40 protein-coding genes, 1 tRNA gene and 2 pseudogenes (1 of these 43 running past the window's edge) are annotated in these 57,671 nt (G+C 60.0%); 22 read left to right on the plus strand and 21 right to left on the minus strand.

Translation table 11 applies throughout. The annotated features are described in order from the left end of the window. Positions 1-881 precede the first annotated feature (881 nt). The 9 genes and pseudogenes from L6D63_RS14610 to L6D63_RS14650 all read left to right on the plus strand — a co-directional run bounded on the left by L6D63_RS14610 (position 882) and on the right by L6D63_RS14650 (position 13,496). Positions 882-2,483 carry an ABC transporter substrate-binding protein gene (locus L6D63_RS14610; RefSeq protein WP_131671441.1) on the plus strand — a complete coding sequence of 534 codons (1,602 nt, stop codon included), beginning with the start codon at positions 882-884 and terminating at the stop codon, positions 2,481-2,483. A 260-nt stretch (positions 2,484-2,743) separates the two neighbouring features. Beyond that, a pseudogene (locus L6D63_RS14615) lies at positions 2,744-4,352 on the plus strand (ABC transporter substrate-binding protein). A 300-nt stretch (positions 4,353-4,652) separates the two neighbouring features. Then, on the plus strand, positions 4,653-6,251 hold the full coding sequence (locus L6D63_RS14620; RefSeq protein WP_108181665.1) for an ABC transporter substrate-binding protein: 1,599 nt from the start codon (positions 4,653-4,655) through the stop codon (positions 6,249-6,251). A 175-nt stretch (positions 6,252-6,426) separates the two neighbouring features. Further along, positions 6,427-7,842 carry an OprD family porin gene (locus L6D63_RS14625; protein ID WP_047291246.1) on the plus strand — a complete coding sequence of 472 codons (1,416 nt, stop codon included), beginning with the start codon at positions 6,427-6,429 and terminating at the stop codon, positions 7,840-7,842. A gap of 78 nt (positions 7,843-7,920) precedes the next feature. Continuing rightward, positions 7,921-9,516 (plus strand): ABC transporter substrate-binding protein, encoded by a 1,596-nt coding sequence (locus tag L6D63_RS14630; protein WP_047291244.1) that lies wholly within the window; start codon positions 7,921-7,923, stop codon positions 9,514-9,516. A 73-nt stretch (positions 9,517-9,589) separates the two neighbouring features. After that, positions 9,590-10,600, plus strand: a complete 1,011-nt coding sequence (locus L6D63_RS14635; RefSeq protein WP_047291242.1) for an ABC transporter permease subunit — start codon at positions 9,590-9,592, stop codon at positions 10,598-10,600. A 10-nt stretch (positions 10,601-10,610) separates the two neighbouring features. After that, on the plus strand, positions 10,611-11,537 hold the full coding sequence (locus L6D63_RS14640) for an ABC transporter permease subunit (RefSeq protein WP_041072771.1): 927 nt from the start codon (positions 10,611-10,613) through the stop codon (positions 11,535-11,537). A gap of 10 nt (positions 11,538-11,547) precedes the next feature. After that, positions 11,548-12,516: an ABC transporter ATP-binding protein gene (locus L6D63_RS14645; RefSeq protein WP_041072769.1), complete on the plus strand. Its 969-nt coding sequence runs from the start codon at positions 11,548-11,550 to the stop codon at positions 12,514-12,516. Beyond that, entirely contained in the window at positions 12,516-13,496 is a 981-nt protein-coding gene (locus L6D63_RS14650; protein ID WP_236170344.1) for a peptide ABC transporter ATP-binding protein, read from the plus strand. The genes L6D63_RS14645 and L6D63_RS14650 overlap by 1 nt, the downstream gene beginning before the upstream one ends. A 208-nt stretch (positions 13,497-13,704) precedes the next feature. Here L6D63_RS14650 and L6D63_RS14655 read toward each other — a convergent pair whose 3' ends face one another. From L6D63_RS14655 to L6D63_RS14665, 3 genes are all read right to left on the minus strand, one after another. Beyond that, a complete protein-coding gene (locus L6D63_RS14655) occupies positions 13,705-13,959 on the minus strand; it encodes a hypothetical protein (protein ID WP_047291237.1) in 255 nt (84 codons plus the stop codon). A gap of 157 nt (positions 13,960-14,116) precedes the next feature. Then, positions 14,117-15,346, minus strand: coding sequence for an MFS transporter (locus L6D63_RS14660; RefSeq protein ID WP_131671439.1), 1,230 nt, complete (start codon positions 15,344-15,346; stop codon positions 14,117-14,119). A 1,004-nt stretch (positions 15,347-16,350) separates the two neighbouring features. After that, positions 16,351-17,934 (minus strand): peptide chain release factor 3, encoded by a 1,584-nt coding sequence (locus tag L6D63_RS14665; RefSeq protein ID WP_041066884.1) that lies wholly within the window; start codon positions 17,932-17,934, stop codon positions 16,351-16,353. 449 nt (positions 17,935-18,383) lie between these two features. Between L6D63_RS14665 and L6D63_RS14670 the strand changes: the two genes are divergently transcribed. From L6D63_RS14670 to L6D63_RS14700, 7 genes are all read left to right on the plus strand, one after another. Next, positions 18,384-19,073 carry an ABC transporter permease gene (locus tag L6D63_RS14670; protein WP_177327907.1) on the plus strand — a complete coding sequence of 230 codons (690 nt, stop codon included), beginning with the start codon at positions 18,384-18,386 and terminating at the stop codon, positions 19,071-19,073. A 21-nt stretch (positions 19,074-19,094) separates the two neighbouring features. Then, positions 19,095-19,988, plus strand: a complete 894-nt coding sequence (locus L6D63_RS14675; RefSeq protein WP_121183680.1) for a glycine betaine ABC transporter substrate-binding protein — start codon at positions 19,095-19,097, stop codon at positions 19,986-19,988. Between the two features lie 12 nt (positions 19,989-20,000). After that, positions 20,001-20,654 (plus strand): ABC transporter permease, encoded by a 654-nt coding sequence (locus L6D63_RS14680; protein WP_041066877.1) that lies wholly within the window; start codon positions 20,001-20,003, stop codon positions 20,652-20,654. Continuing rightward, positions 20,651-21,808 (plus strand): osmoprotectant ABC transporter ATP-binding protein OsmV, encoded by a 1,158-nt coding sequence (locus L6D63_RS14685; RefSeq protein WP_047291222.1) that lies wholly within the window; start codon positions 20,651-20,653, stop codon positions 21,806-21,808. The genes L6D63_RS14680 and L6D63_RS14685 overlap by 4 nt, the downstream gene beginning before the upstream one ends. Positions 21,809-22,458: 650 nt before the next feature. Further along, complete coding sequence (locus tag L6D63_RS14690; RefSeq protein WP_047291221.1) at positions 22,459-23,622, plus strand: type III PLP-dependent enzyme; 1,164 nt, start codon at positions 22,459-22,461, stop codon at positions 23,620-23,622. Between the two features lie 428 nt (positions 23,623-24,050). Then, entirely contained in the window at positions 24,051-25,124 is a 1,074-nt protein-coding gene (locus tag L6D63_RS14695; protein ID WP_131671438.1) for an alpha-xenorhabdolysin family binary toxin subunit A, read from the plus strand. Positions 25,125-25,154: 30 nt separating this feature from the next. Next, complete coding sequence (locus L6D63_RS14700) at positions 25,155-26,156, plus strand: alpha-xenorhabdolysin family binary toxin subunit B (protein WP_095667507.1); 1,002 nt, start codon at positions 25,155-25,157, stop codon at positions 26,154-26,156. A gap of 20 nt (positions 26,157-26,176) precedes the next feature. Here the strand turns inward: L6D63_RS14700 and L6D63_RS14705 are convergent, their stop codons facing one another. After that, positions 26,177-26,950: a tetratricopeptide repeat protein gene (locus L6D63_RS14705; protein WP_131671437.1), complete on the minus strand. Its 774-nt coding sequence runs from the start codon at positions 26,948-26,950 to the stop codon at positions 26,177-26,179. Further along, on the minus strand, positions 26,947-27,627 hold the full coding sequence (locus L6D63_RS14710) for a Fe2+-dependent dioxygenase (protein WP_047291212.1): 681 nt from the start codon (positions 27,625-27,627) through the stop codon (positions 26,947-26,949). The genes L6D63_RS14705 and L6D63_RS14710 overlap by 4 nt, the downstream gene beginning before the upstream one ends. Positions 27,628-27,834: 207 nt before the next feature. On the opposite strand from L6D63_RS14710, the gene L6D63_RS14715 reads away from it, so the two are divergent. After that, entirely contained in the window at positions 27,835-30,156 is a 2,322-nt protein-coding gene (locus L6D63_RS14715; RefSeq protein WP_131671436.1) for a TonB-dependent receptor, read from the plus strand. Positions 30,157-30,391: 235 nt separating this feature from the next. Next, the gene (locus tag L6D63_RS14720) at positions 30,392-32,920 is read left to right on the plus strand and encodes a PepSY domain-containing protein (protein WP_131671435.1); all 2,529 of its coding nucleotides are present in this window, start codon (positions 30,392-30,394) and stop codon (positions 32,918-32,920) included. 129 nt (positions 32,921-33,049) lie between these two features. Here the strand turns inward: L6D63_RS14720 and L6D63_RS14725 are convergent, their stop codons facing one another. The 4 genes and pseudogenes from L6D63_RS14725 to ptsP all read right to left on the minus strand — a co-directional run bounded on the left by L6D63_RS14725 (position 33,050) and on the right by ptsP (position 40,280). Then, positions 33,050-34,591, minus strand: a complete 1,542-nt coding sequence (locus L6D63_RS14725; protein ID WP_086793722.1) for an alkaline phosphatase D family protein — start codon at positions 34,589-34,591, stop codon at positions 33,050-33,052. Positions 34,592-34,733: 142 nt separating this feature from the next. Then, entirely contained in the window at positions 34,734-36,467 is a 1,734-nt protein-coding gene (locus L6D63_RS14730) for a PTS fructose-like transporter subunit IIB (RefSeq protein ID WP_131671434.1), read from the minus strand. A gap of 11 nt (positions 36,468-36,478) precedes the next feature. Beyond that, positions 36,479-37,420, minus strand: a complete 942-nt coding sequence (pfkB, locus tag L6D63_RS14735; RefSeq protein ID WP_131671433.1) for a 1-phosphofructokinase — start codon at positions 37,418-37,420, stop codon at positions 36,479-36,481. Continuing rightward, positions 37,420-40,280, minus strand: a pseudogene (ptsP, locus tag L6D63_RS14740) (phosphoenolpyruvate--protein phosphotransferase). The gene pfkB and the pseudogene ptsP overlap by 1 nt, the downstream one beginning before the upstream one ends. A 306-nt stretch (positions 40,281-40,586) precedes the next feature. Between ptsP and cra the strand changes: the two are divergent. Both cra and L6D63_RS14750 read left to right on the plus strand, forming a co-directional pair. Then, on the plus strand, positions 40,587-41,582 hold the full coding sequence (gene cra / locus L6D63_RS14745) for a catabolite repressor/activator (protein WP_131671431.1): 996 nt from the start codon (positions 40,587-40,589) through the stop codon (positions 41,580-41,582). A 3-nt stretch (positions 41,583-41,585) separates the two neighbouring features. Beyond that, positions 41,586-42,362 carry a TatD family hydrolase gene (locus tag L6D63_RS14750; protein ID WP_047291194.1) on the plus strand — a complete coding sequence of 259 codons (777 nt, stop codon included), beginning with the start codon at positions 41,586-41,588 and terminating at the stop codon, positions 42,360-42,362. Positions 42,363-42,456: 94 nt separating this feature from the next. On the opposite strand, the gene L6D63_RS14755 is transcribed toward L6D63_RS14750, so the two are convergent. The 5 genes from L6D63_RS14755 to L6D63_RS14775 form a co-directional block, all read right to left on the minus strand. Next, on the minus strand, positions 42,457-42,852 hold the full coding sequence (locus L6D63_RS14755; RefSeq protein WP_047291192.1) for a hypothetical protein: 396 nt from the start codon (positions 42,850-42,852) through the stop codon (positions 42,457-42,459). 282 nt (positions 42,853-43,134) lie between these two features. Then, on the minus strand, positions 43,135-45,165 hold the full coding sequence (locus L6D63_RS14760) for a methyl-accepting chemotaxis protein (protein WP_131671430.1): 2,031 nt from the start codon (positions 45,163-45,165) through the stop codon (positions 43,135-43,137). Between the two features lie 265 nt (positions 45,166-45,430). Continuing rightward, positions 45,431-46,270: a regulatory signaling modulator protein AmpE gene (gene ampE / locus L6D63_RS14765; RefSeq protein ID WP_131671429.1), complete on the minus strand. Its 840-nt coding sequence runs from the start codon at positions 46,268-46,270 to the stop codon at positions 45,431-45,433. Continuing rightward, positions 46,267-46,827: a 1,6-anhydro-N-acetylmuramyl-L-alanine amidase AmpD gene (ampD, locus tag L6D63_RS14770; RefSeq protein ID WP_003221563.1), complete on the minus strand. Its 561-nt coding sequence runs from the start codon at positions 46,825-46,827 to the stop codon at positions 46,267-46,269. The genes ampE and ampD overlap by 4 nt, the downstream gene beginning before the upstream one ends. 64 nt (positions 46,828-46,891) lie before the next feature. Beyond that, entirely contained in the window at positions 46,892-49,075 is a 2,184-nt protein-coding gene (locus L6D63_RS14775) for a DUF1631 domain-containing protein (protein WP_131671428.1), read from the minus strand. 305 nt (positions 49,076-49,380) lie between these two features. On the opposite strand from L6D63_RS14775, the gene nadC reads away from it, so the two are divergent. After that, positions 49,381-50,229: a carboxylating nicotinate-nucleotide diphosphorylase gene (gene nadC / locus L6D63_RS14780; protein ID WP_003221558.1), complete on the plus strand. Its 849-nt coding sequence runs from the start codon at positions 49,381-49,383 to the stop codon at positions 50,227-50,229. A gap of 51 nt (positions 50,230-50,280) precedes the next feature. Here nadC and L6D63_RS14785 read toward each other — a convergent pair whose 3' ends face one another. Continuing rightward, positions 50,281-50,580 carry a DUF6388 family protein gene (locus L6D63_RS14785; RefSeq protein ID WP_041066817.1) on the minus strand — a complete coding sequence of 100 codons (300 nt, stop codon included), beginning with the start codon at positions 50,578-50,580 and terminating at the stop codon, positions 50,281-50,283. Positions 50,581-50,856: 276 nt separating this feature from the next. Between L6D63_RS14785 and L6D63_RS14790 the strand changes: the two genes are divergently transcribed. Then, positions 50,857-51,351, plus strand: a complete 495-nt coding sequence (locus tag L6D63_RS14790; protein WP_121183658.1) for a hypothetical protein — start codon at positions 50,857-50,859, stop codon at positions 51,349-51,351. Between the two features lie 6 nt (positions 51,352-51,357). Here the strand turns inward: L6D63_RS14790 and L6D63_RS14795 are convergent. The 6 genes from L6D63_RS14795 to infB all read right to left on the minus strand — a co-directional run. Then, positions 51,358-51,433, minus strand: a tRNA-Thr gene (locus L6D63_RS14795). Between the two features lie 193 nt (positions 51,434-51,626). Then, complete coding sequence (gene pnp, locus L6D63_RS14800; protein WP_007961443.1) at positions 51,627-53,732, minus strand: polyribonucleotide nucleotidyltransferase; 2,106 nt, start codon at positions 53,730-53,732, stop codon at positions 51,627-51,629. A 193-nt stretch (positions 53,733-53,925) separates the two neighbouring features. Continuing rightward, entirely contained in the window at positions 53,926-54,195 is a 270-nt protein-coding gene (gene rpsO / locus L6D63_RS14805) for a 30S ribosomal protein S15 (RefSeq protein WP_003221553.1), read from the minus strand. Between the two features lie 141 nt (positions 54,196-54,336). Beyond that, positions 54,337-55,254, minus strand: coding sequence for a tRNA pseudouridine(55) synthase TruB (gene truB, locus L6D63_RS14810; protein WP_024011571.1), 918 nt, complete (start codon positions 55,252-55,254; stop codon positions 54,337-54,339). Positions 55,255-55,258: 4 nt separating this feature from the next. After that, positions 55,259-55,657 carry a 30S ribosome-binding factor RbfA gene (rbfA, locus tag L6D63_RS14815; protein WP_007961438.1) on the minus strand — a complete coding sequence of 133 codons (399 nt, stop codon included), beginning with the start codon at positions 55,655-55,657 and terminating at the stop codon, positions 55,259-55,261. Positions 55,658-55,817: 160 nt separating this feature from the next. Further along, on the minus strand, positions 55,818-57,671 hold the 3' portion of the coding sequence (infB, locus tag L6D63_RS14820) for a translation initiation factor IF-2 (RefSeq protein ID WP_131671427.1). Its footprint extends 666 nt past the window's final position; only the last 1,854 of its 2,520 coding nucleotides appear in the window; its start codon lies beyond the right edge, outside the window; it ends in the stop codon at positions 55,818-55,820.

Here is a 57,671-nt window from a genome sequence, read left to right on the forward strand (position 1 = left end):
GAAACCGGTAGGAACAAGCCCGGCCGGACCGAAGCCCGCCCGCACACAGCCGCCATAGAACATTGCAGCAGCAGAAATGCCGGCGGCAATTATGGTGGTACTGATTGTGGATTAACAGTTCCTGCGGGTTCTCACACCCGATCGCTGAGTTTTCAGCGACAGCTCAAGGCTAGAGAGCTGACGTCCGAGGGACAACCTGAAAACCTTGTGGGAAGGTTCTGGTTATCCCACACACCTTTAAACACAACCCCACTCCCTGTAGGAGCTGCCGAAGGCTCGGGCCGCGTTCGGACGATCTTTTGACTTTGGCTCTCACAACTCAAAAGCAAGATCAAAAGATCGCAGCCTTCGGCAGCTCCTACAGGGGGATCGGATTTATTCAGTTAGAGACCGGTCGGCTGTCAGGCCGACATCGCTGGCAAGCCAGCTCCCACAGTGGTGGAATTCAACCAATAGGCCGAGTGCCAGCTCGCCGAAAGCTTTTGATCTTGATCCACGGGCGACGTCGGAAGGCTGAGCGCAGGGATTGATCCGGGCGTGGGAGCGCAGCGACCGTTTGGCGAAGCCAAACACAGCGAGAGGAGGTGCAGCGAAGCAAACCGTAGACGCTGCGCCCGGATCGATCCCGCAGCGAAGGAACCCCGAGCCCCAGCGAGCGGGCCGAACGCAGGAGCAAGCGTTTTTGGTTACTTTTGGGGCGTTTGCCAAAAGTGACCCGCCGTAAGGGCGGAACCCCAAGCCGCCGTTACCGCAGCAACGGATATGTACCCACGGCCCAGATATACCGAGATAGACACCCCAACAAGAAAAACGATATTTCCGAACACACCCAAATCCCCGCTACCCTGAAAAAACAACCACCTCCAAAACCCGGGGACTCCATGGAAAGATTCACCCTCAAGCCACTCCTGATCACTCTCGCACTAACAGCCATAGCCCCCATCGCCAACGCCACCACCACCCTGGTCTATTGCTCCGAAGCCAGCCCCGCCGGCTTCGACCCCAGCCAATACACCAGCGGCACCGACTTCGACGCCTCCGCCGAAACCGTCTTCAACCGCCTCACCCAATTCCAGCGCGGCGGCACCGACATCGAACCCGGCCTGGCGACAAAATGGGACGTTTCCAACGACGGCCTGCAATACACCTTCCACCTGCGCCAAGGCGTGAAATTCCACACCACGGAATATTTCACCCCGACGCGCGACTTCAACGCCGACGACGTGCTGTTCACCTTCCAGCGCCTGCTCGACCCGGACAACGCCTTCCGCAAGGCCTACCCCGCCGAGTCCCCGTACTTCACCGACATGGGCCTGAACACCACGATCAAATCAGTGGAACAACTCGACGACAACACCGTGCGCTTCAACCTGAACAACGTCGACGCGGCGTTCGTGCAAAACCTCGCCATGAGCTTCGCCTCGGTGCAATCGGCCGAATACGCCGCCCAACTGTTAAAGGAGGGCAAAGCCGCCGACCTCAATCAGAAACCGGTGGGCACCGGCCCGTTCGTGTTCAAGCGTTACCAGAAAGACGCGCAGATCCGCTACGCCGCGAACAAGGACTACTGGAAACCCGAGGACGTGAAGATCGACAACCTGGTGTTCTCGATCACCCCGGACGCTGCCGTCCGCCTGCAGAAACTCAAGACCGGCGAATGCCAGGTCAGCGGCTACCCGCGCCCGGCCGACATCAAAGTGATGGAACAAGACCCGAACCTGCGCGTATTGAAGCAGGCCGGTTTCAACCTCGGCTTCCTCGCCTACAACACCACGCATCCGCCACTCGATCAGCTCAAGGTCCGTCAGGCGCTGGACATGGCCATCGACAAACCGGCGATCATCAAAGCCGTCTACCAGAGTGCCGGACAACTGGCGCAGAACGCCTTGCCACCGGCGCAATGGTCGTATGACCCGAACATCAAGGACGCGCCGTACGACCCGGTGAAAGCCAAGGCGCTACTCAAGGAAGCCGGGGTTGCACCGGGTACCACCATCAATCTCTGGGCGATGACCGTGCAGCGCGCTTCCAACCCGAATGCGCGGATGTCAGCGCAGATGATCCAGCAGGATTGGGACAAGATCGGGATCAAGGCCAACATCGTCAGCTACGAATGGGGCGAGTACATCAAGCGCGCGAAAAATGGCGAACACGACGCGATGATCTACGGTTGGACAGGAGACAACGGCGACCCGGACAACTGGCTCGGCGTGCTCTACAGCTGCGCGGCAGTCAAGGGCAGCAACTACGCCAAGTGGTGCGACCCGGCCTACGACAAATTGATTCAGCAGGCCAAGGTGTCCACGGATAAAGCGCAACGGGTAAAACTGTATCAACAGGCGCAACTGATCCTTAAACAGCAGGTGCCGATCACGCCCATTGCCAACTCCACGGTATTCCAGCCGCTGCGCAAGGAAGTGAGCGACTTCAAGATCAGTCCGTTTGGCCTTACACCCTTCTACGGCGTGGGTATAAATAAGTAACACCAGGCCCCAAGGCGGCGCGCACAACGTGACCGGCGCACCGTTTTGGGGCTTGGTTTGCACCGTAAAAAACGGCCGCAAACGGTCAAATGCGTCAACTCTTATACAAATGCGACATTAAGGTACGTTCGTGCCACGCTTTGAGGCCGGCAGTCGCTCTGGATCTTGCATTGGGTATGGCCCCTGCATAAGTATCCGCAGGCACGACTCACGAGGTCGTACCTCAATATTAAAAAATGACAACAAATCATGAGGCCAACATGCTTAAACACGCGGTCATTCCGTTTTTAGTCGGCGCAGGCTTGTTAGCCTCCGCACCTTTCGCATCCGCTGCGACTAACCTGGTGTTCTGCTCCGAAGGGAGCCCGGCCGGTTTTGATCCAGACCGACTTCGACGCCTCAGCCGAAACCATGTTCAACCGTCTGAGCCAGTTCGAGCGTGGCGGCACCGCCGTTATCCCGGGCCTGGCCACCAGCTGGGACATTTCCCCGGACGGCCTGAATTACACCTTCCACCTGCGTGAAGGCGTCAAGTTCCACACCACCCCGTATTTCAAGCCGACTCGTGAGTTCAACGCCGACGACGTGCTGTTCACCTTCAATCGCATGATTAACAAGGATGACCCGTTCCGTAAGGCCTACCCGACCGAATTCCCGTACTTCACCGACATGGGGATGGACACCAACATCACCAAGATCGATAAAGTCGACGACCACACCGTCAAGTTCACGCTGAAAGAAGTCGACGCCGCGTTCATCCAGAACATGGCCATGAGCTTCGCCTCGATCCAGTCCGCCGAGTACGCTGCCCAGCTGCTCAAGGAAGGCAAGGCTGCCGACATCAACCAGAAGCCGATCGGCACTGGTCCGTTCGTGTTCAAGAGCTACCAGAAAGACTCGAACATCCGCTACACCGGCAACAAGGACTACTGGAAGCCTGAGGACGTGAAGATCGACAACCTGATCTTCGCTATCACCACCGACCCGTCGGTGCGCATCCAGAAGCTGAAAAAGAACGAATGCCAGGTCACCCTGTTCCCGCGTCCGGCGGATCTCGCGGCGCTCAAGGCCGACAAGACCCTGAAGATGCCTGACCAGGCCGGTTTCAACCTGGGCTACATCGCCTACAACGTGATGGACAAGGTCAAGGGCAGCAACGAGCCTAACCCGCTGGCCGACCTGCGCGTGCGCCAGGCGCTGGACATGGCGGTGAACAAGCCGCAGATCATTGATTCGGTTTACCAAGGCGCCGGTCAGCTGGCCGTCAACGCCATGCCGCCGACCCAGTGGTCCTACGACACCACCATCAAGGACGCCAAATACGATCCTGAGAAAGCCAAACAGCTGCTCAAGGAAGCCGGCGTCAAGGAAGGGACCGAAATCGTTCTGTGGGCGATGCCGGTACAGCGTCCGTACAACCCGAACGCCAAGCTGATGGCTGAAATGCTCCAGTCCGACTGGAAGAAGATCGGCCTGAACGTGAAGATCACCAGCTACGAATGGGGCGAGTACATCAAGCGCTCCAAAGGTGGCGAGAACCAGGCCATGCTGATTGGCTGGAGCGGTGACAATGGTGATCCCGACAACTGGCTGAACGTGCTGTTCGGCTGCGACTCGCTCAACGGCAACAACTTCTCCAAGTGGTGCGACAAGAAGTACGACGGTCTCGTCAAAGATGCCAAGCGCACCACCGATCAGGCCAAGCGCACCGAACTGTACAAACAGGCGCAACACGTCCTCAAAGATGCTGTTCCCTACACACCTATCGCTCACTCGACGGTGTTCCAACCCATGCGCGCCAACGTGCAGGACTTCAAGATCAGCCCATTCGGCTTGAATTCCTTCTACGGCGTCAGCGTCAGCAATTAAGCCATCGCAGCGGCGACGTTCATGACGTCGCCGCTGCTTTAGCTGCCGGAAGTCAGGAATTTGCCTACAGCCAATTCCGTTGCGGATGACTGCAACGGCAGGGGATGTGTCGACTTTTCCTACGAGCATTCAGGCAATTACGCATTTACTGCCAGACCCACGGCCCCTACCGTCGGGTTCTGACCAGTTTCTGCGTGGGCCATCGGCTTGCTGTACGTACTGGATTGAGCTCAGTGCCACCTCAACTTCCCTGGACGGGATCGCGGTGCATTGAACAACACGACAAAAAGAGGGAGCGTCATGCGCCATACCTTGGTTTTTTCCGCATTGCTGGGCGCCGGCCTGTTGGCCGCCACGTCCGCCAGTTTTGCCGCCAGCAAGAGCCTGGTGTTCTGCTCCGAAGGCAGCCCGGCGGGTTTTGATACCGCGCAATACACGACGGCGACCGATAACGATGCCGCCGAGCCGCTGTACAACCGTCTGGTCGAGTTCGAAAAAGGCGCGACCAACGTCGTACCGGGACTGGCAACCCAGTGGGATATTTCCGAGGATGGTCTCAAGTACACCTTTCACCTGCGTGAAGGTGTGAAATTTCATACAACGCCGTACTTCAAACCGACGCGCGATTTCAACGCCGACGACGTGCTGTTCACGTTTAACCGCATGCTCGATCCCGCGCAGCCATTCCGTAAGGCTTATCCAACCGAATTCCCGTATTTCAACGGGATGAGCCTGAACAAAAACATCGCCAAGGTCGAAAAGACCGGGCCGCTGACCGTGGAGTTCACGCTCAACAGCGTCGACGCCGCGTTCATCCAGAACATTGCCATGAGCTTCGCCGCGATCCTGTCTGCCGAGTACGCCGACAAGTTGCTGGCCGAAGGCAAGCCGAGCGACATCAACCAGAAACCGGTCGGGACCGGGCCGTTCGTGTTCAAGAGCTATCAGAAGGACTCGAACATCCGTTACACCGGCAACGAACATTACTGGGACCCGAGCCGGGTCAAGCTGAAGAATCTGATCTTCGCGATCAACACCGACGCTTCGGTGCGCGTGCAGAAGCTCAAGGCCGGCGAATGCCAGATCACCCTGCACCCGCGCCCTGCCGACGTTGAAGCGCTGAAGGCTGACCCGAAACTGCAGCTGATTTCCAAGCCCGGCTTCAACCTCGGTTACATTGCCTACAACGTCCGTCACAAGCCCTTCGACCAGCTCGAAGTGCGTCAGGCGCTGGACATGGCGGTGAATAAACAAGGGATTCTCAACGCTGTTTATCAAGGCGCCGGACAACTGGCGGTCAACGGCATGCCGCCGACCCAGTGGTCCTACGACGACAGCATCAAGGATGCCGCCTACAACCCGGAAAAAGCCAAAGAGCTGCTCAAGGCCGCCGGCGTCAAGGAAGGCACCGAGATCACGCTGTGGGCGATGCCGGTCCAGCGTCCGTACAACCCGAACGCCAAACTGATGGCCGAAATGCTCCAGGCTGACTGGGCGAAGATCGGTCTGAAAGTGAAGATTGTCAGCTACGAATGGGGCGAGTACATCAAGCGCACCAAGAATGGCGAGCACGACATCAGCCTGATTGGCTGGACCGGCGACAACGGGGATCCGGACAACTGGCTGGGCACCCTGTACAGCTGCGACGCCATTGGTGGCAACAACTACTCCATGTGGTGCGATCCGGCTTACGACAAGCTGATCAAAGAGGCCAAGGTCGTCACCGACCGCGACCAGCGCACCACGCTCTACAAACAGGCGCAGCAGTTGCTCAAGCAGCAAGTGCCGATCACGCCTGTCGCCCACTCGACGGTCAACCAGCCGTTAAGCGCCCGGGTTGAAGGCTTCAAGGTCAGCCCCTTCGGTCGCAATGTGTTCTCGGGCGTCAGTATCGATTAACCCAACCGATTAGCCGCAATGCTGAGGGGGCTGTCTATCCCCCTCACGCAAGCGCTTTGCCGAAATTCGCCAATCAGGCCTTTTGCAAACGTTTGCGATGTGTGAATGAGTTCTAAACCAATAACCGGCCCACCCAAAAAAGCCGGCATAAAAAGAAAGTAAAGGAGCTTCACCCATGAAACTGAGCAATACCGCGATATTGGCCTTGGCCATCAGCAGCATCACCGCCACGGCTTACGCGGAAACCCAAAGCCAGGCGTTCACTCCGGTGACCGTTAACGAGAAGAGCGCCCAGGCTGAAGCCACCGGCTTCCTCGAAGGTCAGTCGATCAGCGGCTCGACCCGCAACTGGTACGCCAACGAACAACTGAAGCGCGGCGGCAAGTTCACCTATCGCAAGGATGGCGTGGCCACCCCGACCGATCGCCGTATCAACTGGGTGCAAGGCACCATCGTCAAGTACAACTCGGGCTTCACCGAAGGCACCGTCGGTTTCAGCACCGAAGTGGCAGCGTACAACGCCATCGCGCTGGAGCGTGACCGCGAGAACCTGGCGTCCAACAACGGTGGCGCACCGGGCACCCGTCCAGGCGCAGGTAACAACCGTACCCTGACCCGTGAAGGCGGCGAAGCCCAGGGCCAGTGGAGCAAAGTCGGCCTGGCCAACGTCAAGGCGCGTATCTCCAACACCACCCTGACCGCCGGCCGCATGAACTTCAGCAGCCCGCAGGTTGATGTGATCGGCAACCGTCCGCTGCCATCGAGCTTCGAAGGTATCGCGATCCACAGCGAAGAGCTGAACAATCTGTCCTTCGACCTGGCCTCGTTCGACCGCGTTTCGCCGCGTACCGAAGAAAGCCTGAGCAAGTTTCGCTCCGAATACGGCGCGATTGATGCCGAGGCCGACCACGTTCACACCGGCGGCATCTCGTACCAGCCGTTCGCCAGCCTGACCACCAGCCTCTGGGGCACCCAGGCCGAAGACCTGTGGAACCAGTACTACTTCGGCGCCACCCACGTGCTGGGTGACAGCTCGGTTCTGGCTCTGACCACCGGTCTGAACTACTACAAGACCGTGGACGAAGGTAAGAAAAAACTGGGTGAAATCGACAACGATACCTACTCCCTGTCGTTCGGCCTGACTCACCAGGCGCATACCCTGACCTTCTCTTACCAGGAAGTGAACGGTAACGAGTACTTCGACTACCTGCACGAAACCAACGGCATCTACCTGGCCAACTCCCTGCTGTCGGACTTCAACGGCCCGAACGAGAAATCCTTCCAGGTTGCCTATGGTCTGAACATGGCCGAATACGGCGTGCCAGGCCTGAAGTTCAACATCTACCAGGCCCGCGGCTGGGGCATCGACGGCACTCACTACAAGGGTGGCGGCTACGACGGCGTGCAGTCGATGGACGGCGAGCACCACTATGAATACGGCATCGGTGCTGCTTATGCCGTACAGAGCGGTCCTCTGAAAGCCACCACCGTTCGTGCGACCTATACCGCTCACCGCGCCAGCGAAAACCAGGCTGACGGCAGCATCAACGAGTTCCGTCTCGTGACCACGATTCCATTCAACATCCTGTAAAAACCGCCGACCGACGGCTGACTCATGACGAGTCGGCCGTTCGGTTTTTTGTCTTCAACCGATTGCAGAGGGTTATCGATGAAAATGCTTCCCCTACGTGCGGCCGTCACGGCTGTGTTGTTGAGCGCCGCCATCGGCGTCTCGGCCAAACCCTTGGTGGTCTGCACCGAAGCCAGCCCGGAAGGCTTCGATATGGTCCAGTACACAACTGCAGTCACTGCCGATGCGGTGGCCGAAACGATCTTCAACCGTCTGGCGGACTTCAAGCCCGGCACCACCGAAGTGATTCCGGCACTGGCCGAATCCTGGGACATCAGTGAAGACGGCCTGACCTACACGTTCCACCTGCGCAAAGGCGTCAAGTTTCACACCACCGAATACTTCAAGCCGACCCGTGACATGAACGCCGACGACGTGGTCTGGAGCTTCCAGCGTCAGCTGGACCCGAATCACCCGTGGCACAAACTGTCGAGCGTGGGCTTCCCGTACTTTGAAAGCATGGGCTTCAAGGAACTGCTCAAAAGCGTCGAAAAAGTCGACGACAACACGGTCAAGTTCACCCTGACCCGCCGCGAAGCGCCGTTCCTGGCCGACATCGCCATGGCGTTTTCCTCGATTTACCCGGCCGAATACGCCGACCAGTTGCTCAAGTCCGGCAAGACCGCCGACCTCAACAACAAGCCTGTGGGCACCGGCCCGTTCATCTTCCAGCGTTACGCCAAGGATGCGCAGGTGCGTTTCAAGGCCAACCCGGACTACTTCCGTGGCAAGCCACCGGCTGATGCGTTGATCCTGGCAATCGCCACCGACAACAACGTGCGCCTGCAGAAGCTCAAGGCCAACGAGTGCCAGATCGCGCTGTATCCGAAGCCGGATGACATTCCGAGCATCAAGAAAGACAGCAACCTGAAGGTCGATGAGCTGGACGCGATGACCGTCTCGTACATCGCCATGAACACTCAGCACAAATACATGAGCGACGTGCGTGTCCGCAAAGCGATCGACATCGCTTTCGACAAGGAAGCCTACGTCAACGCCCTGTTCGGCAAAGGCAACGCGACCGTAGCGGTCAACCCCTACCCGCCGACCCTGCTGGGCTACAACCACGACCTGAAGAACCCGCCACGTGACCTCGACAAGGCCCGCGCCTTGCTCAAGGAAGCCGGGGTCCCGGAAGGCACCGTGTTTACTCTGTTTACCCGTAACGGCGGCGGCCCGACCAACCCCAATCCGATGCTCGGCGCACAGATGATGCAGGCCGACCTGGCGAAAGTCGGGATCAAGGTCGACATCCGTGTGATGGAATGGGGCGAGATGCTCAAGCGCGCCAAGGCCGGCGAACACGATATGGTGTCGGCCGGATGGGCGGGCGACAACGGCGACCCGGATAACTTCTTGACGCCTATGCTCAGTTGCGAAGCGGCCAAGAACGGCGAAAACTACGCGCGCTGGTGCAACGAGAAATTCCAGGCACTGCTCGACGAAGCACGGGCTAAAGTAGATCCGGCCGAACGCGCAAAGCTCTACGAACAGGCCCAGGTGCTGTTTAATCAGGACCAACCGTGGATCAGCATGGCCCACACCCGTATGTTTACCGCAATGCGCAATAACGTAGAGGGTTACCACATCAGCCCTCTGACCACGAATAACTTCGCCACCACCCAGGTGAAGTAGATAAGAAACTCCCGGCCTCCCTGACCCCAGGGTCGCCGGGCACGCCTAACCGGCTGATGAGGTACCACACAAGATGTTTAGTTTTATTGCCCGCCGACTGGGGTTGTTGATTCCCACGTTTTTCGGCATCACCCTGCTGACTTTCGCGTTGATTCGCATGATTCCCGGCGACCCCGTGGAAGTGATGATGGGCGAACGTCGGGTCGACCCCGAAATGCACGCTCAGGCAATGGAACGCCTTGGTCTGAACAAACCGCTGTATGCCCAGTACCTGGACTACATCGGCAAACTGGCCCACGGCGATCTCGGCGAATCCCTGCGTACGCGTGAGAGCGTATGGACCGAGTTCACCTCCCTCTTCCCGGCGACCCTGGAACTGTCCATGGCCGCCCTGCTGTTCGCCGGCATTCTCGGTCTTCTGGCCGGGGTGATCGCGGCCCTCAAGCGAGGCTCCCTGTTCGACCATGGGGTGATGGGCATCTCCCTGGCGGGGTATTCGATGCCGATCTTCTGGTGGGGCCTGATCCTGATCATGTTCTTCTCCGTGAGCCTGGGCTGGACCCCGGTATCCGGGCGGATCGATCTGCTCTACGACATCGAGCCGCGCACCGGCTTCATGCTGATCGACACGCTGCTGGCCGATGACACGGGCGCGTTCTTCGATGCCCTGCATCACCTGATCCTGCCGGCCATCGTGCTCGGCACCATTCCACTGGCGGTGATCGCGCGGATGACCCGTTCGTCGATGCTCGAAGTGCTGCGTGAAGACTACATCCGCACCGCCAAGGCCAAAGGCCTGTCGCCGTCGCGCGTGGTGTTCGTGCACGGCCTGCGTAACGCGCTGATCCCGGTCCTGACCGTGGTCGGCCTGCAAGTCGGTACCCTGCTGGCCGGCGCGGTCCTGACCGAAACCATCTTCTCCTGGCCCGGCATCGGTAAATGGCTGATCGAAGCCATCGGCGCCCGGGACTACCCGGTTGTGCAAAACGGCATCCTGTTAATCGCCTGCCTGGTGATTCTGGTCAACTTCGTAGTGGACATCCTCTACGGCTTTGCCAACCCACGCATCCGTCATCAGCGCTGAGGTCCATACCATGAGCACTCCAACATCCTCAGTAGCCACTTCCGCCCCAAGCGCGGATCAAAGCCTGCTGTATCCGTCACCGTACAAAGAATTCTGGCAAGCCTTCGCGAAGAACAAGGGCGCGGTTGCCGGCCTGCTGTTCATGCTGCTGGTGATTTTCTGCGCGATCTTCGCGCCGTGGGTCGCGCCGCATAACCCGAGCGAGCAATACCGGGACTTCCTGCTGACGCCACCGGCGTGGCTCGAAGGCGGGCAAATGCAGTTCCTGCTCGGCACCGATGAACTGGGCCGCGACTTGCTGTCGCGGCTGATCCAGGGTTCGCGCCTGTCGCTGCTGATCGGTCTGTCGTCGGTGGTGATGTCGTTGATCCCGGGGATCCTGCTGGGTCTGTTCGCCGGTTTCTTCCCGAAGATGATCGGCCCGACCATCATGCGTCTGATGGACATCATGCTGGCCCTGCCGTCCCTGCTGCTGGCGGTGGCGATTGTCGCCATCCTCGGCCCTGGCCTGATCAACACCGTGATCGCCATCGCCGTGGTTTCGCTGCCGTCCTACGTGCGTCTGACCCGTGCCGCCGTGATGGGCGAACTGAACCGCGACTACGTCACCGCCGCGCGCCTGGCCGGTGCCGGTCTGCCGCGCCTGATGTTCATCACCGTGCTGCCCAACTGCATGGCGCCGCTGATCGTGCAGGCCACCCTGAGTTTCTCTTCGGCGATTCTCGACGCGGCGGCGCTGGGCTTCCTCGGCCTTGGCGTACAACCGCCAACCCCTGAGTGGGGCACCATGCTGGCCTCGGCCCGCGACTACATCGAACGTGCCTGGTGGGTGGTGAGTCTGCCTGGTTTGACCATTTTGCTCAGCGTGCTGGCAATCAACTTGATGGGCGACGGTCTGCGCGATGCGCTGGACCCGAAACTCAAGAACGCCGCCTGAGGAGATTCCCATGTCACTGCTAGAAATCAAGAATCTCAACGTCCGCTTCGGCGACAAGAACGCGACGCCCGTGGTCGATGGCCTCGACCTGAAAGTCGACAAGGGCGAAGTCCTGGCCATCGTTGGCGAGTCGGGATCGGGTAAATCCGTGACCATGATGGCGCTGATGGGGCTGATCGAGCATCCCGGCATCGTCACTGCCGACTCGCTCAGCTTCGACGGCAAAGACATGCTCAAGCTGAGCAATCGTCAGCGTCGGCAAATCGTCGGCAAAGACCTGTCGATGGTGTTCCAGGATCCGATGACCGCGCTCAACCCGAGCTACACCGTCGGTTTCCAGATCGAAGAAGTGCTGCGCCTGCACCTGAAAATGTCCGGCAAGCAAGCGCGCAAACGCGCCATCGAACTGCTGGAGAAAGTGGAAATTCCGGGCGCCGCCAGCCGCATGGACGCCTACCCGCACCAACTGTCCGGCGGCATGAGCCAGCGTGTGGCAATTGCCATGGCGATTGCCGGCGAGCCGAAACTGCTGATCGCCGACGAACCGACCACGGCGCTGGACGTGACGATTCAGGCGCAGATCATGGATCTGCTGCTGGCGTTGCAGAAAGAACAGAACATGGGCCTGGTGCTGATCACTCACGACCTCGCGGTCGTGGCCGAAACCGCCCAGCGCGTCTGTGTGATGTACGCAGGCCAAGCGGTAGAAGTCGGTCAGGTGCCGCAACTGTTCGACATCCCGGCACACCCTTACAGCGAAGCGCTGCTCAAGGCGATTCCCGAGCACAGTCTGGGCGCCGAGCGCCTGTCGACCCTGCCGGGCATCGTTCCAGGCCGCTACGACCGTCCGCAGGGTTGCCTGCTGTCGCCGCGCTGCCCGTACGTGCAGGACAGCTGCCGCGTGCAGCGTCCAGCCCTTGATCCGAAAGCCAACAGCCTCGCCCGTTGCTTCTACCCGCTGAACCAGGAGGTGGCGTAATGGCCGTCGTACTTACCGCCAGCGACCTGACCCGTCACTACGAAGTCTCCCGTGGCCTGTTCAAGGGCCACGCGACCGTGCGCGCCCTCAACGGCGTGTCGTTCGAACTGGAAGCCGGCAAGACCCTCGCTGTCGTAGGCGAATCGGGTTGCGGCAAATCCACCCTCGCCCGCGCCCTGACCCTGATTGAAGAGCCGTCTTCCGGCTCGCTGAAAATTGCCGGGCAAGAAGTCGCCGGCGCCGACAAGGCCCAGCGCAAGCAACTGCGCAAAGACGTACAGATGGTGTTTCAGAGCCCGTACGCGTCGTTGAACCCGCGGCAGAAAATCGGTGATCAATTGGCCGAGCCACTGCTGATCAACACCAACCTGAGTGCTACCGAGCGTCGCGAGAAAGTCCAGGCGATGATGAAGCAGGTCGGCTTGCGTCCCGAGCACTACCAGCGCTATCCGCACATGTTCTCTGGCGGTCAGCGTCAGCGTATTGCCCTGGCGCGGGCGATGATGCTGCAACCGAAAGTGCTGGTGGCGGACGAACCGACCTCGGCGCTCGACGTATCGATTCAGGCGCAGGTGCTGAACCTGTTCATGGACCTGCAGCAGGAGTTCAACACCGCCTACGTGTTCATCTCGCACAACCTGGCGGTGGTGCGGCATGTCGCCGACTCGGTGCTGGTGATGTACCTCGGCCGTCCGGTGGAAATGGGCCCGAAAGAGGACATCTACACCCGACCTCTGCACCCTTACACTCAGGCCTTGTTGTCGGCGACACCCACGATCCATCCGGATCCGGACAAGCCGAAAATCAAGATTGTCGGCGAACTGCCTAACCCGCTGAACCCGCCACCGGGCTGTGCGTTCCACAAGCGCTGCCCGTACGCGACCGAGCGTTGCAGCACTGAAGAGCCGGCCCTGCGCCAGCTCGACAACCGGCAGGTGGCTTGCCACTACGCCGAACAGTTCCTCGATGGCGCCGCGTAGGCAACCGGAGACCGATACAAAACCTGTAGGAGCTGTCGAGTGAAACGAGGCTGCGATCTGTTGATTTTCAGCATCAGGATCAAAAGATCGCAGCGTGCGGCAGCTCCTGCAGGAATCGTGTTTATCCGGAAATAGTGTGTTAACCCAAACCTCTTCTCCCCCGATTGCGCATCAGTCGGGGAAGAAGGGGTTTTCTTTTACCGGCGCTTTACGACTGGCTGTCGCCTTCGTCATCGTCAGTGTCCGGCTCGTCAGTGGTCGAGTCGTCATCATCCTTGCTGCCGCCCTGATCCTGATCGCCCGGTTCGGATTCAGACTTGGCCAGCATGACCACACCGGCTTGCCCGTGGGCTGCGTTAAACCCCTGTGATGGTGTGGCAGAACTTGCCCACGCCGCCGTAGTGCCAAGCGTCAACATCACCAAAACCTTAAGCAACAGCACAATGCGTTGAAAAATGCTCATAGCCATTTCCATCCTTTCGTGGTTGAAGCCTGGGGTGCCGATCCGGCGCTGAATGAAATCTAGTTCCGATCAGTCCGGTTCACCAGATAGGACGCTGACCAACCCCGGGAAATGCCCTGGTACGAGAGATCACTTGCGAATAACCGCTATAACCGAATCAGCTAAGCGAGGCCGTGCGTTCGCTGGTGGCCAGCGCTTTGGCCTGGGTCGACGAGCGCGTCGCCAGGCAGATCAGCGGCAAGGTCAACAACGCCAGTGTCGCGCTCGCAAGCCATACACTGTGGCCGCCGAAGTGCCCATACAGCTGACCACTCAACACCGGCGACAACAATGCACTGGCGCTCCAGCTCATGAAAAACAGACCGAAATACTGGCCGCTTTTGCCACCCTGCGCGTGCCGCATGACCAGCACATTCAGCGGCGGCATGAAAAAAGCTTCACCCAAGGTCCAGATCACCGTCGACAGACACACGTAAAACAAGCCGGAGCCAAACGGCAACATCCCCAACCCGACCGCCAACAACACACAACCCGCGAGCAATTGCCGACGCAAGCCCCAGCGCTCGCCCCAGTGCGTAAGCGGGATCTGCAGCGCCACCACCAGCATCGCGTTAAGCCCGAACTGCCAGCCGATGGCCTCGGTGCTCAAGTGGTAGTAATCGCGCAGATAGTTGCCCAGCGTGCTGTAAACCGTGTCGAAGGCCATCCCCAGCAACACGGCCGCACCGAGCAGCCAGAGGAATGCCGCGTCGCGCAACGGTGTACGAGTGCCAGCTTCGGTCACCTCATCGGGCTTGAGTACCACGCGGCGCCAGGTGGTGCGCACAAACCACAGCAACGCGAGCAGCGTCATCGCCGCACTGACAAAAAACACCCAACGGAAATCCGTCTGCGCCAACACCCCGCCGGCCACCCCGGCAGCCGCCATACCAAGGTTTCGCGCCACCCGGCTCAAGGCTTGAGCACGGGAGCGCTGCGCAGGCTCGCAATACTCCATGATCAGCCGTTGATGCAGCGTTCTAATCGCCCCGTCGACGGCACCACTGAGCAACAGCAACACGGCCAGCAACGCCACCTGCGTCACCAGCCCCAACAGGATCAACACCCACATGGAAACAAAGAACAACGCGGCGGTCAGCCGCGCCGTCCGCACATGATCACTGAGCAACCCACCGAGCATCGAACCAATCAACAACCCGGCTCCGTAAGCCGACAACAGCCAGCCCACCGTCTCGATCGCCAGCCCCAGCTCCTGACGCAGATACAGCGCCATGAACAATTTGACCATGCTGCTCAAGCGATTAATGAACAGCAGCGCCGCAAGCACCCAGGCCATCAGGCTGAAATAGCCGTTGGGGCGCAGCAGATGGACGAGGTTGCGCGTCATTCCATTGACCTCTCAAAGCGACTGGCGGGGACCTGAAACACTAACGCCCAGCACACCGGTTGTCGCGCTCAAGAACATCGATATCTGAAAATACAGAGTCGCCCTACAACCCTGTGGGAGCTGTCGTAGGCAGCGATCTTTTGACTTCGCGTTTCAAGTCCAAAAGATCGCAGCCCTCGGTCGCTCAGTTCGATTAGAAAATGGTTGGCTCCCAGGCCGCCATCGCTGGCAAGCCAGCTCCCACAACGGATTGGGGTATTCATTTGGAGAACGGTTGGCTGGCAGGGCGCCTTCGCGAGCAGGCTCGCTCCCACAGGGAAATTGAGTGACTTCAGCGGGAGATTGGTCGGCTCGCAGGCCGCCATCGCTGGCAAGCCAGCTCTCACAATGGATTGGGGTATTTATTTGGAGAACGGTTGGCTGGCAGGGCGCCTTCGCGAGCAGGCTCGCTCCCACAGGGAAATTGAGTGACTTCAGTGGGAGATTGGTCGGCTGACAGGCCGCCATCGCTGGCAAGCCAGCTCCCACACAAGAGCAAGAGCAGAACGCGCACCGCTCTTGCTCCTCACCACTCAACACGATGAGCGTTAGCTCAAGTACCGCTTTTGATCTTGATCCACGGGCGACATCGGAAGGCTGAGTGGAGGGATTGATCCGGGGGTGGGAGCGCAGCGACCGTTTGGCGCAGCCAAACACAGCGAGAGGAGGTGCAGCGAAGCAAACCGTAGGCGCTGCGCCCGGATCAATCCCGCAACGAAGGGACCCCGAGCCCCAGCGAGCGGGCCGAACGCAGGAGCAAGCCTTTTTTTGCTTACTTTTTTGAGGCGTTTGTCAAAAAAGTGAGTCGCCGTCAGGGCGAAACCCTAAGCCGCCATCACCGAAAAAACGGATATACACCCAAAACCACCCGAAGCCTGGCCGGCCCAAAGGCCGCCAAGACAAAGCCCCAAAAAAAACCCCCAAGGCCTACACCTCAGGGGCTTTCGAACAAACCAGCTCAGCGCTTAATGATGCTCACGCGTCGCACGGAATTTCACATCCGGCCAACGCTCTTCCATCAACGCCAGGTTAACCCGCGTCGGCGCCAGGTAGGTCAGGTGCCCACCGCCATCCAGCGCGAGGTTCTCCACCGCCTTGTTGGAAAACTCCTCAAGCTTCTTCTTGTCGCTGCATTCGATCCAGCGCGCCGAGTAAACAGTGATCGGCTCATATGAGCACTCGACCTTGTATTCCTCCTTCAAACGACTGGCGACCACATCAAACTGCAGCACACCGACGGCGCCAAGAATGATGTCGTTACTGCGCTCCGGGAAGAACACCTGAGTCGCGCCCTCTTCAGCCAACTGCTGCAGACCCTGACGCAATTGCTTGGACTTCAGCGGATCACGCAGACGTACGCGACGGAACAGTTCCGGCGCAAAGTGCGGGATGCCGGTGAAACCGAGGACTTCGCCTTCGCTGAAGGTGTCGCCGATCTGGATCGTGCCGTGGTTGTGCAGACCGATGATGTCGCCGGCGTACGCCTCTTCCAGCTGTTCACGCTCGGAAGAGAAGAACGTCAGGGCGTCGCCGATGCGCACGTCCTTGCCCGTACGCACATGGCGCATCTTCATGCCTTTCTCGTACTTGCCGGAGCAGATACGCATGAAAGCGATACGGTCGCGGTGTTTCGGGTCCATGTTCGCCTGGATCTTGAAGATGAAGCCCGAGAACTTCTCTTCCACCGGCTCGACGGTGCGCTCGTTGGCAACACGAGGCAAAGGACGCGGCGCCCAGTCCACAACGGCGTCGAGCACGTGGTCGACCCCGAAGTTGCCCAGTGCGGTACCGAAGAACACCGGAGTCAGTTGACCGTCGAGGAACTCCTGCTGGTTGAACTCATGGCAGGCGCCCTGCACCAGTTCCAGCTGTTCGAGGAAGCGCTCGTACTCGTCGCCCAGATGCGCACGCGCCTCGTCGGAGTCGAGTTTCTCGATGATCTTGGTTTCAGTGCGTTCGTGACCGTGACCGGCGGTGTAGACAATGATGTAGTCGTCGGCCAGGTGGTACACGCCCTTGAAGTCGCGGTAGCAACCGATCGGCCAGGTGATCGGCGCCGCCTTGATCTTCAGAACGGCTTCGATTTCGTCGAGCAGTTCGATCGGGTCGCGGATGTCACGGTCGAGTTTGTTGATGAAACTGACGATCGGCGTGTCACGCAGACGGCAGACGTCCATCAGGGCGATGGTCCGTGGCTCGACGCCTTTACCGCCGTCGAGCACCATCAGCGCCGAGTCGACTGCGGTCAGGGTGCGGTAGGTGTCTTCGGAGAAGTCTTCGTGGCCCGGGGTGTCGAGCAGGTTGATCATGTGTTCGCGATACGGGAACTGCATGACCGACGTTGTAATGGAAATACCCCGCTGCTTCTCCATCTCCATCCAGTCGGATGTCGCATGGCGGTCGGATTTACGGGATTTCACCGTACCGGCCACTGCAATCGCCTTGCCCATCAACAGGAGCTTTTCGGTGATCGTGGTTTTACCGGCATCGGGGTGGGAAATAATGGCGAAAGTGCGGCGTTTCGCGACTTCGGCGGCCTGGTTGGTCATGGGAAATCGCCTGGCGGTGATTCAAAAAAGGGCGGCGAGTATAGCTTAAAAAGTAACCGCCGAACCACCGTCCCTCGGCCGCGCAAAACCCTGTAGGAGCTGCCGCAGGCTGCGATCTTTTGATCTTGCTCTCAAGAACAAAATCAAAAGATCGCAGCCTGCGGCAGCTCATACAGGTGGCCAAACAGTGTCTAACGTGGGAACCTTTTAAAGCACGGAGACGTCCATCCCCTGTTACGACATTTCGTCAGGGGCTGAAAAATCAGCAAGTTAGCCTGACGAGGCTGCGCTCATGGCTCGCTTTCAGATCGCTTTGCCGGTCCTGAAAAACGGCTACTTTTCGCGAACGCTGACTTCGGCAGCCAGGAATGGCCTTGCCACACGGAGCTGCGCTCGCCGACTACAAAAAAAGGAGTCCGCCTGTGGCTATCCGCTATGGCAAAGGGCTGATGGGAGGTGCGGTGGTGATCGCGCTCCTGGCCCTGCTGGTCCACTGGATCGGCATCAACACGATCGAACACTACCGCGACGATTTGTTGTTTTACCTGCAAGCTCATCTGATTCTCGTCCTCGCTTCAATGCTGGCCGCCCTGGTCGTGGGCATCCCCGCCGGTATCTTTCTCAGCCGCCCGAGCATGGTCGGCCGCGCTGAACGCTTCATGCAAATCTTCAATATCGGCAACACCGTGCCTCCGCTGGCGGTACTGGCGATTGCCCTGGGGATTCTCGGCATCGGCAGTGGTCCGGCGATCTTCGCTTTGTTCCTCGCTTCTCTGTTGCCAATTGTGCGCAACACCTACGAAGGCCTGAAAAACGTTCAGGGGTCGCTCAAAGAAGCCGCCGTCGGCATCGGCATGACCCCGCGCCAGGTGCTGTGGAAAGTCGAATTGCCTAACGCCGTGCCGATCATCATCGGTGGCGTGCGCGTGGCGCTGGCGATCAACGTCGGCACCGCGCCGCTGGCCTTCCTGATCGGCGCCAACAGCCTCGGCAGCCTGATCTTCCCTGGCATCGCCCTGAACAATCAGCCGCAACTGCTGCTCGGCGCCGCGTGTACCGCGTTGCTGGCCCTGCTGCTCGATGGCGTCGTCACCCTCGCCAGCCGTCTCTGGCTGGAACGCGGTCTGCGCCCGTCTTAAGGCTTTTGCGAAGGAATAGTTATGAAACGATTTAGCTTGATCTTGAGCTGCTTCCTGCTGTTTGCAGGACTGGCCCAAGCCGCCGACAAACCGGTTATTCGCCTCGGCGCCCGGGTGTTCACCGAGCAGACCCTGCTCGCGGAAATCACCGCGCAATACCTGCGCAGCAAAGGCTACGACGCGCAGATCACCGGCGGTCTGGGCAGCAACCTCGCCCGCAGCGCCCACGAAAGCGGTCAACTGGACATGCTCTGGGAATACACCGGAGTGTCGCTGGTGGCCTACAACCATGTCACCGAGAAACTCGACAGCGAACAGTCCTACGCCCGGGTCAAAGAACTCGACGCGAAAAAAGGCCTGGTCTGGCTGACCCCGTCGAAATTCAGCAACACCTACGCCCTCGCCCTGCCGAAAAAAGTCGCCGAGGAGTATCCGCAGATCAACACCATCAGCGACCTGGACAAGGTGCTGCGCGATGAGGCCAAGACCAATCACCTGGTGGCGCTGGACACCGAGTTCGCCAACCGTTCCGACGGTCTGGACGGCATGGTCAAGCTCTACGACATGAACCTGACCCGCAAGAACATCCGGCAGATGGACGCGGGGCTGGTCTACACCGCGCTGCGCAATGGCCAGGTGTTTGCCGGTCTGGTCTACACCACCGACGGCCGCCTGAATGCGTTCGGCCTGAAACTGCTGGAAGACGACAAGCACTACTTCCCCGACTACACCGCCGCGCCCGTGGTGCGCCAGGCCTACCTCGACGCGCACCCGCAACTGGCCGAGCAACTCAAGCCGCTGGCGCAACTGTTCGACGACGAAACCATGCGCCAGCTCAACGCGCGGGTCGACGTCGATCACGAAAGCCCATCGAAAGTGGCCGCCGATTTCCTGCGCCAGCATCCACTCAACTAAGGAGGAAAAGTCATGGAATTTCTGAACGCCTTTTCCCACCTCGACTGGCAGCAGGTGATGCACCTGACCTGGCAGCACATCACCCTGGTCGGCATCGCGGTGACATTGGCGATTCTCATCGGCGTGCCGCTGGGCATTCTGATGACGCGCTTCCCGACACTCGCAGGTCCCTTGCAAGCCAGCGCCACAGTGTTGCTGACCGTGCCGTCGATTGCGCTGTTCGGCCTGCTGCTGCCGTTCTATTCCAAATTCGGCCAGGGCCTGGGGCCGATGCCGGCGATCACCGCCGTGTTCCTCTATTCGCTGCTGCCGATCATGCGCAACACCTACCTCGCCCTGACTGGCGTTGAGCCGGGTATCCGTGAAGCCGCGCGCGGCATCGGCATGACCTTCGGCCAGCGCCTGCGCATGGTCGAGCTGCCGATTGCGGTGCCGGTGATCCTCGCTGGCGTGCGTACTGCGGTGGTGATGAACATCGGCGTGATGACCATCGCCGCGACCATCGGCGCCGGTGGCCTCGGTGTGCTGATCCTCGCCTCCATCAGCCGCAGCGACATGTCGATGCTGATCGTCGGCGCGCTGCTGGTCAGTCTTCTGGCGATCTTCGCCGACCTTCTCCTGCAGTGGCTGCAACGTACGCTGACTCCAAAAGGACTCCTCAAATGATCGAACTTCAAAACCTCAGCAAGACCTTCCAGAGCAACGGCAAAGATGTCAAAGCCGTGGACTCGGTGAGCCTGACCGTCAATGAAGGCGAAATCTGTGTGTTCCTCGGGCCATCGGGTTGCGGCAAAAGCACCACGCTGAAAATGATCAACCGTCTGATCAAACCGACCTCGGGCAAGATCCTGATCAACGGCGAAGACACCACCGACCTCGACGAAGTGACCTTGCGCCGCAACATCGGCTACGTGATCCAGCAGATCGGTCTGTTCCCGAACATGACCATCGAAGAGAACATCGTCGTGGTGCCGAAACTGCTCGGCTGGGACAAACAGAAATGCCACGACCGCGCCCGCGAACTGATGAGCATGATCAAGCTGGAACCCAAGCAGTATCTGCATCGCTACCCGCGTGAACTGTCCGGTGGTCAGCAACAGCGCATCGGTGTGATCCGTGCGCTGGCGGCCGATGCGCCACTGTTGCTGATGGACGAGCCGTTCGGCGCGGTCGACCCGATCAACCGCGAGATGATCCAGAACGAGTTTTTCGAGATGCAACGCGCGCTGAACAAGACCGTGATCATGGTCAGCCACGACATCGACGAAGCGATCAAACTCGGTGACAAGATCGCGATCTTCCGCGCCGGCAAGCTGCTGCAGATCGATCACCCGGACACCCTGCTCGCGCACCCGGCAGACGACTTCGTCAGCAACTTCGTCGGCCAGGACAGCACCCTCAAGCGTCTGCTGCTGGTGAAGGCTGAAGACGCGGCGGACAACGCCCCGTCGGTCAGTCCGGAAACCCCGGTGGCCGATGCGCTGGAGTTGATGGACGAGCATGACCGCCGCTACGTGGTGGTCACCTGTGCCGAGAACAAGGCGCTGGGTTATGTGCGACGCCGCGACCTGCATCGCCAGACCGGCACCTGCGCGCAATTCCTCCGTGAGTTCAACGCCACTGCAGCGTACGACGAGCACCTGCGCATCCTGTTGTCGCGCATGTACGAGTTCAATCGTTCGTGGCTGCCGGTGATGGATGCCGAACGAGTGTTCCTTGGCGAGGTGACGCAGGAGTCGATTGCGGCTTACCTGAGCTCGGGACGTTCGCGGGGCATGAAGACCAATATCGTTTCGCCGGCTGAGGCCGTGGTCGCCTGATCAATTAAAAGGTCGAACATCTACCCTGTGGCGAGGGAGCTTGCTCCCGCTGGGTCGCGAAGCGGCCCTGCTTTTAAAAAAGCGGGGACTGCTTCGCAGTCCAGCGGGAGCAAGCTCCCTCGCCACAGTTTTTTTGTGTATTCAAAGACTGGAAAAGAATATCAACACCGAGGTGAGCTCTGGCACTCCTAAAGCACCCGCCATATTTATCAAAATCCCCCTCACACCCACCTCTCGCCGCCAACGTCGCCGATGTTGCGCCTAACGTACTTGCCCTTGAGTTAGCTGACAAAAGCGCCGAACGTGCAGGTATTTTTAACACATGAAAATTGGTGGGGAACATCTGTCCGTCATCTCGGTCGGCTACAAAGAGTGATATCCGCGACGTACGTCAGAAGCGTGCAAAAACGCGACATTTTTAGTTGATCTCAGGCCCCTCACGCCCTAAAGTTCGCGCCGAACGTCCATGCTGGAAACGATCCATCCGGCTCAAGTACTGACGACGAGACAGCAAGGCCAAGGGCAGTTACGCCCGTGGCCTTTTTGCTTTCGGCGACATGCCTTGGGAAGTAGGCGAACCAAAGTGGGGATACGGAGGACGTTCATTTACACCCATGTTTTTACCCGTTTGCCCATAGGAGCACTCCAGCATGTCGATCCAGGTCGAAGACTATTTCGCGCGCGAAACCTTTCAGAAAATGAAGGCGTTCGCCGACAAACAGGAAACCCCTTTCGTGGTGATCGACACCGCGATGATCGCCCAGGCCTACGATGACCTGCGCGCCGGTTTCGAATTCGCCAAGGTCTACTACGCGGTCAAGGCCAACCCGGCTGTCGAGATCATCGACCTGCTCAAAGAGAAAGGCTCGAGCTTTGATATCGCCTCCATCTATGAGCTGGACAAAGTCCTGAGCCGTGGCGTCAGCCCGGATCAGATCAGCTACGGCAACACCATCAAGAAGTCCAAGGACATCCGCTACTTCTTCGAGAAGGGCGTGCGCCTGTACGCCACCGACTCCGAAGCCGACCTGCGCAACATCGCCAAAGCCGCGCCGGGTTCGAAAGTCTATGTGCGCATCCTCACCGAAGGCTCGACCACCGCTGACTGGCCGCTGTCGCGCAAGTTCGGCTGCCAGACCGACATGGCCATGGACCTGCTGATCCTCGCCCGCGACCTCGGTCTGGTGCCTTACGGCATCTCGTTCCACGTCGGTTCGCAGCAGCGCGACATCAGCGTCTGGGACGCGGCGATCGCCAAGGTCAAAGTGATCTTCGAGCGCCTGAAGGAAGAAGACGGTATCCACCTGAAGCTGATCAACATGGGCGGTGGCTTCCCGGCCAACTACATCACCCGTACCAACAGCCTGGAAACCTACGCCGAAGAAATCATCCGTTTCCTGAAAGAAGACTTCGGTGATGACCTGCCGGAAATCATTCTGGAACCGGGCCGTTCGCTGATCGCCAACGCCGGCATTCTGGTCAGCGAAGTGGTACTGGTCGCACGTAAATCGCGCACCGCCGTCGAGCGTTGGGTCTACACCGATGTGGGCAAGTTCTCCGGGCTGATCGAAACCATGGACGAAGCAATCAAGTTCCCGATCTGGACCGAGAAGAAAGGCGAGATGGAAGAAGTGGTGATCGCCGGTCCAACGTGCGACAGCGCCGACATCATGTACGAGAACTACAAGTACGGCCTGCCACTGAACCTGGCGATCGGTGATCGTCTGTACTGGCTGTCGACCGGTGCCTACACCACTAGTTACAGCGCCGTCGAATTCAATGGCTTCCCGCCGCTGAAATCGTTCTACGTGTAACCCACGTCGATTGAAAAAAGGCCCATGTTTTCATGGGCCTTTTTTTATTGGCGCAGCCATGACTCGATACGGGTCAACTGCGCACGGATCTTTTTGCCAATAGCCGACAATTCAGCCTCCCTGTCTTCACGAACGTCGTCAGCGTCTGCAGGGTCGTCAACCTCCCCCTTTAGCAATCGCAAATTTCTCTGTGAGCGCTCCTATTGATAATCTGCCATTCAACTTAGTTCACGAAAACAAATACCCACAAGCCGTTAAATATTAAAAAATACACACATCCCGAACAACCAAAACTCATCCACCACTTATGCAAGAGATTTCAAAAAACGACAAATAATAAACAACAAGAAGTCACACTCAATGCCTATACTCACAAGCAAAAGCAATATTAACCTTGAGACTCTTACAACCACTCAAGGAATTAAAAAGTGCAACCCAGTCCAAATCCGCTCATCACCAAGGACGACATTCGAAAAATAAAGAACTACATCTCTGCCGCCAAAGCATTGCCACGCAATGTCGAAGATGTAGAACGCCAATTAAAAACCAAACACACCGGCATTACCGGCCTGGAACTTACTGACATTGTTCAGCTTAATCATACGATCATCAACAATGCCAATTCGTGGATCGATATCGAGTATTCGATGAAGCGTGTGGCCGGAAGTCTCTCGACCTTTTCGGAGGACCTGGAAAGTTTTGGTCAGGAAATTATCGACGCCATCGTGACGATGCCGGGCTACATAAATTACCTGGGCACCATCGACTCGCTGAGCGAAGAAGAAATAACCAGACTCCCGCCACTGGAGATCGGCACGGCAGAAAAGAATCGATTTGGCTCCATTCAGGAATCTCTCGCATTCATTGCAAGATCGATCAGCGAGAAGCAGCTCAGCAGTCTGGATGTCAGCGAACGTTTGAAGTATTTCAGGACCGACCTTAACGACAACGTTGCCGTGAGTATTGGCGAAAAACTACGTTTGGCCGGCGATGCGCAACTCAACCGACAACTGACCGAATTGAACGTTTCGATTGATCGGGCGAACAAACTCATACAGGAAAAAACCCGCGAGACGGCGCCGGATTTTTTTGATCACATTCTTGGTTTTTTCACCGCTTACCAAGGCGGCCCCCTCGGCTCGAGCGTTTATTACAAAACGCTCGAACTTCAGCAGAGTACCCATTTACGCCCATTGATCGCCCAGCGAGATCAACTCGCGGAGCAGATCAAACAAACCAACATCCTGGCCGGCACGCTTCTGGAATTCCAGTCGGGTCTGGACAGCATGTCGCTGTATGTCGAAGGAGCCATCCAGAGTACCTCGCAACTGGAGACGCTATGGATCTCCATTACTGACTACATCAATGCTTCGCAAAATAAAGTCATGGGTATGCACGAATTTCTGACCCTCAGAAGTTTTGTCTCCAGTTTCAAGATTGTTATTAAAAACTGGAAAACCGTTCAAGCCAACGCGAATCAACTCATCCACGCATTCGACTGACACCATCCAATCATTCAGGAAATATTCATCATGACCAACCTTATTTACGCCCAGCCTGACCTCGGCCGTATTCAAGAAAGCCGCGAGGCAATTCGTTATCAAGCGCTCGTTGGCTCTGCCAACCTGTATATCAAAGCCTTGAGCGATGAGTTGATCGCTTTGAATGCCGCCGTCAGCGACCTTGATCTTACGGCCGCGAATATCTTCACTTCGGCAATTACAGCGCTGGAGACCGACGACCTGAACGAAAACCTGCAGGCACTGGCCAGCCTCAACGCCAGTGAACCGAGTGCTCAGGTTGAAAAAGCACGCCAGCAGTATTCGCACATCGTCACGCAACTGATCAAGCTATGCGCTGAACACATGACCAGGTTGCACGCTTCACTGCACAACGGTGTGTTCGGCGTGCAGAGCATCGCCATCAGCAACAATCGTTTCCGACTTGAAGAATTGGCTGCGGCCAAAATCAGTCTGACCCAAGAGTACGACGCCGAGAAAATCCCGCTGGCCGAATTGAAAGACGATGAAACCGTTCTGAATCTGGCCATTGCCGAGTTCGAAAAGCTGACATTCATTGATCGAATCAAGCCATTGCTTGAACAACTGAAGGCGATCATCGGCAACAAACCGACAACCCCTGAGGCGGCGGCGCTGGAGGCCGGACTGATTATCGCCAACAAGTTTCTCGACGAAGCCAACGAGCTGATCAAATACAAGGATCTGATCAAGGCGCGTCAGATCATCCAGACGCGCCTTGCACAACGCGAGGAGCGCGTGGCGTCGCTGGCCAGGCAACTGCGCGACAACGACGACAAGACCCGCCAGTTGAAAGATACCCAGAAGGTTGTGCCACACCAGCAAACCTATGTCAGTGAGGCCGGCAAACTGACGGCTGCGTTTTCCGCGTTTCTCGGTGCGGTCACGGCTGTGCCGAATGAAGACGTTCTGCGGCGTGGCGAACGATTGCTGGAACACAGCCAGTCCCTGCGCAATTACCTGATACCGCTGCAGGGACGCTGGTTACGCGGGTGATCGAAGGCGCCTGCCCTCGATTACTGATGGAGAGCAGGCGCCTCGGCGTCAAGGGCCGCCAGACGCTGACGGTACTCGGCGCCCATGGCGCGTATCTGCGGATGCGCGGATGCCAGCAGCGATTCGCCGCTGACGCGCAGGAACTTCACATTGCCGAGCCATAAAGCCTTGCGCAGCCATTGCAGCGCCTCTTCGATTCGCCCCGCTTGCGCCAGGATCGCGGCGTGACTGAACTGCCCGCGAAAATCCCCACCCTCGGCGGAGCGTCGATACCAGTCGTGTGCTGCTGGCAGATCCATCGGGCCTGCCCGCCCTTCCTCCAGATACCGTCCCAGCAGGTTCATTGACTTCGCATGACCCGCTTCAGCGGCGCGCCGATACAACGCCAATGCCTGACGCTGATCGACCATGACACCGCGCCCGGTCGCCAGCAGATTGGCGAGGTTGTACATCGCCCAATCCAGCCCCGCGTCAGCGGCGATTCGATAATGCTGCGCGGCAATCGCGGCATTCGCGACGCATCCCCAGCCATGCTCATGACAACGGCCCAGCATGTTGCGCGCCATCAAGTGCCCTTGCCTGGCGGCGATGGCGAACCAGCGCAGTGCCAACGTTTGATCCTGAGCAATGCCACGGCCATCGAGCAGGATCTGCCCGAGCAACGCCTGCGCTTCAACAATGCCCTGGCCGGCGGCGAGCAGAATCGCCTGCGCCGCACGCGCCGGACTTTCTTCGAGCATGGCGCTGAGCTGCGCAACGTCGAGCACTTCCTCGCGCCGAAGTTGAAAACTCATACGTCAACCCAGCGCCGCAGCAGGTTGTGATAGGTGCCGGTCAGGCGAATCAGCGACGGGTGATCAGGCATGTCCTGAGTGAGCTGCTGGATCGCCCCGTCCATCTCGAACAGCAAGGCGCGCTGGCTGTCTTCGCGCACCAGACTCTGCGTCCAGAAGAACGACGCATAACGCGCGCCACGGCTGACGGCGTTGACCTTGTGCAGGCTGGTGCCGGGGTACAGCACCATGTCGCCGGCGGGCAGTTTCACCCGTTGCGTGCCAAAGGTGTCCTGAATCTCCAGTTCGCCGCCGTCGTAATCCTCGGGCTCACTGAAAAACAGCGTGGCCGACAGATCGGTGCGCACCCGCTCGATGCTGCCTTTGGGCTGACGCACGGCGTTGTCGATGTGAAAGTCGAAACTGCCGCCCGCCGTGTAGCAGTTGAGTAACGGCGGGAATACTTTGTGCGGCAGCGCAGCGGACATGAACTGCGGATTTTTCCACAGCCGCTCGAGCATCGCGGCACCGATTTCCTTGGCCAGCGGATGGCCTTCCGGCAGTTGCAGATTGTGCTTGGCCTTGGCCGACTGATAGCCGGCGGTGATTTTGCCATCGGCCCAATCCGCCTGCTCCAGCGCCTCGCGGATGCGCTGCACTTCTTCTTTGCCGAACAGGCCGGGGATGTGCAACAGCATGGCGATCGTACCTGATGGTAAAGGGGTGCCAATGGTATTGATTCTTATTGGCTGTGTAAAACCCGCGTGACGGATGAACCGGTAAAAACCGTAAGGTTAAATTGTAAAGAATGTAAATTCGTCGCGAATAACAATGTTTCGCAATTGATACGAATACCTGTTTACCCTATATTCCGCGACCTCAAATCCTTGGGGAGGGGAATAAAAATGTCACGTCAACACGCACAATTGCCGGTCAGTTCACCACGCCTGCTCGCTTCGGCCATTGGTGTCGCCATCACCGCCGGTTCCGCTGGCCACATGGTCTTCGCCGCAGAAAAGACCGACAGCAAAGCCTCCGGCAATGCCATCGCCCTGGACGCTACCGCCATCACCGGCGAAGCGCAGGACTCGACGTCCTACCAGGTCGAAAAAGCCTCCTCGCCCAAGTACACCGCGCCGCTGGTCGATACCCCGCGCTCGGTCACCGTCATCCCGCAACAAGTGCTCAAAGACACCGGCGCCCTGAACATGCAGGACGCGCTGCGCACCGTGCCGGGCATCACCTTCGGTGCCGGTGAAGGCGGCAACCCGCAGGGTGACCGTCCGTTCATCCGCGGCTTCGACGCTCAAGGCGACACCTACCTCGACGGCGTGCGCGACACCGGTTCGCAGAGCCGCGAAATCTTCGCTGTGGAGAACATTGAAGTCAGCAAAGGCCCGAACTCGGCCATCGGCGGTCGTGGCGCAGCCGGCGGCAGCATCAACCTGGTGAGCAAAAAAGCACACCTGGGCAACTCGTTCGACGGTGGTTTCACCTGGGGTTCCGACCAGACCCAGCGATACACCCTGGATGGCAACTACCAGTTCAGCGACACCGCTGCCGGCCGCCTGAACCTGATGAGCCACGAGAGCAATGTCGCCGGTCGCGACAAGGTCGACTACGACCGTTGGGGTATCGCGCCGTCCCTGGCGTTTGGTCTGGGCACCGACACCCGGGTCAACCTCGACTACTACCATCTGGAAAGCAACGACACCCCGGACTCGGGCATTCCTTACACCATTCCGGCCGGTGGTTCGGCGGCACGTACCAAGTCCAACCCCGACAAGCCGTACGCCGGTGGCGATCACAGCAATTTCTACGGTCTGGATCGGGACTTCCGCAAGGGCCGCACCGACACCGCGACTTTCGCCATCGAGCATGACCTGAGCGACTCGCTGACCATCAAGAACACCCTGCGGCACGGCACCAGCATGCAGGATTACATCCTGACTCAGCCGGACGACAGCAAGGGCAACGTCAACAATGGCAGCGTCTGGCGCCGTGCCAACACGCGGGTCAGCAACACCGAGACCACCACCAATCAGACTGATCTGTTCGGCAATTTCTATGTCGCCGGTTTCAAGAACAGCTTCTCCACCGGTGTCGAATACACCCGCGAGGAAGGCCAGAAATCCTCGTACAACGTCAACACTGACACCACGCCGCGCACCAGCGCCGCGACCACCAATTGCACCCCGTCGATGATTGGCGCATCGAGCGGCTACAACTGCACCTCGCTGTCGAATCCGAACCCTAACGATCCGTGGAACGGCGCGATCTCGCGCAACTACGCCGGCACCGACACCAAGGCCAACACCTATGCGCTGTATTCGTTCGACACCCTGGAGTTGTCCGAGCAGTGGCTGGTGAACATGGGCCTGCGTTACGACCACTTCGATACCGACTACAAGACCTACAACAAAGCAGGCACCACCACTTCCAAGGGTGATGACACCAGCGAGTTCGTCACCGGTCAGTTCGGCGTGGTCTACAAACCGGCACCAAACGGCAGCATCTACGCCTCCTACGCAACCTCCGCGACGCCACCGGGCAACACCCTCGGCGAAGGCCAGGAAGGCAACCCGCTGGGCGGCACTCCGGACCGCAATGGCAACCTGCTCAAGAGCGACATGGAGCCGGAAACCACCAAGAACTACGAAATCGGTACCAAGTGGGATCTGCTGAACGATCGCCTGTCGCTGACCGCTGACATCTTCCGCACCGAGAAAGAAAACGCTCGCGTACAAGTCGACACCACCTCGTACGAAAACGCCGGCAAGACCCGCGTGCAAGGTATCGAGCTGTCGGCCAGCGGCAAGATCACCGACAAGTGGCAAGTATTCGCTGGCTACGCCTACATGGACAGCGAACAGGTGGACGGTGGCGACCTGCCGGCCAACAAGGCCAACAACGGTAACGAGTTGCCGAACACGCCGAAAAACAGCGCCAGCCTGTGGACCACTTACCAAGTCACGCCGAAGCTGACCCTCGGTGGCGGCGCGTTCTACGTCGACGACGTCTACGGCAGCGTGGCCAACACCACGATGGTCGATTCCTATGTCCGTTACGACGCGATGGCCGCCTACAAGCTGAGCAAGAACGTCGACCTGCAACTCAACGTGCAGAACCTGACCAACGAGGTCTACTACGACAAAGCCTTCTCGACCCACTTCGCCAACCAGGCGGCGGGCCGTACTGCATTGTTGAGCACCAACTTCCACTTCTGACCGATGTGGAAACCTGTGGGAGCGAGCCTGCTCGCGAAAGCGGTGGGTCAGTCAAGTAGAGGCTGACTGACACGACGTCTTCGCGAGCAGGCTCGCTCCCACAAGGTATGCGCCGCAAGGCTTGGCCCCGTTCATCGACTGAACGGGGCCTTTGTGCGTAATCAAAGAAGCTCTCGACAACCCACGGCATAATGCGCGCCGTGATGACAATTTTCGAACGGACAAGGCGAGCGACGTGTTGAAGAAAACCCTGTTCCAGTTGCACTGGTTTTTCGGCATCACTGCCGGGCTGGTGCTGGCCCTGATGGGCATTACCGGTGCCGCCTACTCGTTCCAGGACGAAATCCTGCGGGCGCTGAACCCGTCGGTGTTGCAGGTGGAAAAACAGGTCGCTGGCGTCCTGCCCCCGGTCGAGCTGGTGGAACACATCGAAGCAAGCTCCGGCAAGAAAGTCGCGATGCTCTGGGTCGAAACCGACAGCGGCAACGCCGCACGTGTCTACTTCACCCCGCCCAAAGGCGAACGTCGCGGCGAGATGCGCTACTTCGATCCGTACACCGGCGAGTTCATGGGCGACGCTGTGGGCCAGGACTTTTTCGGTCTGATGCTGCAACTGCACCGCTTTCTCGCCATGGGCGATACCGGGCGCAACATCACCGGCGCCTGCACCTTGATCCTGGTGTTCTTCTGCCTCTCCGGGCTGTACCTGCGCTGGCCGCGCCAGTGGAACAGCTGGCGCGTGTGGCTGACCCTCGACTGGCAGAAAAAGGGCCGCAGCTTCAACTGGGATTTGCACTCGGTGGCCGGCACCTGGTGCCTGCTGGTGTATCTGCTGCTGGCGTTGACCGGGTTGTCCTGGTCGTACGAGTGGTACAACAAAGGCCTGACCAGACTGCTTTCCGATGCGCCGCAAAACGAACGCATGCGCGGCGGTCGTGGCCCGGCGCCGGAAGGCCCGGCACCGACGGCCGACTACGCGGCGATGTGGAGCAGCATCTATAGCGCTGCCGGCCCGGGCCTGTCGGCGTATAACATCCGCATGCCGCCAGTGGCCGGGCAACCGGCGACCGTGTTCTACCTGCTCGACAGCTCGCCGCATGATCGCGCGCTGAACCAGATCACCCTCGACCCGGCCACCGGCGTGGTCAAACGTGTCGACCGCTACGCCGACAAGAGCTTCAAAGCGCAGCTGTTGACCAGCATTTACGCGCTGCACGTCGGCAGCTATTTCGGTCTGGCCGGACGGATCATCGTCACCCTCGCGGCGGTGTGCATGCCGCTGTTTTTCATCACCGGATGGCTGCTGTATCTGGACCGCCGGCGCAAGAAAAAACAGATTCAGGACGCACGCAAAGGTCTTCAGACTCCGGCCGGCGATGCACCGGCATGGTTGGTGGGTTTTGCCACTCAGAGTGGTTTTGCCGAACAACTGGCCTGGCAGACCGCCGGGCAATTACAGGCCGCCGGGTTGCCGGTGAAGGTGCAGCCGCTGGCGGACGTCAGCGCCGAGGATCTGCGCGAATCGAGCAATGCGTTGTTCGTGGTCAGCACGTTCGGCGACGGCGAAGCACCGGACAGCGCGCGCGGTTTCGAACGCAAAGTGCTGCGCACCGCTGCCAGCTTCGACGGCCTGAACTATGCGGTGCTGGGCCTCGGCGATCGCCAGTACCCACAATTCTGCGGCTTCGCCCGACGCCTGCATCAGTGGCTTGACGATCACGGCGGCAAGACCCTGTTCGCTCCGGTGGAAGTCGACAGCGGCGACCCGTACGCCCTGCGTCACTGGCAGACGCAGCTCGGCCTGATCACCGGGCAAGCGCCGGTCGACACCTGGCAAGCGCCGAGCTACGACAACTGGACGCTGGTCAGCCGCGAACTGATGAACCCCGACAGCAGCGGCGCGCCGATTTACCTGTTGGGCCTGAAGGCGCCGAGTACCAGCAGCTGGCTGGCCGGGGATCTGGTAGAGGTGCTGCCACGCAATTGCGCGTGGGCGGTCGAACATTTCCTCGACGGCCTCGGCATTCGCGGCGAAACCCGCGTGACGATCAACGGCCTGGAAGAGCCGCTGGAAGTCGCCCTCGCCTCGCGCCAACTGCCCGAGCATCGTGCGCATCTGGTTGGCTTGCATGCGCAAGCGCTGGTGGATGCGATGGTGCCGCTGGCGATGCGCGAGTACTCGATTGCCTCGATTGCCGCTGACGGTGTGCTGGAGTTGATCGTGCGCCAGGAGCAGCACAGCGATGGCAGCCTGGGCATCGGTTCCGGTTGGCTGACCGAGCATGCTCCGGTCGGCGGCAGCATCAGCCTGCGTGTACGTCGCAACAGTGGCTTCCACCTGCCAAACGAACCGGTGCCGATGATTCTGCTGGGCAACGGCACCGGCCTCGCCGGGCTGCGCAGCCTGCTCAAGGCACGCATCGCCGACGGTCAGCAGCGTCACTGGCTGCTGTTCGGCGAGCGCAATCGCGAGCATGATTTCCTCTGCCGCGCGGAGCTGGAAGAGTGGTTGATCAATGGCGATCTGGCGCGACTCGATCTGGCGTTTTCACGGGATCAGGCGCAGAAGATTTACGTGCAGGATCGCCTGCGTGAATCCGCTGATGAGCTGAAGAAGTGGCTGGCCGACGGTGCGGTGATCTACATCTGCGGCAGCCTTCAGGGCATGGCCGCCGGCGTCGATCAGGCACTCAACGACATCCTCGGCAGCGCCGAAGTCGAACGCCTGATCGAACAGGGCCGCTACCGCCGCGACGTGTACTGACACTACTCATACCCCATGTGGGAGCGAGCTTGCTCGCGAAGGCGTCGTGCCAGTCGGCCTAATTGTCAACTGATCCACCGCTTTCGCGAGCAAGCTCGCTCCCACAAGGAAATTGCAGTGCCTGTGAAATCAGACAGGCTGCAACTTCTGCTCGAAAACCGCCACCCCATTCAAATCCCGCAACACCACACTCATCTCCCCGCTCTGCCCTTCGATATTCACCTCGCCAAAAAACTGAAACCCGGCAAACGGTGAAGCGTTCTGCGTCGGTGGTGCTTTCTGGAACACCACCTCCGGGCCGAAGGTCTTGTCCAGCGGATTGGGCCCGAAACTGCCGGCATTCAGCGGCCCGGCGACAAACTCCCAGAACGGTTCGAAATCCTGAAACGCCGCGCGATCCGGGTGGTAATGATGCGCCGCGCAGTAATGCACGTCCGCGGTCAGAAACACGAAATTGCGCACGTGCTGCGCCCGCAGAAAACCGAGCAGTTCGGCGACTTCCAGTTCACGCCCTTGCGCCGGGCCGGGATCACCGTTGGCCACCGCTTCCCAGCGTGCGACGCCCGGGCTGACCTCGCCGTCGGGCACGCCGAGGCCGATCGGCATGTCGGCGGCGATCACCTTCCACTGTGCCTTGGAGTGCTTCAAGCCGCGCTTGAGCCAGTCCAGTTGTTCACGTCCCAAAAACGGTTTGGCCGCGCCAAGGTTGTCGTCGTTGGCCCCGCGATAGCTGCGCATGTCGAGCACGAACACGTCGAGCATCGGCCCGTAGCTGAGCTTGCGATAAATCCGCCCGCCGCCATCGGCCGCCTGCAAACGCATCGGCGAATATTCCAGCCAGGCCTTGCGCGCACGGCCGACCAGGGTGTGGATATCTTTCTCTTGATAACGCTCGTCGAGCTGCTTGCCCGGCGACCAGTTGTTGACCACTTCGTGGTCGTCCCACTGCCAGATCTGCGGTACTTCGGCATTGAAGCGGCGGATGTTTTCATCCATCAGGTTGTAGCGGTAATTGCCGCGATAGTCGTCAAGGGTCTGCGCCACTTTGCTCTTGGCTTCGGTGGTGAGGTTGCGCCAGATCCGCCCGCCTTCGGTGGTCACTTGCGCCGGCACCGGGCCGTCGGCGTAGATGGTGTCGCCGCTGTGGATAAAGAAGTCCGGCAGGCGCAAGCGCATGGATTCGTAGATGCGCATGCCACCGATGTCCGGGTTGATGCCAAAGCCCTGGCCGACCGTGTCACCGCTCCAGACGAAACGGATGTTGCGTCGCGCCTTCGGTGCGCTGCGCAAATGGCCGAGCCACGGTTCGCTGGCGACGCCGGATTGCGCGTCCTTGAAATACACCCGATAGAAAATCGCCTGATCGGCGGGCAGCCCGGTCAGCTCAACCCGGGCGGTGAAGTCGGTGCGCGCATCGGCCAGTGGCGAGACGACACGGCGCGGGTGGCGAAACTGGCTGCGGGTGTCCCACTCGACCACCATCCGCGCCGGACGGTCGCTGCGGCTCCAGATCATCGCGCGGTCGCCTTGCAGGTCGCCGGACTGCACGCCGTCGGTGAGTTGCGGCCGATCCTTGACCGACGCGATCACTGCCGGCGCCAGCCCCGGCATCAGCAGCCCGGCACCGACAACCTGCATGACCCGTCGGCGACCAACGTTGAAATCGCTCATGCGTGTTCTCCCTGAAAAAAGGAAAACTTAAGCACGGGATCATGAATCCGGCATGACACAAACAAAGATCGCAGCCTGCGGCAGCTCCTACAGAGAACCTCGATCCCCTGTAGGAGCTGCCGAAGGCTGCGATCTTTTGCCCTTAAGCTTTTACCGGTTCCAGCGCCAACTCAACGGCTTCCGGACGCTTGACCGTCGCATAGACAACAGCCGTCAACAAACTCCCCGCAACAATCGCCAGCAGATACAACAACGCATGATTGATCGCATTGGGGATCGCCAGCACAAACAAGCCACCATGCGGCGCCATCAGTTTGCAGCCGAAGTACATCGACAACGCGCCGGTCAATGCACCGCCGGCGATGCTCGCCGGGATCACCCGCAGCGGGTCTTTGGCAGCAAACGGAATTGCCCCTTCAGAGATAAAGCACAGCCCCAGCACCAGCGCCGCTTTACCGGCCTCGCGCTCGGTCTGGGCGAACTTGCGGCGAGCGATGAAGGTGGCGATGCCCAGCCCGATGGGCGGCACCATGCCGGCAGCCATGGTCGCGGCCATCGGTGAATAACTCTGCGAAGCCAGCAGCCCCACCGAGAAGGCATACGCGGCTTTGTTGATCGGTCCGCCGAGGTCGACGCACATCATGCCGCCGAGCAACACCCCGAGCAGGATCGCGTTGGTGGTGCCCATGCTGTCGAGGAAATGCGTCAGCGCCGCGAGCATCCCGGCGACCGGTTTACCCACCACGTAGATCATCACCAGACCGGTGAACAGGCTGGCGAACAACGGAATGATCAGAATCGGTTTCAGCGCTTCCAGACTCTGCGGCAACGCCACATAACGACTGATGGCCTTGGCCGCATAACCAGCGATGAAACCGGCGACGATCCCGCCGATAAACCCGGCGCCCAATGTGCTGGCAAGCAAACCACCAATCATCCCCGGTGCCAGGCCCGGACGGTCGGCGATCGAGTAGGCGATGTAACCGGCGAGCAGCGGCACCATCAGCTTGAACGCGGTCTCGCCGCCGATCTGCATCAGCGCTGCCGCCAGCGTGCCTTCTTCCTTGAACGCGGTGATGCCGAAGACGAACGACAGCGCGATCATCAGACCACCGGCCACCACCATCGGCAGCATGAACGAGACACCGGTCAGCAGGTGTTTGTAAACGCCGGTTTTCTCTTGTTTGGTTGGCGCCTTGCCGTCGCTCGCAGCGCTTTCCACCTGAGCTTCGGCGAGGGCTTTTTTCAGTGTGGCTTCGGATTGCTTGAGCGCAATGCCGGTGCCGCAGCGGTAGATTTTCTTGCCGGCAAAACGCTCGGTGGCGACTTCGATGTCCGCCGCCAGCAACACCACATCAGCCTCGGCTATCGCCGCCGCGCTGAGCGGGGTTTTCGCACCGACCGAACCCTGGGTTTCGACGTGCAGTTCATAGCCCAGACGCTTGGCCGTCTGCTGCAACGCCTCGGCCGCCATGAAAGTGTGGGCAACACCGGTCGGGCAGGCGGTGATAGCGACGATGCGCGGCGCACGTGGCGCAGCGGCAACGGGGACGGCTTCGCTAGCGACGTAAACCTCGGCCTCTTGCGCACCGCGACGCAGCACCGCTTCGACATCTTGCAGCGCTTGCGCCGGGGCGATGCGGAACACGCGCTTGCCGACAAAACGCGTCATGTCGATGTCACCGGTGGCCACCAGCAGCACCCACTCCGCCGCCTCAATGGTGGCGGCCGACAGTTCACGTTCCGGATGCGCCGCATCGACCACTTCAACGCTAGTGCTCCAGCCCTGACGCTGGGCCGCCGCGTCGAGCAGACGGGCGCACAGCACACTGGTGACCATGCCGTTCGGGCAGGCCGTGACAATGGCTAATTTCATGACAAACCCTCTTATTGTTCTGTCAGGGGACGCACGCGCACGCCCTGTTCGAGCCGCGCCAGTTGCGCCGCATCGTTGATGCCGAAACCGATTTGCGTCACCGCCATCGCGGCAATCGCCGTGGCCGTGCGCAGGGTCTGCTCGGGCGTGTCGGCACTGAGCAGACCGTGGAGCATGCCGGCCAGCAGCGAGTCGCCGGCCCCTACCGTGCTGGCGACCGTAACCTTCGGCGGCGTGGCATGCAGCGCCGAGCCGACACTGAACCAGTTCACACCGTCGGCACCGTGGGAGATCACCACATGCTCGATGCCTTTGGCATGCAGGCACGCCGCTGCCTGGGCTTCGGCGGTGTGCGAGACCACATCGCAATCGAGCGCATCGGCGAGTTCTTCGGTGTTCGGCTTGATCAGCCACGGGCGCGCTTCAATGGCCGCGCGCAAGGCTTCGCCGCTGCTGTCGAGGGCGACTTTCAGGCCGAGGCCGTTCAGGCGTTCGATCAGCTCGCGCAACCACTGCGCGCTGACGCCACGCGGCAGACTGCCGGCGACCACCACCGCGTCATGCCCCGGAGCAATCTGCAGCAGACGCTCAAGCAACGCTTGCTGCGCCGCGGCGTCGACCACCGGTCCCGGACCGTTGATGTCGGTGATGCGCCCGTCGTGCTCGGCGACCTTGATGTTGCTGCGCGTCTCCCCCGGCACGCGGATGAAGGCGTCGACAAAACCGCGCTTGGCAAACAGGGTTTCGAAAGCCTGCAGATTGTCTTCGCCGAGAAAGCCGCTGACCGTCAGTTGATGCCCGAGGTCTGCGAGTACCTGGGCGACGTTCACGCCCTTGCCGGCGGCATGGGTGTGCATCTCGTCGCTGCGGTTGACCTGACCGGCCTCCAGGCGTGACAGCTCAACCGTGAGGTCCAGCGCCGGGTTGAGGGTCAGGGTGAGAATCTTGGCCATTACAGGGCCTCCACTAATGCACGCACTTCGTTCGCGCTGCCCACGGTGAGGGCTTGTTGAGCAAGGGTTTGCGCCTGGTTCAGGCTGAGTTCGCGGATGCGCGCCTTGACCTCGGCGATGCTGCGCCCGGACACGCTCAGCTCATCGACACCGAGGCCGACCAGCACCGGCACCGCCAGCGGATCCGCCGCCAGTTCGCCGCACACACCGACCCATTTGCCATGGGCATGCGCGGCGCGCACGGTGATGTCGATCAGCTGCAGCACCGCCGGGTGCAGGCCGTCAGCCTGGGCCGAAAGCGTCGGATGACCACGGTCGATGGCCAGGGTGTATTGCGTGAGGTCGTTGGTGCCGACGCTGAAAAAGTCGACTTCCTTGGCCAGCACCGGCGCCAGCAACGCAGCGGACGGCACCTCGATCATGATCCCCAGTTGCAAGTCCGCGACCGGGATTTCCAGGCGCAGGCGTTCGGTCATGTCGCGGGCCTGACGCCATTCTTCAACGCTGCCAACCATCGGGAACATAATCCGCAACGGCCGGTTGTCCGCGGAACGCAGCAAGGCGCGCAACTGCGCTTCCATGACCTGCGGACGCTGCAACGTCAGGCGAATGCCACGCACGCCGAGGAAGGGGTTTTCTTCCTTGGCGATCGGCCAATACGGCAGCGGTTTGTCGCCACCGACATCAAGGGTGCGAACCACCAGCGGCCGACCGGCGAGGCCATCGAGAACGCGGCGGTATTCAGCTTCCTGAGTGGCTTCGTCCGGCGCCTGCGGGTGGGCCATGAAAATCAGTTCGGTGCGCAGCAGGCCGATGCCTTCGGCGCCCTGCTCCACTGCGGCGGTAACTCCGGCGCTTTCACCGATGTTGGCGAACACTTCCACGGCGTGACCGTCAGTGGTGTGCGCCGGCTGATGCCGTTGTTCGGCGGCAGCCTTGAGACGCTGCTCGCGGGTGTCGCGTTCCTCGGCGGCACGTTGCAGGGTCGCGGCATCGGCATCGACGTGCAGGCGACCGCGCTGGCCGTCGAGCAGCAGCGGCGTGCCGGGTTCCAGCAATAACACTGCTGCGCCCGCACCGACCAGCGCCGGAATCCCCAATGCACGGGCGACGATTGCACTGTGCGCCGTGGCGCCACCACGCGCGGTGAGAATCCCGGCCACGCGGGCCGGATCGAGTCGCGCCACGTCCGACGGGCCGACCTCATCCATCACCAGAATGTACGGCTGCTCCGGCTCGTTCGGCGTTTGTACACCGCAAAGTTGCGCCAGCACCCGGCGACCGATGTCCCGCAGGTCCGCCGCCCGCTCGGCGAGCAACGCGTCCTGCAGCGATTCCTGTTGCCTGGCTGCCGCTTCGATCACCGCCATCCACGCCGCTTCGGCGCTTTCGCCTTGCTTGAGGCGAGTGTCGACTTCGTCGGTCAGTTCCGGGTCGTCGAGCATTTCCTGGTGAGTGATGAAAATCTCGCGGATGGCCTTGGCCTTGCTGCGTTCGATCAGGCCCTGAATGTCACGGCGCACGTCGCTCAGAGCTTGCTTGAGGCGTTCGCGCTCGATCGCGGCGGACTCGCCGCGCAACGGGTAATCAATGGCTTGCTGCACCTGAATGTGCGCAGGTCCAATGGCGATGCCCGGCGCGGCAGGGATCGCCTGCAACTGCGCGCCGGACGCCGGGGCGATCAGCACCTCGGCAATATCGGTGATGACTTCGCGTTGCTGACTCACGGCCGGCAGCGGTTCGACTTCTTCACCGAGGCCTTCTTCGATAGCGGCCAGCAATGCAGGCAAGGCATCGGCGGCGATGCTCGGCTCGGCGATCAACTCCAGCACCTGACCACGCCGCGCACCGAGGCTCAGCAGTTTGCTCAGGCTTTTCACCGACACGGCGCTGTCCGCGCTGTCGACGATGCGCACACGGATTTCGCCGTCAAAACTCTTCGCCAGTTGCGCAAGGATCTTCGCCGGACGTGCATGCAGACCGTGGGCATTGGCCAGCGCAATTCGCGCGCTCGGCCAATCGGCGGGCAGTTCGCCGCCGAGCACTTCGAGGACTTTGCGGCTGCTGGTGGCACGGCCCAGCTCATGGCCGCGACCTTCAATCAACAACGCACACAGACGTTCGAGCAGCGCCTGATGCGCCTCACCCAGACTGGCCAGACAGAACAGACCACTGAGCGGCTGACCGAGGTAACGCATCGGCTTGTCCGGGGTGACGAAGGCCAGGCCCGGGCGCTTCACGGTTTGCTCGCTGTGCAGCCACCACAGGCCATCGCCCAGCGGCAGCGCTTCGACTTGCTGCAACACACCGGCAAACCCGTTGCTCACACAATCGGCCTGCCGCAGCAGACGCGCGCCACGCCAGACCAGTTCTTCGAAATCGTCAGCCGACACGCCGAGGCCGATCATCTGCGCATCCAGCGCCAATTCCTGCGGCGCACCTTGCAGCAGTTTCAGCAGCGCTTCCGGCGAGCTGGCGCGTCGCAGGGCCTGACCCAGGTCGGTCTCGCCGAGGGCGCGGGTCAGCAGTTGCAGCAGGCGCAGGTGTTCGTCGGATTTGGCGGCGATGCCGATCGCCAGATACACGATCTGCCATCACCCCAATCCACGCCCTCGGGAAACTGCATCAGCCGCACGCCAGTGGCGAACACCTGATCGCGGGTCTCCGGCGTACCGTGGGGGATGGCAATACCCTGGCCGAGAAAGGTCGAGCCCTGGGCTTCCCGGGCCTGCAAGCCGGCGAGGTAACCGTCGGCGACCAGGCCATCGGCCACCAGATGATTGGCAAGCAATTGCAGGGCGGCGGGTTTATCCACAGCCGATTGGCCCATGGATATCTGCTCTATAGTGAGCTCGAGCATGCGATCTCCTTTTTGGCACATGGATGCGCCAGGATATTGTTTTGAATGGTCACAGCTTAGGCGCTGGTCAGCCTGCTTTTCAGCGGGCATTTTGGCGGTTTCACGGCAGAACCGGCCAAAGGCGTCTAAAACGTAGAAAATACGCTTGCTGAAACGTTTAATCTAGATTGATCGGCACGTTACTCGATAATGTCTCATCCTTGAAGTCCAACTTGTCGGATGCGCTGCGACAATAGTCGCCTGCCTGAATCGGGTAGGATTGGCGAAAATGTCGCGGCAAGCTCGAAAAAACAAGGAAATACCGGGTTGAAACTCAGTGATATCGCGCGGTTGGCCGGAGTGTCCGTGACCACCGCCAGCTACGTCATCAACGGCAAGGCCGAACAGCAACGCATTAGCAACGCCACGGTCGAGCGGGTGCGTGCGGTCGTCGAACAGCACGGCTTCACCCCCAATCCACAAGCGGCCGGGTTGCGCAGTCGGCACACGCGCACGTTGGGCTTTATTCTGCCGGATCTGGAAAACCCCAGTTACGCGCGGATCGCCAAACTGCTCGAGCAAGGCGCGCGCGCGCGGGGTTATCAGTTGCTGATCGCCAGCTCCGACGACGCGCCGGACAGCGAGCGCCAGTTGCTGCAACTGTTCAAGGCGCGCCGCTGCGATGCGCTGATTGTCGCCAGTTGCCTGCCGGCCGGTGACGACAGCTATCGCCAGTTGCAGGCCAAGGGTCTGCCGATCATCGCCATCGACCGGGTCATGGAACCCGAGCACTTCTGCTCGGTGATCAGTGACGACCGCGAAGCCAGCCTGCACCTGACCCAAAGCCTGCTCGACCCGCAGCCGAAACAGATCGTGCTGCTCGGCGCGCGTCCTGAGTTGAGCATCAGTCAGGAACGTGCGGCCGGCTTCAAGCAGGCACTGCTCGACTTCAAAGGCGAAGTGCTGATCGAGCACGCCGAGTCCTTCAGCCGCGAATGCGGCAAGCAACTGATGGAAGAACTCCTGCAACGGCTGGGGCATTTGCCGGATGCACTGGTGACCACCTCCTACGTGCTGCTGCAGGGCGTGTTCGATGCGCTGCATGACTTCCCGCTCAAATCCCGTCCGCTGCGCCTGGGCACCTTCGGTGACACGCAGTTGCTCGACTTCCTGCCATTGCCGGTCAACGCCATGGCCCAGCAACACCAGTTGATCGCCGACAAGGCGCTGGAGCTGGCGTTGGCTGCGGTTGAGCAAGCCGAATACAAGCCTGGCGTGCAGGCCATCGCGCGGACCTTCAAGCAGCGTATTCACCGGGACTGAGCCGTGGAGCTGATCGACAGCCACACCCACCTCGACTTCCCCGACTTCGACGCCGATCGCGCGGCGTTGCTCGCCGAAAGCCGCGCTCTCGGCGTGCGGCGGATGGTGGTGCTGGGGGTTCATCAGGGCAATTGGCAACGGCTGTGGGATCTGGTGCAGAGCGATGCCGACTTGTATGCAGCGTTCGGTCTGCATCCGGTGTACCTCGATCAGCATCGACCCGAAGACCTGCGCGCACTCGGCGACTGGCTGACGCGGCTGCGCGGCCACCGGCAACTGTGTGCGGTGGGCGAGATCGGTCTGGATTATTTCATCGAAACCCTCGACCGCGAACGCCAGCAAGCGCTGTTCGACGCGCAACTGCAACTGGCGGCAGACTTCGATTTGCCGGCGCTGATCCACGTCCGCCGCAGCCACGCAGCCGTAATCGCCACGCTCAAGCGCTTCAAGCTCAAACGCGCCGGGATCATCCACGCCTTCGCCGGCAGCCGTGAAGAGGCACGCGAATACATCAAACTCGGGTTCAAACTGGGTCTGGGCGGCGCGCCGACCTGGCCGCAGGCGTTGCGCATGCATCGGGTGCTGGCGGAGTTGCCACTGGATTCGATCGTGCTCGAGACCGACTCGCCAGACATGGCCCCGGCGATGTTTCCCGGCGTACGCAATACACCGGCACACTTGCCGGCGATCTGTGCGGCGCTCGCCGAGTTGATGAACATCAGCCCGGAACAACTGGCCGCTGCCAGCACTGCCAACAGCTGCGAAGTATTCGGTTGGTAACACGCCTTCTGCAGGAGCTGCGGCACTGCGATCTTTTGCTCCTCGCCCTTAAAACAAGATCAAAAGATCGCAGCCTCGTTTCACTCGGCAGCTCCTACAGTCGGTTTGCATGCGCTCTGGCTGCGTCGAGGATCAGGGTCATGTGCTGACGGTGGTGAAAAAAACGCAGTAGCGCGAAGTACGCGAAAAGCACGATCAGTGACGCATTCAACTGTTCAGTTACGCTGAGCAGGCCGATCCACTCCATGACCAGCGCCACCAGCAATGCGGTGCACACGGTTACCGAGGCGCTGAAGCGCAGCAATCCCAGCGAATCGAGGGACTTGAAGCGTTTGATCTGTTTCGGGCAACGCAACTCCAGAGTTTTCTGGCAGTGCGCGCAAGTGAACGGTTCGTTGATTGCGATGGCGTTGAGTTGCCATGGCTTGAGTAGCTGCGTGGTCTGGCAATGAGCACAACGGCCCTGGACTCCCAGGGTTGCAACGGACATGAGCGGCCTCCTCGACGCAATCAGCGGAACACGGATACTGGCTCATTAATGACGAAAAGCCAGCCGTCGGAAGAAAACAGGAATTGGCTTACACACGTAAGTATCAATGCATTACAAAATGTTCTGACATCTGCCCTGCTCCCCCTGTTGGAATGAGCATGTAGTGAGGGGATTAATCCCCGATGGACTGCGCAGCAGTCCCTGATCACTTGCAGGCTTGGGGCGGAACGCTGCGCGTCCCATCGGGGATGAATCCCCTCCCTACAGGTTTCTCGGCAGTATTCAGACGCGGAACGCGCTGATCAGCTGTTTGAGTTCCACCACCTGCGCCGACAATGCCCGGCTGGCTTCCTCGGTCTGATGCGCACCTTGGGCCGTGCGTTCACCGGCGCGGTTGATCTCGACGATGTTCTGGTCGATGTCATGCGCGACGGCGGTCTGCTGCTCCACGGCAGCGGCGATCTGCTGGTTCTGATCGACGATCATGCCTACCGCCCCCAGGATATTTTCCAACGCCTGCTGGACCTTTTCCGACTGCCCGACCGTGCCGTTGGCCATCTGATGGCTGACGCCCATGGCTTTCACCGCCGCACCGACGCCGCCATGCAGTTTGGCGATCATCTGCTCGATTTCTTCGGTCGATTGCTGAGTGCGTTTGGCCAACGTACGCACTTCATCTGCCACCACGGCAAAGCCACGGCCCTGCTCGCCGGCACGGGCCGCTTCGATGGCCGCGTTAAGCGCCAGCAGATTGGTCTGCTCGGCAATGCTCTTGATCACTTCCAGCACGCGGCTGATCGACTGGCTGTCGCTGGCCAACTGATTGATCACCAGCACCGATTGGTCGATCTCGCTGGCCAACGCGGCAATGCTGCCCTGCTGCGATTCCACCAGCGTGCGGCCGCTGACGGTTTCATCGTTGACGCTGTGCGCACTGCTCACCGCTGCCGCTGCGCTGCGTGCAACTTCCAGCGAGGTCGCCGACATCTGATTCATCGCGGTCGCCACATGCTCGATCTGCGTGCGCTGCCCGGCCACCGCCTGATTGCTTTGCGCGGAGACGTTTTCCACCTGCCCGGCCTGGCGCTCGACCTCGGCCACGGTTTGGCCGACCCGTTCGATCAGGTCGTGGATCTTCCTTACGGTGCCGTTGAACACCTCGCCCAGCTCGCCGAGTTCATCGCGGCTGCTGGCCTTGAAATTGACCGTCATGTCACCGGCCGCGACCTTGTCCATCATCGCGCCCAAACGCTTGAGCGTGGTGCGGGTCGAGGCGTAGAAACCCGCGTAGAGATAGAAAATCAGCACGAACACCACCGACAACGCCACCGCCTGCAACACCATGTGCGTGCGGTTTTGCGCCAGGCGCTGTTGCAGTTGGGTATCGAGAAATTTCAAGGTCGCGTCATTGAGCTGGTAGGTCTGCGCCATCAGCCCGGTGACTTGGTCGTAAAACGCCTGCCACGGAGTATCGAGGGTCTCGGCCACCACGACTTTCGCTTCAAACAGTTCACTGGCCTGTTTGAGCGAGGTCTTGCTGCTGTCGGACGGCGCGCTGAGGCTGGCGCGCGCGGCTTTGCTGGAATCGAGGGCATCCTGCAATTTCAGTGCGTATTCGGCCTGAAGCTTTTCGATCTGCGCCAGCAACTCGTCGAAACGGGTACTCGACGAGCTGTTGAGAAAGCCCTGCCCCAACGAATACGAGCCGATGGCCCGGCCTTCGCCGAGGGTTTGGGTGACGCCCGGGGTAATGTTGGTGAGCAACTCGCTGAGCTGGCGGATGTCGCTCTGATTGTCGCGGCTCAGCCCGGCCTGACTGGCGATGATCTGGCTGAATATCTGCGCATTACCAAGCAATTTGCCGATCATCGCGCTTTTGCTTTGCAGGGAGCTTTCCGCCTGTTGCGCCTTGAACGCGCTGATCATTTCGTCGCGTTTGCCGTGGAACAGTTTGACCTGCTCGGGATCGTCGGTCATCGCCTGCAGACCTTGCAAGCGCGCCAGCACGTCTTGCTCCAGACTGCTGATCTGCGCCTCGAGGTTGTCGGCCTTGCCGGACTGCCCGAGGACAACGTTGATCTGCACCAGATTATTCAGCGTTTCCAGATCCCGGCGCAGGCTCAGGCTGCTGCCCAGCAGATCGAGGCTCTGCAATTCGACACGGGTGCCCTGGAATTCGCGGTAGGAATCGCGCACCAGATAGAAATTGGTCACCAGCATCGGCACCAGGAACAGCACGCTGATCAGGCTGAACTTCATGCCGAAGCTCAGACGGTTCATCAGCGAGACGGCGGGATAGAGCAAGCTCTTCACTGGAAGTCTCCCTTGGTTTTTCTTGTTTTTATTGGCAGGCGCAGGGCGACAGCAGATAGCCACTATCGGGCGCTGTCTCTGTATAGCTCAAATCGGCGGGAGGTTTTGTAACTTAAGGTTAACGACTACGCTGCGCCGGTCACTGACCTGTGGCGAGGGGATTTATCCCCGATGGGCTGCGCAGCAGCCCCATTAAGATATTGGGGCCGCTGCGCGCCCCATCGGGGATAAATCCCCTCACCACAATGAATCTCACGGGCGAGTATCAGTGAATCAAGACTGTCCACAAGGCAAACCCGGCATACCACAGCACTGCCGCGCGCAGCAGCAGTTCCCACAGGCAATCGAGGGTGTTGATGCCTTCAGGGCCGACCACCGGCGGCGGGATCTCGCCTGCTGCCAGACCGACCTTGTTGATCAGATGCGCGGCGCTGATGTTCCAGTTCAACAGCTCGTGCAACATCACCCGGCTGACCGCGACGAAGTTGCCAACCAGTGCAAGGCTGGCAGCCAGCAGGCGCACCGGCAACCAGTCAAAGGCGTGACGTAACTGGGCGGCACGTTCGGCGAGCGCCGGGTTCTGGCTGTTTTCTTCCGCCAATGCCAGCAAGCGATAAGCTAGCGCCGCCACAGGACCGAGCACGAAGTACCAGAAAATCACCGCGAAGAAGCTCTGATAGGCCTCCCATAACAGATGCCCCTGGACCCTATCCAGCAACTGCTCGCCGCTGTCGGCGCAGATGTCCAGATCACGTTTGGCCACATGCGCGGCCGCTTGCAGGTCTTCGCGACGCCAGGCGTCACGAAACGGCCCGAGGCCACCGAGCAGATCACCGCGTCCCAGCGCATAAATCACCACCAGCAAATGCACCGGTAGCGCCAGCAGGCCATAAGCGACAGGTTCCAGCACCAGCAGCAACAAGCCGAGCAGCGCCACCGGCAGCAACACCAGAATGATCAGCACCAGCCACGGCCGATTCGATAATCGTGGGCTGCTTTCGAGTTTGTGCAGCTCGCGGATCCATCCGCCATCGCGTTGAACCCGATGGCGCAAGGCCGAGAACTTCTCGATCCAGACCGCCAGCAGTAACACCAGAAAACTCATTGTCCTTCCTCTTGTGCCAGGGCTGCGCGGTAACGCGCCCAGTCGAATGCCGGGCCAGGATCGGTCTTGCGCCCGGGTGCGATGTCGCTGTGCCCGCAAATACGGGCGCCGGTGATGGCCGGAAATGCGGTTTGCAGCTGACGCGTCAGCGTGATCAGCGCCTGATACTGCGCATCGGTAAAGGGCAGATCATCGGTGCCTTCGAGCTCGATGCCCACGGAAAAATCGTTACAGGTTTCCCGGCCTTCGAACATCGACACGCCAGCATGCCACGCCCGCTCCAGACAGGAGACAAACTGGGTGACGCTGCCGTCACGTTCGATCAGAAAATGCGCCGAGACGCGCAAGTCGGCAATCCCAGCAAAATAGGGATGCTCGGTGACATCCAGACGATTCTGGAAAAATTCCTGCACCTTGCCGGTGGCGAACTGCGCCGGCGGCAGGCTGATGTTGTGGATCACCAACAGGGAGATTTCGCCCGCGGGGCGTTCATTGAAGTTGGGTGATGGGCAGACCTGCACCCCGTGACACCACCCGCTAGCGGGATCCAACTGCATACCGATTCCTTCAACGCCGACTGTGTTGGCGCCCAGTATGCCGTGATCAGCCCCCGGCGCGCGATCACTTGCCGCGATTGAGTCGCCGCAGATTGCCAAGCACCGACTCCAGCGCCCGATCGAACAGTAAAGTGTCATCCAGTGCCCGTACCGCGCCCCGGCGGAATTCAAGGGCCAGGTCGATGCGGCTGCGCTCCAGCACTTTCATCCCGGTGCGGTCGACGAACACGTATTTGCCGGTAGCCTCGATGATCGCTGCCAGCTTGCAGCGCAGGCTGTGCTCGTCGTCTTCCTGGAAGGCGACCCAACTGCCCAGACGCAGTTGCTCCACCTGACGCAGGCCGGGGTCGTCATGCGCCAGGCCGCTGGCATTCAGGCCGGTCGCGCCCTCATCGGCGCTGCGCAGGGTAATGTGCTGCGACACTTCAACCAGCGCCGGCGCATCGGTTGGCGGCTCGGTTGAGGGCTCAAGCACCCGCACATGCAACGCTTCCAGCTCGCTGAAAAATTCGCTGGTGGCGAACGGATCGAACGCCGAACTGCTCAGGCCATCACGCAATGATTTGAGCAAACCGGGCACCAGCGCCAGCAATCGCAGACCGGCGTCCGCCTCGTCATGACGCTGCACGCTCCAGATCAATTGTTCCATGGTCTGGACATCGGCCTGCCATTCAGCCGACTGGTCGCCATGCTTGAGGCACGTCAGTAGCAGTACTTTGCTCCACGCATCACGCACGAACATTACCACCGAAGGCGGCAGGACTTTCCCCAGCAGCGCCAGATTCAACACCTGCTCGACCCGCTGCCGGGCCAACTCGGTTTTCGCTCGCCCCTCCTCGGCGTCGCGCAAACGCTGCTCAAGCAATTCGCTGCGCCGCCGCTCATCGCTGGTGAAGGCGAGGAAGTCTGCGAGCAATTCGGAGAAGATCGCCGGGTCGTCAACGAACTCGGTGAGCAGGCGCTGCACCACTTGTTCGATGCGCAGATACAGGCTGTCACGCGCCTCGCCGCTGCAATCGCCCCAGCCCATGGCGGCATCGGCGATTTCATTGAGCAGGCGTCGCGCCGGGTGGCTGCCGCGGCTGAAGAAGCTTTTGTCGAGCACCGCCACTTTGAGCATCGGAATCTGCAAACGGGCGATCAACGCCTTGAGCGAATCCGGCAGGTTAGGGTCTTCGAGAATACAGTCGAAGACCATCGCGATCAGGTTGATCACGTCTTCATCCGCACCGTCGACGATGCGCGATTTGCCGCTCCTGACGCTGACCCGCGTCAGCAACTGCTCAAGCTGATTGCGCAGATCGAAATCGTCCTGCGCCGCCAGCGCCGGCACATACTGCTGCAAGTGTGAAAGCAGGCGCAGCAGATCGCGGGTGCTAATCGGTAGCGCCGCCGCACTCGGCTCCAGGGTCGGCGCGACGCTGCCGCGCACGTGCAGCAGCAGTTCCTGCAACGCGGCGAAGACTTCCTGCACGCTTTCGTCGGCGGGCGCGGGTTCGTCACTTTCTTCGCTGCTGATGCTCGCTGCCGCACGCTCGATCGCGCGACGCGCAGGTGCCGGTTTCAACTCGGGCAACACGCCGGTGGCGACCAGCAATTGATTGGCTTCGGCGTACAACGGCTCGGTGTCGGCCAGTACGTAGCGTTCGAACAGTTTGAGCAAGATCAGCTTGACCTTGATCTCCACCCCCAGGTTGCGCCCGGCTTGCAGAAAAAACTCGCAGAGCATCGTCGGCCCGAGCGGGTTGTGCTGGTTGTCGAAATTCTTGCCCAGCAACACGTTGAGCCGCGCAGTCAGCTGATCGAGGGCAAAGCCGTCACGCTTGAGCACCCGACCGACCATGGTCTCGACCGCTACATTGCGCTCCATGTCGTCGGTCCGCGGTGCCGACTCTTCGAACATCAACGAATCGGGCAACGTGTGCTGAACGGGGTCGTACTGGATGAGGGCGACGAAGGCTTCGAAAAATTGTTCGAGAAACCCGCGCTCGATGTTTTTGCGTTTGAGGCGCAGGTCGCGCATGGCTTCGAAAAAGATGTTCTGTTCGACATCGTTGCGCGCCCGGTCGGCCATTTCGAACAGGGTGTCGTCGGCGTTATCGAACAACTCCTGCAAACCGTGGCGCAGTTGCTGGGCCGCCTTGTCGCGGACCTGAAGCAGAATCACAGGCAGGCGGGCGAGCGGCGAGTGATTCGCCTGATCGGTAGCGGCCTTGTGCAAAGGCACTACATTCCCGTCGTTGTGCATCCAAGCCTCCTGAAACGGTGATTCCACTGGGCAGATACCGCGCGATTACCTGTGGGAGCGGGCTTGCTCTCACATCAGCGTCAAAGCCATGACGTCAAATGCAAGGCGGATTATCTTGCAAAACTTGTCGCGGGCGCTATAGCCATCAGGGTTTCCCCTATGCCTGCAACACCTTCCAGTGACCACGAGAAGCATTGCTTTGCTCACAGAAAATCGACCAGTTGCCGTCTACCACGCGCGTTCTCGTCTTGGGTTGGCTCTCGCCATGCCCCTATAATCGGCGCACTTAGTTTGTGGAGCCCGTTATGCCGAATCTACGTCTCGCCGATCTGACCGCCGAAATCGAAGCCAACGTGCGCCGTGCGTTGCTCGAAGACGTCGGCAGCGGCGACATCACCGCGCAACTGATCCCGGCCGAACGTCTGGCCAAAGCCACCATCATTACTCGCGATGAGGCCGTCATCTGCGGCACGGCGTGGGTCGACACGGTGTTTCGCCAGCTCGATCCGCGGGTCGCGGTGCATTGGCAGGTGCGGGATGGCGAACGGGTCAAACCCAATCAGCCGTTGTTTCACCTGGAGGGCCCGGCGCGTTCACTGCTGACGGGCGAGCGCAGCGCGCTGAACTTCCTGCAACTGCTATCCGGCGTGGCGACGCGTGCGCAGTACCTGGCGGACTTCGTGGCCCAGACCCAGGTCAAGCTGCTGGATACCCGCAAGACCCTGCCGGGCCTGCGTCTGGCGCAGAAATACGCAGTGACCTGCGGCGGCTGCCACAACCACCGCATCGGCCTCTACGACGCGTTTCTGATCAAGGAAAACCACATCGCCGCCAGCGGCGGCATCGCGCAGGCCATCGCCGCCGCGCACAAGATCGCGCCGGGCAAACCGGTGGAAGTCGAAGTGGAAAGCCTGGAAGAGCTGAAAGAAGCGCTGGCAGCCGGCGCCGACATCATCATGCTCGACGAGTTGAGCCTGGACGACATGCGCGAAGCCGTGCGCCTGAACGGCGGCAAGGCCAAACTGGAAGCCAGTGGCGGCATCAACGAAAGCACGCTGCTGCCGATCGCCGAGACCGGGGTAGATTACATCTCGATCGGTGCGATGACCAAGGATGTGAAGGCAGTGGACCTGTCGATGCGTCTGAGCCTCTGAGGCCCTCACGCCATAAAAAACGCCAGCCCGGTTAAGGCTGGCGTTTTTGCTTCAGACCACCAGATTGTTCATCTCGCAGTACTCTTCCCAATCGACGCCCAACACTTCGGCCGCCTCCTTGTGCAGTTCCAGACGCTTGGCCTCAAACTCTTCAGGGGTGCTGGTGTACTTGAGCGTCAACTCCCACGGCTGCAAGCCCTGGGCCTCGGCTTCGTCCTCGAACGCCCACTGGATCTGGTCCTTCTGCTCATCAGGACTCAGGTCCTTGATCTCTTCCAGCAGTTGGGGCGCATCGAGCTTGTATTTCTCCAGCGCTTGTTCGTGACGTTGCTCTTGAGTTAATTCGGTCATGGCGTTCTCGCTGATCGTAAGAATGGAGGATGGATCTGGATCATCAAGGATCTCTCTGACGCGGACTGTCCGGCCTTCGGAACCATTCGGGATCATCTGAAAACTGCTGGGCGATGCTCATGCAGGCATCGAATATAGGACGTTTGCATGACGAATTACACGGCTCTTTACATCTCTCGAACAAAAACTTGACCTGCGGAACATAAATCCGGATTTTGAATCATAGCAATGTGCCATTTCGGCACTCACTCTTGCTGTTCACAAGGAAAACCAGTGATGCGCAGCTTTTCGAAGAATTGTTCCGTTGTGTCTGCCAGTGCCTTGCTCGCCGCCATGCTGTTGCCGGCCAGCGCCATGGCGCTTGAATTGAGCAACAGCAGCTCATCCTATGGCGACAAGGTTTCGCTGATTCACAATGACTACGGCAAGGATGTTGTCATCAAAAGCGATATCAGCATTGATGAACTGCAAAAGATCCGCGATACCGTCCGCGATCAGTCACGCCAGATTGAAGAACTCAAACGCAGCAGCGGTTCGAGTTCGAACTCCAGCAGCAAGGAAATCGATGACCTGAAGAGCAAGGTCAAGGATCAGGACCGGCAACTGGATACCCTCGGACGTCAGGTCGAAGACCTCAAGCGCAACAGCGGCTCGAGCTCGAATTCCGCCAGCAGCGAGATTTCCAGCCTGAAGCAGAAAATCAATGATCAGGATCGCGCCATGGATCAGCTCAAACGTACCGTCGAGGATCTGAGCCGCAAAGTGAAATAAGGGAAGTGGTGCCCGAGACAGGAATCGAACCTGCGACCTTCGCGTTACGAGTGCGCTGCTCTACCGGCTGAGCTACACGGGCGGTGGGCTAAACCTAGCACCGGTTTTCATAAAAGCAAAGATCGCAGCCTGCGGCAGCTCCTACACGATCGTTAACACACCTGTTGTGTAGGAGCTGCCGCAGGCTGCGATCTTTTGATCTTTAAGCGCGACAAAAAAAATGCCCCGCCGTTTTCACGGCGGGGCATTTTCATTGCGCTGAAGCTGGGGGCTGATTAAACGCCCGAAGCCTTGGCCGCTGCCACGTCTTTGATGGACAGCTTGATACGGCCGCGGTTGTCCACGTCCAGTACCAGCACTTCCACTTCCTGGCCTTCTTTCAGGATGTCGGTGACTTTCTCTACGCGAGCGTCGCTCAGCATCGAGATGTGCACCAGACCGTCCTTGCCCGGCAGGATGTTGACGAATGCGCCGAAGTCGACGATGCGCTCAACCTTGCCGACGTAGATCTTGCCGATCTCGGCTTCTGCAGTGATGCTCAGAACGCGCTGACGAGCAGCTTCTGCGGCATCCTTGGTTTCGCCGAAGATCTTGATCGAACCGTCGTCTTCGATATCGATCGAAGCCTTGGTTTCTTCGCAGATCGCACGGATGGTCGCGCCACCTTTACCGATAACGTCACGGATCTTGTCGGTATCGATCTTCATCGCGATCATGGTTGGCGCGTTGGCCGACAGCTCGGTACGCGACTGACCGATGATCTGGTTCATCTGGCCGAGGATGTTCAGGCGCGCTTCCAGGGCCTGGCCCAGAGCGATTTCCATGATCTCTTCGGTGATGCCCTTGATCTTGATGTCCATCTGCAGCGCAGTAACGCCTTTGGCGGTACCGGCTACTTTGAAGTCCATGTCACCCAGGTGGTCTTCGTCACCCAGGATGTCGGTCAGAACGGCGAATTTCTCGCCTTCCTTGACCAGACCCATGGCGATACCGGCAACCGGCGCCTTCATTGGCACACCAGCGTCCATCAGGGCCAGGGAAGCGCCGCAAACGGAAGCCATCGAGCTGGAACCGTTGGATTCGGTGATTTCCGACACGACACGGATGGTGTACGGGAACACGTCAGCGGCCGGCAGCATGGCCGAAACCGAACGACGGGCCAGACGGCCGTGACCGATTTCACGACGACCGGCGCCACCCATGCGACCACACTCGCCCACCGAGAACGGAGGGAAGTTGTAGTGCAGCATGAACGGGTCTTTTTTCTCGCCTTCCAGGGTGTCCAGCAGCTGTGCGTCACGGGCAGTACCCAGCGTCGCAACGACCAGAGCCTGGGTTTCACCACGGGTGAACAGCGCCGAACCGTGAGTCTTCGGCAGCACGCCGACTTCGATGTTCAGCGGACGTACGGTGCGGGTGTCGCGGCCGTCGATACGTGGCTTGCCGTTAACGATGTTTTCGCGAACGGTGCGGTATTCGATCTCGCCGAAAGCGGCTTTGACGTCGGCAGCCGAAGGCTGGCCTTCTTCGCCGGACAGCTTGGCAACGACCTGGTCTTTCAGCTCGCCCAGACGTGCGTAGCGGTCAGCCTTGACGGTGATGGTGTAAGCCTGGGAGATCGCTTCGCCGAACTCGGCACGGATCGCGCCCAGCAGTTCGGTGGCTTCTGGAGCCGGAGCCCAGGTCCAGGTTGGCTTGGCGGCTTCAGCGGCCAGTTCCTTGACGGCGTTGATCACCACCTGGAACTCGTCGTGAGCAAACAGTACTGCGCCCAGCATCTGGTCTTCGGTCAGCTCTTTGGCTTCCGATTCAACCATCAGTACGGCGTCGGAAGTACCGGCGACGACCATGTCCAGGCTCGAAGCAGCTTGCTGTTCGTAGGTCGGGTTCAGCAGGTAGCCGGTGCTTTCGTGGAAAGCGACGCGAGCGGCGCCGATCGGGCCGTCGAACGGAATGCCCGAGATGGCCAGGGCAGCCGAGGTACCGATCATCGCAGCGATGTCCGGATCGGTCTTTTTGCTGGTGGAAACGACGGTGCAGACAACCTGCACTTCGTTCATGAAGCCTTCCGGGAACAGCGGACGGATCGGACGGTCGATCAGTCGGGAAGTCAGGGTTTCTTTCTCGGAAGGACGGCCTTCACGCTTGAAGAAACCGCCAGGGATCTTACCGGCAGCGTAAGTTTTTTCCTGGTAGTGAACGGACAGAGGGAAGAAACCCTTGCCTGGATCGGCTTGCTTGGCACCGACTACGGTCACCAATACGCTGACGTCGTCGTCAACGGTGACCAATACTGCGCCGGAGGCCTGACGGGCGATACGGCCGGTCTCGAGGGTAACGGTCGACTGACCGAACTGGAATTTTTTGATTACCGGGTTCACGGTGTCCTACCTTCTTTGTGGCTCTTGGGGGAACTGGTTTCTTGCGAAATTCTTGGGCAATGTCGGGAATCGGCCCGCTGACTGTCCGGGTAAAACGGTAGTGCAGATAAAACTTGAGGCTGGGAGCCTGCCAGCCACCAGCGGAAAACCGCTGATGCCTGACAGACAACCAACCTCATAGCGCAATCGCTGATTAGCGACGCAGACCCAGGCGGCCGATCAGAGCGCTGTAACGGCTCAGATCCTTGCCTTTCAGGTAGTCCAGCAGCTTGCGACGCTGGTTTACCATGCGGATCAGACCACGACGGGAGTGGTGGTCTTTACCGTTGGCCTTGAAGTGACCTTGCAGTTTGTTGATGTTGGCGGTCAGCAGTGCAACTTGCACTTCTGGCGAACCAGTATCACCAACAGCTTGCTGGTAGTCGGCAACGATTTGAGCTTTTTCTTGAACGTCGAGAGCCATGAGGCAATCCTTTTATCAGGAAACTGTTTCAAAAACAGTTTCAACAGGCCAGGGACAAATCCCTGTATCTATAAATGAGTAGTGACCGTGCCTGTTGACAGCCACACTCGCCGGCCTGCTATTACACAGACCGGTTTCCGGTCATTCTGACCGAATCAGTCGACGCGGCGCGATGCGCCCGTCTTCGCTCACTTCACCGATACCGATGAAGCGACCATTGTGATCCTGTACCCGTACCATGCCGAACTTCGGAGCATCCGGGGCACGTACCGGCTGGCCGTTGAGCCAGTAGAACGCACTCGCTTCGGAGAAGTGCAGCAGCGGCCAATCCTGCAGGCCGCTGTCCGATGGCATCAGGAAGCGGTCGACCGCTTCGTTGCCGCCTTCGGCATGTACCGCTTCCAGCTCTTCGAGGGTCACGGTCTGCGCCAGGGTGAAAGGTCCGGCCTGGGTACGACGCAGTTCCGCGACGTACGCACCACAACCGAGCTGCTCACCGATATCCTCCACCAGGGTGCGAATATAGGTGCCCTTGCTGCAATCCACCGCAAGACGCGCAGTATCGCCTTCGAAGGCCAGCAATTCCAAGCGCGCAATAGTAACAGAACGCGGTTCGCGCTCCACTACTTCGCCTGCACGAGCCAGCTTGTACAACGGCTGACCATCACGCTTGAGTGCCGAGTACATCGGCGGTATCTGACTGATTTGCCCACGAAATTTCGGCAGAACCGCTTCGACATCGGCGCGACCAACGGTCACCGGGCGCTCCTGCAAAACCTCACCCTCGGCGTCCGCCGTGGTGGTGGTCTTGCCCAGTTGCGCGAGGGTTTCATAACCCTTGTCGGAATCGAGCAAGTATTGCGAGAACTTGGTTGCTTCGCCAAAGCACAGCGGCAATACACCGGTGGCCAACGGATCGAGGCTGCCGGTGTGACCGGCCTTCTCGGCGTTGAGCAACCAGCGAACCTTCTGCAACGCGGCGTTGGAGGTGAACCCCAGCGGCTTGTCGAGCAGGATGATACCGCTGACGTTACGACGGATACGTTTGACCTGAGCCACCGAATTACTCCTTGGTGTCTTCAGGTGCAGCGGCCACGTGCTGATTGTCCTCAGCCACGGCGCGCTCGATCAGGGCCGACAGGTGCGCGCCACGCACGACGCTTTCGTCGTAGTGGAAATGCAATTGCGGCACGCTGCGCAGCTTCATTTCACGGGCCAGTTGCATGCGCAGGAAGCCTGCGGCAGCGTTGAGCACCTTGATGCTTTGCGCGATGTCTTCGGCGTTGTCCTGCCCCATCACGGTGATGAAGATCTTCGCGTGACCGACGTCACGGCTGACTTCCACAGCGGTAATGGTGACCAGGCCGACGCGCGGGTCTTTGACTTCACGACGGATCAGTTGGGCCAGCTCACGCTGCATCTGATCGCCGATACGTTGGGTACGGCTGTATTCTTTTGCCATGATTTTGTTACCTGTTACTGCCCTACGGTGAAACCCGCAAGGTCTGAAAGCGGCAAACGCCCGGCCTGACAAAAGCCAGACCGGGCGTTGCGTTTAGAGTCCTGACGCCGTGGCGCGCATCTGCATGCGGCGGCTCGGCGTGGCCCTTGAAGTGCGCGAGTCAGAGGCTGCGAGCAACCTGAACCTTCTCGAAGACTTCGATCTTGTCACCGACTTTGACGTCGTTGTAGCTCTTCACGCCGATACCGCATTCCATGCCGGCACGTACTTCGGAAGCGTCATCCTTGAAGCGGCGCAGGGATTCCAGCTCGCCTTCGAATATAACGATGTCTTCACGCAGTACACGGATCGGACGGTTACGGTGCACAACACCCTCGATCACCATGCAACCGGCGATCGCGCCAAACTTCGGCGAACGGAACACGTCGCGCACTTCGGCCACACCCAGGATGTTCTCGCGAACATCGCTGCCGAGCATGCCGGTCAGGGCTTTCTTGACGTCTTCGATGATGTCGTAGATCACGTTGTAGTAACGCATGTCCAGACCTTCCTGCTCGACGATCTTCCGTGCGCCAGCATCGGCACGCACGTTGAAGCCGAACAGTACAGCGTTGGAAGCCAGTGCCAGGTTGGCGTCGGACTCGGTGATACCACCGACACCGCCACCGACCACGCGCACTTGCACTTCGTCGTTGCCCAGGCCGTTCAGAGCGCCCTGCAAAGCTTCCAGCGAACCACGGACGTCGGATTTGAGGACGATGTTGAGCGTCTTCTTCTCTTCCTGGCCCATGTTTTCGAAGATGTTTTCCAGCTTGCCGGCGTGAGCGCGAGCCAGTTTGACTTCGCGGAACTTGCCTTGACGGAACAGAGCCACTTCACGGGCTTTCTTCTCGTCTGCAACCACGCTCATCTCGTCGCCAGCGTCCGGTGTACCGTCAAGACCCAGGATCTCGACCGGAATGGCCGGACCGGCTTCCTTGATCGGCTTGCCGTTCTCGTCGAGCATGGCGCGCACGCGGCCATAGTTCGAGCCGACCAGCACCATGTCGCCTTGACGCAGCGTACCGTCCTGAACCAGCACGGTGGCCACCGGGCCACGGCCCTTGTCCAGACGCGATTCAACGACAACACCACGGCCAGGAGCCGATGGAGTGGCGGTCAGTTCGAGCACTTCGGCCTGCAGCAGAACGGCTTCGAGCAGTTCGTCAACGCCGGTACCCATTTTCGCCGAAACCGGTACGAATGGCGTGTCGCCGCCCCAGTCTTCGGAAGTCACGCCGTGAACCGACAGTTCGCTGCGGATGCGATCGAGGTCGGCACCCGGCTTGTCGATCTTGTTCACCGCAACCACCAGAGGAACGCCAGCCGCCTGAGCGTGCTGAACAGCCTCGATGGTTTGCGGCATCACGCCGTCGTCCGCCGCAACCACCAGGATCACGATGTCGGTCGCCTTGGCACCACGGGCACGCATGGCGGTAAACGCAGCGTGACCCGGGGTGTCGAGGAACGTCACCATGCCACGGTCGGTTTCAACGTGGTAGGCACCGATGTGCTGGGTAATGCCGCCGGCTTCGCCTGCAGCTACCTTGGCACGACGGATGTAGTCGAGCAGGGAAGTCTTACCGTGGTCAACGTGGCCCATTACGGTCACGACTGGCGCACGGGAAACTGCCTCGCCTTCAAACTTCAGGGACTCGGCCAGGGAATCTTCCAGGGCGGTGTCGCTGACCAGGGTCACTTTGTGGCCCAGTTCTTCAGCGACCAGTTGAGCAGTTTCCTGATCGAGTACCTGGTTGATGGTCGCTGGAGTGCCCAGTTTGAACATGAACTTGATGATTTCAGCAGCCTTGACCGACATCTGCTGTGCAAGATCGCCAACAGTGATGGTCTCGCCGATCTTCACTTCACGCACGACAGGACCGGTAGGGTTCTGGAAACCGTGAGCGTTGCGCTTCTTCAGCTTGGCCTTGCCGCGACCACCACGACGGAAGCCGTCGCTTTCTTCGTCGGTTGT

Origin of the sequence: Pseudomonas parakoreensis, assembly GCF_021602155.1 — a bacterium.
Taxonomy (GTDB): Bacteria; Pseudomonadota; Gammaproteobacteria; order Pseudomonadales; family Pseudomonadaceae; genus Aquipseudomonas; species Aquipseudomonas parakoreensis.

Coding starts and splice junctions, on each gene's coding strand:
- L6D63_RS14680 (WP_041066877.1), top strand. CDS start 20,001: ATGGAATTTCTGAACGCCTTTTCCCACCTCGACTGGCAGCAGGTGATG.
- L6D63_RS14650 (WP_236170344.1), top strand. CDS start 12,516: ATGGCCGTCGTACTTACCGCCAGCGACCTGACCCGTCACTACGAAGTC.
- L6D63_RS14635 (WP_047291242.1), top strand. CDS start 9,590: ATGTTTAGTTTTATTGCCCGCCGACTGGGGTTGTTGATTCCCACGTTT.
- L6D63_RS14705 (WP_131671437.1), bottom strand. CDS start 26,950: ATGAGTTTTCAACTTCGGCGCGAGGAAGTGCTCGACGTTGCGCAGCTC.
- L6D63_RS14625 (WP_047291246.1), top strand. CDS start 6,427: ATGAAACTGAGCAATACCGCGATATTGGCCTTGGCCATCAGCAGCATC.
- L6D63_RS14655 (WP_047291237.1), bottom strand. CDS start 13,959: ATGAGCATTTTTCAACGCATTGTGCTGTTGCTTAAGGTTTTGGTGATG.
- L6D63_RS14685 (WP_047291222.1), top strand. CDS start 20,651: ATGATCGAACTTCAAAACCTCAGCAAGACCTTCCAGAGCAACGGCAAA.
- ampD (WP_003221563.1), bottom strand. CDS start 46,827: ATGCAGTTGGATCCCGCTAGCGGGTGGTGTCACGGGGTGCAGGTCTGC.
- nadC (WP_003221558.1), top strand. CDS start 49,381: ATGCCGAATCTACGTCTCGCCGATCTGACCGCCGAAATCGAAGCCAAC.
- L6D63_RS14725 (WP_086793722.1), bottom strand. CDS start 34,591: ATGAGCGATTTCAACGTTGGTCGCCGACGGGTCATGCAGGTTGTCGGT.
- pfkB (WP_131671433.1), bottom strand. CDS start 37,420: ATGGCCAAGATTCTCACCCTGACCCTCAACCCGGCGCTGGACCTCACG.
- L6D63_RS14755 (WP_047291192.1), bottom strand. CDS start 42,852: ATGTCCGTTGCAACCCTGGGAGTCCAGGGCCGTTGTGCTCATTGCCAG.
- ampE (WP_131671429.1), bottom strand. CDS start 46,270: ATGAGTTTTCTGGTGTTACTGCTGGCGGTCTGGATCGAGAAGTTCTCG.
- L6D63_RS14785 (WP_041066817.1), bottom strand. CDS start 50,580: ATGACCGAATTAACTCAAGAGCAACGTCACGAACAAGCGCTGGAGAAA.
- L6D63_RS14790 (WP_121183658.1), top strand. CDS start 50,857: ATGCGCAGCTTTTCGAAGAATTGTTCCGTTGTGTCTGCCAGTGCCTTG.
- rpsO (WP_003221553.1), bottom strand. CDS start 54,195: ATGGCTCTCGACGTTCAAGAAAAAGCTCAAATCGTTGCCGACTACCAG.
- L6D63_RS14630 (WP_047291244.1), top strand. CDS start 7,921: ATGAAAATGCTTCCCCTACGTGCGGCCGTCACGGCTGTGTTGTTGAGC.
- rbfA (WP_007961438.1), bottom strand. CDS start 55,657: ATGGCAAAAGAATACAGCCGTACCCAACGTATCGGCGATCAGATGCAG.
- L6D63_RS14730 (WP_131671434.1), bottom strand. CDS start 36,467: ATGAAATTAGCCATTGTCACGGCCTGCCCGAACGGCATGGTCACCAGT.
- L6D63_RS14775 (WP_131671428.1), bottom strand. CDS start 49,075: ATGCACAACGACGGGAATGTAGTGCCTTTGCACAAGGCCGCTACCGAT.
- L6D63_RS14700 (WP_095667507.1), top strand. CDS start 25,155: ATGACCAACCTTATTTACGCCCAGCCTGACCTCGGCCGTATTCAAGAA.
- L6D63_RS14665 (WP_041066884.1), bottom strand. CDS start 17,934: ATGACCAACCAGGCCGCCGAAGTCGCGAAACGCCGCACTTTCGCCATT.
- L6D63_RS14675 (WP_121183680.1), top strand. CDS start 19,095: ATGAAACGATTTAGCTTGATCTTGAGCTGCTTCCTGCTGTTTGCAGGA.
- L6D63_RS14610 (WP_131671441.1), top strand. CDS start 882: ATGGAAAGATTCACCCTCAAGCCACTCCTGATCACTCTCGCACTAACA.
- L6D63_RS14620 (WP_108181665.1), top strand. CDS start 4,653: ATGCGCCATACCTTGGTTTTTTCCGCATTGCTGGGCGCCGGCCTGTTG.
- L6D63_RS14645 (WP_041072769.1), top strand. CDS start 11,548: ATGTCACTGCTAGAAATCAAGAATCTCAACGTCCGCTTCGGCGACAAG.
- L6D63_RS14710 (WP_047291212.1), bottom strand. CDS start 27,627: ATGCTGTTGCACATCCCCGGCCTGTTCGGCAAAGAAGAAGTGCAGCGC.
- L6D63_RS14690 (WP_047291221.1), top strand. CDS start 22,459: ATGTCGATCCAGGTCGAAGACTATTTCGCGCGCGAAACCTTTCAGAAA.
- L6D63_RS14640 (WP_041072771.1), top strand. CDS start 10,611: ATGAGCACTCCAACATCCTCAGTAGCCACTTCCGCCCCAAGCGCGGAT.
- L6D63_RS14660 (WP_131671439.1), bottom strand. CDS start 15,346: ATGACGCGCAACCTCGTCCATCTGCTGCGCCCCAACGGCTATTTCAGC.
- L6D63_RS14715 (WP_131671436.1), top strand. CDS start 27,835: ATGTCACGTCAACACGCACAATTGCCGGTCAGTTCACCACGCCTGCTC.
- L6D63_RS14670 (WP_177327907.1), top strand. CDS start 18,384: ATGGGAGGTGCGGTGGTGATCGCGCTCCTGGCCCTGCTGGTCCACTGG.